The organism is Serratia bockelmannii (genome assembly GCF_008011855.1).
Taxonomy (GTDB): domain Bacteria; phylum Pseudomonadota; class Gammaproteobacteria; order Enterobacterales; family Enterobacteriaceae; genus Serratia; species Serratia bockelmannii.
The window spans coordinates 57672-114994 of sequence record NZ_VOUX01000032.1; the positions used below are offsets into that span (position 1 = coordinate 57672).

Annotated in this window: 52 protein-coding genes (2 of these 52 cut by a window edge); 21 read left to right on the forward strand and 31 right to left on the reverse strand. The window is 61.1% G+C overall.

What is annotated here, in order from left to right; translation table 11 throughout:
- The 6 genes from FOT55_RS15880 to FOT55_RS15905 form a co-directional block, all read right to left on the reverse strand.
- Positions 1–115, reverse strand: partial view of a sugar ABC transporter ATP-binding protein gene (locus tag FOT55_RS15880; RefSeq protein WP_060435195.1) — the 5' portion only. Its footprint begins 1385 nt before the window's first position; 115 of the gene's 1500 nt are visible here — the first part of the coding sequence; it begins with the start codon at positions 113–115; its stop codon lies beyond the left edge, outside the window.
- Positions 116–220: 105 nt separating this feature from the next.
- Entirely contained in the window at positions 221–1207 is a 987-nt protein-coding gene (locus FOT55_RS15885; RefSeq protein ID WP_141972024.1) for an autoinducer 2 ABC transporter substrate-binding protein, read from the reverse strand.
- Between the two features lie 329 nt (positions 1208–1536).
- Positions 1537–2880: an NADP-specific glutamate dehydrogenase gene (gene gdhA, locus FOT55_RS15890; RefSeq protein ID WP_015379364.1), complete on the reverse strand. Its 1344-nt coding sequence runs from the start codon at positions 2878–2880 to the stop codon at positions 1537–1539.
- A 199-nt stretch (positions 2881–3079) separates the two neighbouring features.
- Positions 3080–3517 (reverse strand): universal stress protein UspA, encoded by a 438-nt coding sequence (uspA, locus tag FOT55_RS15895; protein ID WP_004930988.1) that lies wholly within the window; start codon positions 3515–3517, stop codon positions 3080–3082.
- Between the two features lie 267 nt (positions 3518–3784).
- Positions 3785–4693, reverse strand: a complete 909-nt coding sequence (locus tag FOT55_RS15900; protein ID WP_147823703.1) for a LysR family transcriptional regulator — start codon at positions 4691–4693, stop codon at positions 3785–3787.
- 103 nt (positions 4694–4796) lie between these two features.
- Positions 4797–5570 carry an SDR family oxidoreductase gene (locus tag FOT55_RS15905; protein ID WP_025304606.1) on the reverse strand — a complete coding sequence of 258 codons (774 nt, stop codon included), beginning with the start codon at positions 5568–5570 and terminating at the stop codon, positions 4797–4799.
- 433 nt (positions 5571–6003) lie between these two features.
- Between FOT55_RS15905 and uspB the strand changes: the two genes are divergently transcribed.
- Positions 6004–6339 carry a universal stress protein UspB gene (uspB, locus tag FOT55_RS15910; protein WP_016930435.1) on the forward strand — a complete coding sequence of 112 codons (336 nt, stop codon included), beginning with the start codon at positions 6004–6006 and terminating at the stop codon, positions 6337–6339.
- Between the two features lie 73 nt (positions 6340–6412).
- Here uspB and pitA read toward each other — a convergent pair whose 3' ends face one another.
- Positions 6413–7915, reverse strand: coding sequence for an inorganic phosphate transporter PitA (gene pitA, locus FOT55_RS15915; RefSeq protein WP_025304605.1), 1503 nt, complete (start codon positions 7913–7915; stop codon positions 6413–6415).
- Between the two features lie 300 nt (positions 7916–8215).
- On the opposite strand from pitA, the gene FOT55_RS15920 reads away from it, so the two are divergent.
- Complete coding sequence (locus FOT55_RS15920; RefSeq protein ID WP_043139059.1) at positions 8216–9415, forward strand: BaiN/RdsA family NAD(P)/FAD-dependent oxidoreductase; 1200 nt, start codon at positions 8216–8218, stop codon at positions 9413–9415.
- Between the two features lie 17 nt (positions 9416–9432).
- Here FOT55_RS15920 and FOT55_RS15925 read toward each other — a convergent pair whose 3' ends face one another.
- From FOT55_RS15925 to FOT55_RS15945, 5 genes are all read right to left on the reverse strand, one after another.
- Positions 9433–9660: a hypothetical protein gene (locus FOT55_RS15925; protein ID WP_025304603.1), complete on the reverse strand. Its 228-nt coding sequence runs from the start codon at positions 9658–9660 to the stop codon at positions 9433–9435.
- 137 nt (positions 9661–9797) lie between these two features.
- A complete protein-coding gene (locus FOT55_RS15930) occupies positions 9798–10214 on the reverse strand; it encodes a VOC family protein (protein WP_127146863.1) in 417 nt (138 codons plus the stop codon).
- A 145-nt stretch (positions 10215–10359) separates the two neighbouring features.
- The gene (locus tag FOT55_RS15935; RefSeq protein WP_142591573.1) at positions 10360–10776 is read right to left on the reverse strand and encodes an SRPBCC family protein; all 417 of its coding nucleotides are present in this window, start codon (positions 10774–10776) and stop codon (positions 10360–10362) included.
- A 36-nt stretch (positions 10777–10812) separates the two neighbouring features.
- Complete coding sequence (locus FOT55_RS15940; RefSeq protein ID WP_147823738.1) at positions 10813–11610, reverse strand: SDR family NAD(P)-dependent oxidoreductase; 798 nt, start codon at positions 11608–11610, stop codon at positions 10813–10815.
- 53 nt (positions 11611–11663) lie between these two features.
- Positions 11664–12674 (reverse strand): aldo/keto reductase, encoded by a 1011-nt coding sequence (locus tag FOT55_RS15945; protein WP_147823704.1) that lies wholly within the window; start codon positions 12672–12674, stop codon positions 11664–11666.
- 141 nt (positions 12675–12815) lie between these two features.
- On the opposite strand from FOT55_RS15945, the gene FOT55_RS15950 reads away from it, so the two are divergent.
- Entirely contained in the window at positions 12816–13715 is a 900-nt protein-coding gene (locus FOT55_RS15950) for a LysR substrate-binding domain-containing protein (RefSeq protein ID WP_033645340.1), read from the forward strand.
- Between the two features lie 16 nt (positions 13716–13731).
- Here FOT55_RS15950 and FOT55_RS15955 read toward each other — a convergent pair whose 3' ends face one another.
- Genes FOT55_RS15955 through FOT55_RS15965 form a run of 3 tightly spaced genes read right to left on the reverse strand, consistent with a single transcriptional unit; the run spans position 13732 to position 20104 of the window.
- Positions 13732–15924, reverse strand: a complete 2193-nt coding sequence (locus FOT55_RS15955) for a virulence factor SrfC family protein (RefSeq protein WP_147823705.1) — start codon at positions 15922–15924, stop codon at positions 13732–13734.
- Positions 15921–18866 (reverse strand): virulence factor SrfB, encoded by a 2946-nt coding sequence (locus FOT55_RS15960; RefSeq protein ID WP_187181956.1) that lies wholly within the window; start codon positions 18864–18866, stop codon positions 15921–15923. The genes FOT55_RS15955 and FOT55_RS15960 overlap by 4 nt, the downstream gene beginning before the upstream one ends.
- Positions 18866–20104: an SrfA family protein gene (locus FOT55_RS15965; RefSeq protein WP_049205609.1), complete on the reverse strand. Its 1239-nt coding sequence runs from the start codon at positions 20102–20104 to the stop codon at positions 18866–18868. Before FOT55_RS15965 ends, FOT55_RS15960 begins: the two co-directional genes overlap by 1 nt.
- 297 nt (positions 20105–20401) lie before the next feature.
- Between FOT55_RS15965 and FOT55_RS15970 the strand changes: the two genes are divergently transcribed.
- Positions 20402–21316 carry a DMT family transporter gene (locus tag FOT55_RS15970; RefSeq protein WP_049205608.1) on the forward strand — a complete coding sequence of 305 codons (915 nt, stop codon included), beginning with the start codon at positions 20402–20404 and terminating at the stop codon, positions 21314–21316.
- Here FOT55_RS15970 and pdxR read toward each other — a convergent pair.
- From pdxR to FOT55_RS16015, 9 genes are all read right to left on the reverse strand, one after another.
- Positions 21313–22806 (reverse strand): MocR-like pyridoxine biosynthesis transcription factor PdxR, encoded by a 1494-nt coding sequence (gene pdxR, locus FOT55_RS15975; RefSeq protein ID WP_147823707.1) that lies wholly within the window; start codon positions 22804–22806, stop codon positions 21313–21315. The genes FOT55_RS15970 and pdxR overlap by 4 nt on opposite strands.
- 79 nt (positions 22807–22885) lie before the next feature.
- Entirely contained in the window at positions 22886–23509 is a 624-nt protein-coding gene (locus tag FOT55_RS15980; protein ID WP_043139025.1) for a helix-turn-helix transcriptional regulator, read from the reverse strand.
- A gap of 109 nt (positions 23510–23618) precedes the next feature.
- Positions 23619–24155 (reverse strand): fimbrial protein, encoded by a 537-nt coding sequence (locus FOT55_RS15985; RefSeq protein WP_025304591.1) that lies wholly within the window; start codon positions 24153–24155, stop codon positions 23619–23621.
- Between the two features lie 18 nt (positions 24156–24173).
- Positions 24174–25178, reverse strand: coding sequence for a fimbrial protein (locus FOT55_RS15990; protein WP_004930911.1), 1005 nt, complete (start codon positions 25176–25178; stop codon positions 24174–24176).
- A 14-nt stretch (positions 25179–25192) separates the two neighbouring features.
- A complete protein-coding gene (locus tag FOT55_RS15995; RefSeq protein ID WP_043139018.1) occupies positions 25193–25804 on the reverse strand; it encodes a fimbrial protein in 612 nt (203 codons plus the stop codon).
- Between the two features lie 11 nt (positions 25805–25815).
- Positions 25816–26562, reverse strand: a complete 747-nt coding sequence (locus tag FOT55_RS16000; RefSeq protein WP_127146871.1) for a fimbrial biogenesis chaperone — start codon at positions 26560–26562, stop codon at positions 25816–25818.
- Positions 26563–26586: 24 nt separating this feature from the next.
- Positions 26587–29073 (reverse strand): fimbria/pilus outer membrane usher protein, encoded by a 2487-nt coding sequence (locus FOT55_RS16005; RefSeq protein ID WP_147823708.1) that lies wholly within the window; start codon positions 29071–29073, stop codon positions 26587–26589.
- Positions 29074–29159: 86 nt separating this feature from the next.
- The gene (locus FOT55_RS16010) at positions 29160–29711 is read right to left on the reverse strand and encodes a fimbrial protein (RefSeq protein WP_025304586.1); all 552 of its coding nucleotides are present in this window, start codon (positions 29709–29711) and stop codon (positions 29160–29162) included.
- 91 nt (positions 29712–29802) lie between these two features.
- Entirely contained in the window at positions 29803–30333 is a 531-nt protein-coding gene (locus tag FOT55_RS16015) for a fimbrial protein (protein ID WP_015379342.1), read from the reverse strand.
- 795 nt (positions 30334–31128) lie between these two features.
- On the opposite strand from FOT55_RS16015, the gene FOT55_RS16020 reads away from it, so the two are divergent.
- The 5 genes from FOT55_RS16020 (at position 31129) to fetB (ending at position 34608) form a co-directional block, all read left to right on the forward strand.
- Entirely contained in the window at positions 31129–31503 is a 375-nt protein-coding gene (locus FOT55_RS16020) for a hypothetical protein (RefSeq protein WP_373275267.1), read from the forward strand.
- A 29-nt stretch (positions 31504–31532) separates the two neighbouring features.
- Entirely contained in the window at positions 31533–32654 is a 1122-nt protein-coding gene (locus FOT55_RS16025) for an FKBP-type peptidyl-prolyl cis-trans isomerase N-terminal domain-containing protein (protein WP_187181955.1), read from the forward strand.
- Positions 32655–32691: 37 nt separating this feature from the next.
- Positions 32692–32979, forward strand: a complete 288-nt coding sequence (locus tag FOT55_RS16030) for a FaeA/PapI family transcriptional regulator (RefSeq protein ID WP_004930885.1) — start codon at positions 32692–32694, stop codon at positions 32977–32979.
- Positions 32980–33170: 191 nt separating this feature from the next.
- A complete protein-coding gene (fetA, locus tag FOT55_RS16035; RefSeq protein ID WP_049205592.1) occupies positions 33171–33848 on the forward strand; it encodes an iron efflux ABC transporter ATP-binding subunit FetA in 678 nt (225 codons plus the stop codon).
- Positions 33835–34608 (forward strand): iron efflux ABC transporter permease subunit FetB, encoded by a 774-nt coding sequence (gene fetB / locus FOT55_RS16040; RefSeq protein ID WP_147823710.1) that lies wholly within the window; start codon positions 33835–33837, stop codon positions 34606–34608. Before fetA ends, fetB begins: the two co-directional genes overlap by 14 nt.
- 35 nt (positions 34609–34643) lie before the next feature.
- Here the strand turns inward: fetB and FOT55_RS16045 are convergent, their stop codons facing one another.
- The gene (locus FOT55_RS16045; protein WP_147823711.1) at positions 34644–35480 is read right to left on the reverse strand and encodes a TIM barrel protein; all 837 of its coding nucleotides are present in this window, start codon (positions 35478–35480) and stop codon (positions 34644–34646) included.
- A 31-nt stretch (positions 35481–35511) separates the two neighbouring features.
- Positions 35512–36954, reverse strand: a complete 1443-nt coding sequence (locus FOT55_RS16050) for a sugar porter family MFS transporter (protein ID WP_147823712.1) — start codon at positions 36952–36954, stop codon at positions 35512–35514.
- A 556-nt stretch (positions 36955–37510) separates the two neighbouring features.
- Between FOT55_RS16050 and FOT55_RS16055 the strand changes: the two genes are divergently transcribed.
- Positions 37511–39016 (forward strand): CoA-acylating methylmalonate-semialdehyde dehydrogenase, encoded by a 1506-nt coding sequence (locus FOT55_RS16055; protein WP_025304579.1) that lies wholly within the window; start codon positions 37511–37513, stop codon positions 39014–39016.
- A 77-nt stretch (positions 39017–39093) separates the two neighbouring features.
- A complete protein-coding gene (iolB, locus tag FOT55_RS16060; protein WP_025304578.1) occupies positions 39094–39915 on the forward strand; it encodes a 5-deoxy-glucuronate isomerase in 822 nt (273 codons plus the stop codon).
- Between the two features lie 38 nt (positions 39916–39953).
- On the opposite strand, the gene FOT55_RS16065 is transcribed toward iolB, so the two are convergent.
- Both FOT55_RS16065 and FOT55_RS16070 read right to left on the reverse strand, forming a co-directional pair.
- Positions 39954–40790, reverse strand: coding sequence for a MurR/RpiR family transcriptional regulator (locus FOT55_RS16065; RefSeq protein ID WP_004930856.1), 837 nt, complete (start codon positions 40788–40790; stop codon positions 39954–39956).
- A 203-nt stretch (positions 40791–40993) separates the two neighbouring features.
- Entirely contained in the window at positions 40994–42925 is a 1932-nt protein-coding gene (locus FOT55_RS16070; protein WP_147823713.1) for a bifunctional 5-dehydro-2-deoxygluconokinase/5-dehydro-2-deoxyphosphogluconate aldolase, read from the reverse strand.
- Between the two features lie 545 nt (positions 42926–43470).
- Between FOT55_RS16070 and iolD the strand changes: the two genes are divergently transcribed.
- Genes iolD through iolE form a run of 4 tightly spaced genes read left to right on the forward strand, consistent with a single transcriptional unit; the run spans position 43471 to position 48347 of the window.
- Complete coding sequence (gene iolD, locus FOT55_RS16075; protein ID WP_025304576.1) at positions 43471–45411, forward strand: 3D-(3,5/4)-trihydroxycyclohexane-1,2-dione acylhydrolase (decyclizing); 1941 nt, start codon at positions 43471–43473, stop codon at positions 45409–45411.
- Between the two features lie 41 nt (positions 45412–45452).
- Positions 45453–46466 carry a bifunctional inositol 2-dehydrogenase/D-chiro-inositol 1-dehydrogenase gene (iolG, locus tag FOT55_RS16080; RefSeq protein ID WP_060435156.1) on the forward strand — a complete coding sequence of 338 codons (1014 nt, stop codon included), beginning with the start codon at positions 45453–45455 and terminating at the stop codon, positions 46464–46466.
- Positions 46467–46506: 40 nt separating this feature from the next.
- Positions 46507–47391: a sugar phosphate isomerase/epimerase family protein gene (locus FOT55_RS16085; RefSeq protein ID WP_147823714.1), complete on the forward strand. Its 885-nt coding sequence runs from the start codon at positions 46507–46509 to the stop codon at positions 47389–47391.
- 59 nt (positions 47392–47450) lie between these two features.
- On the forward strand, positions 47451–48347 hold the full coding sequence (gene iolE, locus FOT55_RS16090) for a myo-inosose-2 dehydratase (protein ID WP_019455194.1): 897 nt from the start codon (positions 47451–47453) through the stop codon (positions 48345–48347).
- 61 nt (positions 48348–48408) lie between these two features.
- Here the strand turns inward: iolE and FOT55_RS16095 are convergent, their stop codons facing one another.
- Together FOT55_RS16095 and FOT55_RS16100 are read right to left on the reverse strand one after the other, a co-directional pair.
- Positions 48409–49590: a P1 family peptidase gene (locus FOT55_RS16095; RefSeq protein WP_049205584.1), complete on the reverse strand. Its 1182-nt coding sequence runs from the start codon at positions 49588–49590 to the stop codon at positions 48409–48411.
- On the reverse strand, positions 49583–50098 hold the full coding sequence (locus FOT55_RS16100; protein WP_147823715.1) for a GNAT family N-acetyltransferase: 516 nt from the start codon (positions 50096–50098) through the stop codon (positions 49583–49585). Before FOT55_RS16100 ends, FOT55_RS16095 begins: the two co-directional genes overlap by 8 nt.
- Before the next feature lie 389 nt (positions 50099–50487).
- Between FOT55_RS16100 and FOT55_RS16105 the strand changes: the two genes are divergently transcribed.
- The 4 genes from FOT55_RS16105 to gntK all read left to right on the forward strand — a co-directional run bounded on the left by FOT55_RS16105 (position 50488) and on the right by gntK (position 54758).
- Positions 50488–51183, forward strand: a complete 696-nt coding sequence (locus tag FOT55_RS16105; protein WP_025304570.1) for a pirin family protein — start codon at positions 50488–50490, stop codon at positions 51181–51183.
- Between the two features lie 293 nt (positions 51184–51476).
- Positions 51477–52472, forward strand: a complete 996-nt coding sequence (gntR, locus tag FOT55_RS16110) for a gluconate operon transcriptional repressor GntR (RefSeq protein ID WP_043138978.1) — start codon at positions 51477–51479, stop codon at positions 52470–52472.
- Positions 52473–52812: 340 nt separating this feature from the next.
- Complete coding sequence (gntT, locus tag FOT55_RS16115) at positions 52813–54129, forward strand: gluconate transporter (RefSeq protein ID WP_016930400.1); 1317 nt, start codon at positions 52813–52815, stop codon at positions 54127–54129.
- A gap of 101 nt (positions 54130–54230) precedes the next feature.
- Positions 54231–54758, forward strand: a complete 528-nt coding sequence (gene gntK, locus FOT55_RS16120; protein WP_016930399.1) for a gluconokinase — start codon at positions 54231–54233, stop codon at positions 54756–54758.
- Between the two features lie 30 nt (positions 54759–54788).
- Here the strand turns inward: gntK and FOT55_RS16125 are convergent, their stop codons facing one another.
- On the reverse strand, positions 54789–55382 hold the full coding sequence (locus tag FOT55_RS16125) for a YhgN family NAAT transporter (RefSeq protein WP_004930825.1): 594 nt from the start codon (positions 55380–55382) through the stop codon (positions 54789–54791).
- 318 nt (positions 55383–55700) lie between these two features.
- Here FOT55_RS16125 and asd point away from each other — a divergent pair, with 318 nt between their 5' ends.
- Entirely contained in the window at positions 55701–56804 is a 1104-nt protein-coding gene (asd, locus tag FOT55_RS16130; RefSeq protein ID WP_016930397.1) for an aspartate-semialdehyde dehydrogenase, read from the forward strand.
- A gap of 443 nt (positions 56805–57247) precedes the next feature.
- Positions 57248–57323 carry the 5' end (the start) of a 1,4-alpha-glucan branching enzyme gene (glgB, locus tag FOT55_RS16135; RefSeq protein WP_025304568.1) on the forward strand. The gene runs 2111 nt beyond the window's last position, so 76 of the gene's 2187 nt are visible here — the first part of the coding sequence; its start codon is at positions 57248–57250; its stop codon lies off the right edge, out of view.

Below are 57323 nucleotides of genomic sequence, written 5' to 3' on the forward strand. Positions count from 1 at the left end.
CCAGGCAGTGCACTTCGCCTTTATTCAGCGTCAGGTTGATCTGGTCTAATGCCAGCACGCCTGGGAATCGCTTGCTGATATTCTCCAGGGTGATAAATGCGGGGGAGGCTGTCATAACGTTAACCTGTGCTTGCGTAGCGGCCGAAGCCCTGGGCGCAGCAACGCTGCGCCCCTACGAGGGTTTAACTACTTTCCCGGTGTGGCGAAATTACGCGAAAAATCAGAATCCGAGCGATTGGGCGTTGTCTTTGGTGACTTCCAAAATCTTATTAAACCGAATCACTTTGTGTTCCATATCGACGTCGGCCTTGCCGAGGCCCTCGATCGACAGGTCTTTGTTCACTTCCTTGCCCTGCAGCAGCTGGTCGGCCACCGTCACCAGCGCATAGCCGGCGTCTTTCGGATCCCACAGCAGCGCTTTCTTGATGTCGCCGCGCATCAGGTAAGGGGCGGCCTGCGCCGGCATGGCGATGCCCACCACCGCGATTTTGTCCTTGGCGCGTTTCTTGGCCACCGCCTGGCCGGCGCCGATCGGGCCGAGCGAACCGAAGCCGATGATGCCCTTCATCTGCGGATAGGTTTTCATCAGATCCAGCGTGGTGGCGTAGGATTTGTCGATGCTTTCCGCCACCGGCAAGCGCGAGGTGACTTCAAACATGTCCGGGTATTTTTCTTTCTGGTATTTGATGGCGAAGTCGGCCCAGGCGTTGTGCAGCGGCACGGTCAGCGAACCGACGTAGATCGCATAGCCGCCTTTGCCGCCCATGTCTTTCGCCAGCTCATCGACGTTGGCCTGCGCGTATTTCTCGCTGTCGATGGTCTCGATGTCCCACTGGCCGATCTGCTGGTCCGGGGATTCATGGGTCAGCACCACGATGCCTTTGTCGCGCGCTTTTTTCAGCACCGGTTCCAGCACCTTGGCGTCGTTCGGCACCACGATGATGGCGTTGACGTTCTTGGCGATCAGATCCTCAATCACCTTGACCTGCGCGGCCGGATCCGGCGTAGAAGGGCCGGTCTGGTAGGCGTTGACGTCGAGTTTTTTCGCCGCTTCGTTGACGCCCACTTCCATGCGGTTGAACCACGGGATGCCGGTCACTTTAGCGACTACGGCAATCTCATACTTATCAGCGGCGAACACAGGTGTTGTCGATAACATGCACGCAGAAACCACACATGCATTTAATAATGCGAGGTTAAATTTCATTAGCTGTACCTTTTTTTATCTGTAGGGGTGGCGGTTTTTCCACCGCTGCAGATTACAAAGGAATGGAAGAGGGGGCGTAGCTGAAGTTAATGAAATGTGATCTGCGCACATTTAAGTAAAATATTGGCGTATTTAGTGTTAAATAAATGTTTAATTATTTGATGGTGGTAAATTTACTACCAATCAAATGGTAATAAATAACTATTTATTAACTTTTATTTAACTAATTTGCATCATTCTGATGGCGTGAAGGCATAAAAAAATGCCGGCGCAGAGGCCGGCATTGAAGCATTTAATCGATGTGTGAACAAGATCACCTTTACGACGGATTACAGCACGCCTTGGGCCAGCATCGCCTCCGCGACCTTGACGAAACCGGCGATATTCGCGCCGTGTACATAGTGGGTTTGCTTGCCCTCGCCGCCGTATTCCACGCAGGCATGGTGAATATCCGCCATGATATGTTGTAAACGTACATCCACTTTTTCCGCCCGCCAGCCGATGCGCGCGGCGTTTTGCGCCATCTCCAGCCCCGACGTGGCCACGCCGCCGGCGTTGGCCGCCTTGCCGGGCGCGAACAGCACGCCGGCGTCGAGGAAGGCGTCGGTGGCCTGGATGGTGGTCGGCATGTTGGCGCCTTCCGCTACCGCCTTCACCCCGTTGCGGATCAGCGTTTGCGCCGCCTCAAGATCCAGTTCGTTCTGGGTGGCGCACGGCAGGGCGATATCCACCGGCACGTTCCACGGCTGCTGGCCCGCCAGATAGGTCAGGCCGCGTTCGCGGGCGTAGTCCGCCACCCGGCCGTAACGCTGGTTTTTGATCTCCGCCAGGTGTGCCAGCTTCTCGGTAGTGAAGCCGTCTTCGTCCACCAGGGTGCCACCGGAATCCGACACGGTGATCACGCGCGCGTCCAGCTCCAGCGCTTTCTCGATGGTGTACTGCGCCACGTTGCCGGAGCCGGATACCGCCACCCGCATGCCCTCAAAGCCCAGGCCGTGGCGCTGCAGCATGGCGTCGGTGAAGTACACCAGGCCATAGCCGGTCGCCTCGGGGCGGATCAGGCTGCCGCCGAAGGAGAGGCCCTTGCCGGTAAACACGCAGGCGGTGTTGTTGGACAGTTTCTTCATCATGCCGGCCATAAAGCCGACTTCGCGGCCGCCGACGCCGATGTCGCCGGCCGGCACATCGGTGTCCGGGCCCAAGTGGCGATACAGCTCGGTCATCAGCGCCTGGCAGAAACGCATGATCTCGCCCTGGCTTTTGCCCTTGGGATCGAAATCGGAGCCGCCTTTGCCGCCGCCCATCGGCAGGGTGGTCAACGCGTTCTTGAAGGTCTGCTCAAAGCCGAGGAACTTCAGGATCGACAGGTTCACCGACGGGTGGAAGCGCATGCCGCCCTTGTAGGGGCCGATGGCCGAGTTGAATTGCACGCGGAAGGCGCGGTTGACCTGCACCTGGCCGCGATCGTCCACCCAGCTGACGCGGAACTGAATGACGCGCTCGGGCTCTACCAGGCGCTCCAGCAGCGCCTGTTCGCGATAGCGCGGATTACGTTCGATAAATGGCCACAGCGAGGTGAACACTTCGCGTACCGCCTGCAGATATTCCGGCTGGTGGGGGTTATGGCGTTGTAACGAGGACAGGAAAGACTCTACCGATACGGCATATTCCATGGATAACTCCTTTTCGCATTAAATTTCCCCCGCTATTTCTTATAGATATGGGTATAGGCGATGCTCGGGGGAGGATGTTGTGTCTTTAGCGACTATATCATCGGAGGGCGGTTGATTATCAAGCGATTAATCGGCGTGGCGGCATGAAAAACGCCCGCAGGGCGCGGGCGTTGGGCAGTTAAGTTAGCAAGTGCTTACTTTATTCGTCTTCTTCATCGCGCAGCGGCACGATCAGCATATCGATGTGCACGGTATTGATCAGCTGGCGAGCGGAAGACATCAGCTTGCTCCAGAAGTCCTGATGGTGGCCGCACAGTACCAGGTCCATGTCGTATTTCTTGATGGCATCGACCAATACCTGCGCCAGATCGCCGCTGCCGCTCAGGGTCTCGGTGATCGGGTAGCCGGCGTTCTGCGACAGCTCGGTTAGCGCCTGATGGGTTTCCTCGGAGATGCGTTTTTGCATGTCGCCGAGATTGACGTCGATCAGGCCAGTATAGAGGTCGGAATAGTTGACATCGACGTGGATCAGAGAAACTTTAGCGTTGTACGGCCGCGCCATCGAGACGGCTTTTTCTACCAGGATCTTGCTTTCCGGGGATAGGTCCACCGCGATCAGTATGTGTTTGTAAGCCATAAGAATACTCCTTCCATAAACATGCCGATTAAAAAGGGTTAGCAGGCGTTCCGTTTACCCGCCTGGCGCTTTTGGTTCCATAGTATCATTCGGATAACGCAATGATATGTTGGGGCGATCACACTGCGCCGCATCGAAAATCTCTCCGCCCGATACCTTTCGTTGTACACCCGCGCGGCGTAAAAGCCTATGGGTTATGCGGGCTTTAACGGTCTGACCGCTTGAATTATAAGCGTTATTAAACAAAGTATAGCGCTAAATGTGCAATCAGCGCTCCAGATGCGGCTGCAGCAGGCTTTCAAACCACTCATGAAACACCGCCAGGCGGCGCGATCGCTGGCGGCGATGGGGGTAGATCAGGGCGATCGGCATGGAGGCGGCGCGGTAACCGGGCAGGACTTCCACCAGTTCACCGGCGTCGAGCAGGTGTTGCACGTCGTAGCGCGGGATTTGCATCAGCCCCAGCCCGGCGCGGCAGCAGGCGATATAGCTTTCGGCGTTGTTGACCACCACTCGGCTGGGCAGTTCGAGGCGTTGCGTATGGCCGTCGTCGGTCAGGTATTCCCAGGGGGATTCACGGCCGGTTTTGGGCGAGGCGTAACCGATGCTCCAGTGCCCCTCGATGAGATCGCCGGGCTGGCGCGGATGGCCGAATTCGCTCAGGTAGGCGGGGCTGGCGCAGTTGATCAGCGCGATATGGCCGAGCGGGCGCATCACCAGGCTGCTGTCGTGCAGATCGCCGACGCGCACCGCGCAGTCGACCCCTTCCTGCACCAGATCGATGGCGCGATCGGCGGAGCTGAGCACCAGCTGCAGATGAGGGTGGCGCCGCAACAGGCTAGGCAGCGCCGGGGCGATCAACCGGCGAGCGATGCGGCTCGGCACGTCGACGCTGAGCCGCCCGGAGGCCTGCCGCTGGCTGGCCTGAAACGACTGATCGATGTCTTCCACCTCGGCCAGCAGCGGGCGCAGCCGCTCGAGCAGCTGTTCGCCGTCGGCGGTTAGGCGCACTTGCCGTGTGGTGCGGTGCAGCAGGCGCACGCCCAGCTGTGTTTCCAGTTGTTGCACGGCGGCGGACACCGAGGCGCGCGGCACCTCCAGCGCGTGGGCCGCCCGGATAAAGCTGCCCATTTCCGCCACCTGCACGAATACGCGGTATTGATTGAATCTGTCCATCTCGTGACCTGCTGTTCCTTGGCGCCGTTTCTGACAGAGAGTGTAGCCGTATGACGGGGTTGCGCGCGAGCAGGTGCGGGGGCATCTCCGCCCCCCGTCGAACTTATTTGGTGGTGTAGCCGCCGTTGATCAGGATGGTTTGGCCGGTTACCCACCAGCCGTCGCTGACCAGATGGCGGATGAACGGCACCACGTCTTCGATATCGGTCAGGCCGGTTTTGCTGAACGGCGACAGCGCCGCCGCCGTCTTGTGGTAGGCCACGGCGTCCGCACCCTCAGCCGGGTAGAAGAACGGGGTGTCCATCGGGCCGGGGCCGACCGCCGTCACGGAGATGCCACGCTCGCCGAACTCCTTGGCGGCGGCGCGGGTGAAGTGCTCCACCGGCGCTTTGGTGCCGGCGTAAGCGGCGTAAAACGGCGTGAAGGCGCCGAGCAGCGAGGTGACCAGCGTGCAGATTTTACCGTTGTCGTTAAGGTGCTTGCCCGCCTCTTTCAGGAAGAAGAACGCGGTTTTGGCGTTGACCGCGGTCATCTCGTCGTACTCGGCTTCGCTGATGTCGACCATCGGCTTTTTCAGCACCTTGCCGACGGTATTGATGGCGATATCCGGCTTGCCGACGGCGGCGACCGCATCGGCGAACAGCTTCTCGACCGCGCCCGCGGTGGTCAGATCGGCCTGCAGCGCGACGCCTTGCGCACCGGCGGCCTGAATGGCGGCGACGGTTTTCTCCGCTTCGGCTTTGGAGGCGGCGCTGTTGTAGTGGATCACCACCGCTTTGGCGCCTTGCTCAGCCAAATCGCGCGCGATCAGCCCGCCGAGGTTCTTGGCGCCGCCGGCGATGAGGACGGTTTTTCCCTTGATTGAATGGTTTGCCATAACAGTTTCCTTGGATGAACGTAACGGAAACCTGAGTCTAGCCAGCGTGGGGGGAAAGATCAGCGGCGTGGCGCGGGATAGACTATCCATAAAAACCGCCTAATCGAAAACGGGCGGTTATCGCTTATAACGTCCCGGCAGGTGACTTTTCGGCACAGGGCGGTAAATTTTATCCACTGCTCAGGCCAGTTTGCGTTTCATTAACCTACAATGATGGATATGGGCCTCATCATTTCCCCTCTGAGTGGAACCACGCCGTGCAAATCTCTCTCTGCGGTGCGGTAACGTCTCCGGAGGCGGTGGGTTATGGGCATGGTCCGTGCAGGCAAAAAAGGGGATGAGAGCGGTAAGCTCCAGCAGAGTATCGGGTAATGAGGTAGGGCGGTTGGACCCGGCGGAAGGCCGCGGATAACAACGCCTTGAGGGGGTAATCATGATCAGTACCGTCGCGCTGTTTTGGGCCTTATGTGTGGTGTGTGTGGTAAACATGGTGCGGTATTACTCTTCTCTGCGCGCGTTGCTGGTGGTATTGCGCGGCTGTGACCCGTTGCTGTACCAGTACGTCGACGGCGGCGGTTTTTTCACCGCCCACGGGCAACCCAGCAAGCAGCTGAGGCTGGTGCGCTATATCTTCGCGCAGCGCTATGTCGAGCATCACGATCCGGAGTTTATCCGCCGCTGCGAGCGGGTGCGCGGGCAGTTTATGCTGACCTCGGCCCTGTGCGGCCTGGTGGTCATCAGCCTGATAGCGCTGATGATCTGGTATTAATGCCTTCCTGTTTCCCTTGATGCAGGCAAAAAAAAGGCGGCCCTGGGGCCGCCTTCCTCATGATGCTTATCGCTTAGATCAGCTTCAACGCAACCCAATACAGCGCACCGGAAAGCAGGATCGAGATTGGCAGGGTCAGTACCCAGGCCAACAGGATGTTCTTCACGGTTTTGCTCTGCACGCCGCCGCCGTCCACGATCATCGTCCCGGCAACCGCCGAAGAGAGGACGTGGGTGGTGGAGACCGGCATGCCGGTATAACTCGCCACGCCGATAGACAGCGCCGCGGTCATCTGGGCCGATACGCCCTGGGCGTAAGTCATGCCTTTCTTGCCGATCTTCTCGCCGATGGTGGTGGCCACGCGTTTCCAACCCACCATGGTGCCGAGCGACAGCGCCAGCGCGACGGCGACGATGATCCACATCGGCGCGTACTCGACGGTCTGCAGCAGATCCTGACGCAGGTTCTTCAGGAAACGCTGGTCGGCGGATGAGGTTTCCGGCAGCTTGGCGACTTTATCCGCCGTGTCGGTCACGCACATCAGCAGGCGGCGCAGGTGGCTGCGCTGGTCAACCGTCAGCTGATCGTAGCTTTGCAGGTTGGTCAGCATGCCCTGAGCCAGCTCGATCGCCGGCATGGCGCGCGAACTGTCGCAGTGGAACTCGGCAGGCTTGCCAGGCGCGGCTTCGTCATCCGGGCTTGGCACCAGCGGCGTCAGCGACACCGCATGCGACAGCGCGTCGCCGTGCTGCTGGTAATATTGCTGCAGGTGGGTCACGGCATCACGCGTACGGGTGATGTCATAACCGGTTGCATTCATATTGACCACGAAGCCAGCCGGCGCAACGCCGATCAGCACCAGCATGATAAGGCCGATACCTTTCTGGCCGTCGTTGGCGCCGTGCGAGAAGCTGACGCCAATCGCCGACAGGATCAGCGCGATACGGGTCCAGAACGGCGGCTTGCGTTTGCCGTCGACCTTTTCACGTTCCGCAGGGGTCATGTGGATACGCTGGCGTTTCTTGGTGCCACTCCAATAGCGGCGCAAGGCGAACACCATCACTCCCGCTACCATCATGCCGACCAGCGGCGAGAACAGCAGAGAAAGGAAAATGCCAATCATTTTCGGGACGTTAAGCGCATCCACGACCGAGGTGTGGGTCATCAGGGCGTTGGTTAAACCGACACCGATGATTGCGCCTATCAGCGTATGGGAACTGGAGGCCGGCAAACCGAAATACCAGGTGCCGAGGTTCCAGATGATTGCCGCCAGCAGCATGGAGAAGACCATGGCTAATCCGTGTGCTGAACTGACGTTCAACAACAGATCGGTAGGCAGCAAGTGGACGATGGCGTAAGCAACACTCAAACCGCCGAGCATTACGCCAAGAAAGTTGAACAAACCTGCCATCACGACCGCAAGTTGCGAGCGCATGGCGCGGGTATAAATAACTGTAGCGACCGCATTGGCCGTATCATGAAAACCGTTGATGGCTTCATAAAACAACACGAACAACAATGCGAGAATTAACATCAGGCCGGTATGGAAATCCAGGCCAGCGAACAAATGCAGCATAAGCGTTACGCCAGTTTGTGGACATGAACGCCGCGCATTATCAGTGACAACCGGGGCCGGGGAAAAGGAAAATATGACGTTTTTTTGATTTGGACATGACGAAACGATGACGCGCCTATAACAAAAATATGGAATATCAACGCGTTAATCTGCTCTGACCTCTGTAATATTTTCTTACTATGGCGTTGGCGCCGCCGGGGCTTTACAATCTGCCGCCGTGAATTTGGCGGTGACCGGCGGCGAAACGGCGTAATATGGCGCTCTTTTGTCGCGATTGTGGTTTTGATAAGTGAGGCTCAGGTGGAACAGTTTGATGTCGTAGTGATTGGGGCGGGCGCCGCCGGCATGTTTTGCGCCGCGCAGGCGGGGCAACTCGGTTGCCGCGTATTGCTGCTCGACAACGGCAAAAAACCGGGCCGCAAGATCCTGATGTCCGGCGGTGGGCGCTGCAACTTTACCAATATGTATGCCGAGCCGGCGGCCTATCTGTCGAACAACCCGCACTTCTGCAAGTCGGCGTTGGCGCGCTACACCCAGTGGGACTTCATCGATCTGATCAACCGTTACGGCATCGCCTACCATGAAAAAACGCTGGGGCAGCTGTTCTGCGACGATTCGGCGCAGCAGGTGGTGGATCTGCTGGTCAAAGAGTGCGAGCTGGGCCAGGTGACGATGCGCCTGCGCAGCGAAGTGCTGGACGTAGAGAAAACCGAGAATGGCTACGCGCTGGCGCTGAATGGTGAAAAAGTGAGCGCTCGCTCACTTGTGGTGGCCAGCGGCGGATTATCCATGCCGGGGTTGGGCGCGTCGCCGTTCGGTTACAAACTGGCTGAGCAGTTCGGCCTTAAGGTGCTGCCGACGCGCGCCGGGCTGGTGCCGTTTACCCTGCATAAACCGCTGTTGGAGCATGTACAGACGCTGTCCGGCGTCTCGGTGCCGGCGGTGATCACCGCCGAGAACGGCGTCAGCTTCCGTGAAAGCATTCTGTTTACCCATCGCGGCCTGTCCGGCCCGGCGGTGCTGCAGCTGTCCAGCTACTGGCAACCGGGTGAGTATGTGAGCGTTAACTTACTTCCCGAGCTGGATCTGGCGGGCTTCCTGGATGAACAACGCTTGCAGCACCCGAACCAAAGCCTGAAAAATACCCTGGCGCTGCACTTGCCGAAGCGGCTGGTGGAGTGCTTGCAGACCCTGGGACAATTGCCGGAGGCGACGCTGAAGCAGCTGAATGCGCCGCAGCAGGCGGCGCTGGTGGATCTGTTGCAGAACTGGCGCGTGCAGCCGAACGGCACCGAAGGCTACCGCACGGCGGAAGTGACGCTCGGCGGCGTCGACACCAACGAACTTTCTTCCAAGACGATGGAAGCCCACAAGGCGCCGGGGCTCTACTTTATCGGCGAAGTGGTGGACGTGACCGGGTGGTTGGGCGGTTACAACTTCCAGTGGGCCTGGAGCTCGGCCTGGGCCTGCGCCCAGGCGCTGGCAGCGCAGGGGCGTTAACGTTCAGCAGTGACGGGTTAGGCCGATTTTTTTGGCATAAAACGCAGACACAACCCCGCGACAGCGGCATAAAGCATTAGCAGGCAGGTTGTCGAAAGCGCTTGCGGATCGCCGAGACCCCATTCATTAGACTTGTGAACCATTTCCAACGCCATGTCCGGTGTCAGCAGCAGCCGAGAGGGAATGATGTTCGGCAAGACAGCGAATACCAGGACAAAAATCACCGAGGCGATCGGTTTTCTCATATGGGGCAGCGCCTCTCATAGCCAATGACATTGATAGAACCATAAGCTAGCAGCTTATTGTTGGTGCGTGGAACACCTACCCGTGGCGTTCAAACAGATGGGGCCGATAAGGCTCCATTATCTATGGCACGTTAATCTCATCCCGCCGGCCCTTTCAATTCCACGCGATTACCGTCCGGATCGCTGAAATAGATGGACGGCCCGTCGCCTTCCGCCCCATAGCGCGATTCGGCGGGATCAACGCCGATCCCCTGCGATCGCAGATAGGTCAACAACGCCTCTTCGTTGAACGGATCGATGCGCAGGCAGACGTGATCGACATTTTGCCTATGAGGATCGGGCGCTTCGCCGCCTTTTTTCCCCAGCACGCCGTTGGCGTCCACCAGGTCGATCATGGAGGCACCGGCGCGCAGGTGCACCAGCCCCAAATCCGGTCGCTGTTTGGCGATATCACAGCCGACGATCTGGGTATAAAAACGCAGACTGTTCTGCATATCGCGCACGCGCAGAACCACATGATCCAGCCGTTGCAAGTTGAAGGGGCGCACGGTCATCTCCTAAAATGAACATCTCCTTTACAGCATAAGCGGCGATGACGGATTTATCCTGCTTCGCGGCGTTCCCGTTCGTGCGCCCAAACCCCAAAAAAAAACGGCCGATGGGTGCAGCCATCGACCGTGGGGCTTAAGCGTTCAAGCGTTAACGAGGGAAGTTGCCGCTCAGCGCATCCAGGCCGCCCTGGTAGATGCCGCTGAACAGGGCGACGGCCTCGTCGTCGCTGATGTTGACCGGCGTGAAGCTGCCCGACCATTCCACGCGCGCCACGTTGGCGTCGTCGGTGGCGTGCACTGACAGGGTGGACAGGTAATTCACCACCGGGAACGGCGCTTGCATGATGGAGTAGCTGTAGCTGCGTTGACGGTTGTCGAACGCTTCCAGCCGCTCGATGACGGTGCCGCCGTCGGCGGTGGTTAAGGTACGCACGCGGCCGCCTTCAGAAACGACGCTTTTCGGGATGAACGGCAGCCAGTCAGGCAAGGCGTCGAAGCCGCCGATCAGTTGCCATACGGTGTCGGCAGATGCCGGGATGTCCATAGAGACGGATGTAGTAGCCATTTTCTTTCTCTCTTAATATCGGGTTCGGATACAGGGTTACATTGCCAGCGTATCTACGACGCCGCCGTCAACGCGCAGCGCCGCGCCGGTGGTGGCCGAAGACAGCGGAGAGGCGAGGTAAACGGCCAGGTTGGCCACTTCATCGACGTCCGCCGCGCGCTGAATGATGGAGCTTGGGCGTTCGGTTTTAACGAACTCGTCGGCCTGATCGCGTGCGCTGCGCCCGGATTTGGCCGCCGCATCCGCCAGCATTTCTTGCAGGCCTTCGGTAAAGGTTGGCCCCGGCAGGATGGCGTTGACCGTCACACCGGTGCCGGCGAGGCGTTTCGCCAGGCCGTGAGACACCGCCAGGTTGGCGCTTTTGGTGACGCCGTAGTTGATCATGTCCGCCGGGATGGCGACGCCGGATTCGGACGACACGAAAATAATGCGTCCCCAACCCTGTTCAGTCATGCACTGCGCATAGTGGCGCGCCAGACGCACGCCCGAGAGGACGTTAACGTTATAGAAGTGCATCCACTCGCTGTCGGGCACGGTAAAGAAGTCTTTATCGTTGAAAATTCCCAGGTTATTGATCAGCACATCGGCTTTCGGTTCCGCGGAGAACAGGGTAGCAGCCCCTTGTTCCGTCCCGAGATCCGCGACCACGCCGCGTACCTGCGCGCCGGGCACGTTGGCGCTGATGTCGGCGATGGCGTGATCGACCCCGCTTTTCTGACGGCCGACGATCACGACGGTGGCGCCCGTTTTGGCGAGCCCGCGCGCGATGCCGAGGCCGATGCCGGAGGTGGAGCCGCTGACGACGGCGACTTTGCCTGAAAGATCCAGTTTCATCATGTATCTCATCGAGTTAATGGGGGTAATGGGGCCATGCGGCCCCATAAAACTTAACGAGTCGGCAACGGCGCGTTGTCGGTCACCAGCTTCTGACGGTGCATTTCGGCCCAGAATTCAGCCGGGATAACGGCGTCCAGCGCAGCCAGATCTTCGGCCATGCGGCCAGGGCGGCTCGAACCGGGGATCACGGCGGCCACCGCCGGGTTAGCCAGCGCGAACTGCAGCGCGGCGGCTTTGACGTCGACCTGGAAGCGAGCGGCGATCGCTTTGATTTGCGCTACCTTTGCCAGCACCGCCGGGGACGCTTTCTGGTATTCGTAGTGCTCGCCGCCGGCCAGCACGCCGGAGTTGTAAGGGCCGCCGACGACGATGTCGACGTTGCTCGCCAGGGCTTCCGGCATCAAACGCTGCAGGGCGCGTTCATGATCCAGCAGGCTGTAACGGCCGGCCAGCAGGAAGGCGTCCGGCTGCGTTTCGCTCAGGCCCAGCGCCAGTTCACAAGGCTCGACGCGGTTGACGCCGAGCCCCCAGGCCTTGATCACCCCTTCTTCACGCAGACGGGTCAGCGCGCGGAAAGCGCCGGTGCGGGCGATGTTGAACTGCTCAATCCAGTTGTCGCCGTAAAAATCCTGGGCCGGATCGTGGATCCAGACGATATCCAGGCGGTCGGTTTTGAGGCGCTTCAGGCTGTCTTCAATGGAACGCAGCGTGGCGTCGGCGGAATAGTCGTTGACGATCTTGTTCTTCAGACCGTGTTCGAACAGACCGCCTTTCTCGCCCAGATCGCGGGCGGAGGTGTCTTCTTCTTCGTCCAGCATGATGCGGCCCACTTTGGTGCTCAGCACATACTCGTCGCGTGGGTAGTGCGACAGCACTTCACCCATGCGGATTTCCGACAGGCCGGAACCGTAGAGCGGTGCGGTGTCGAAGTAGCGGATGCCCAGATCCCAGGCGCCGCTGACGGTGGCTTGCACGTCCTCTTGCGGGATGTTGCGGAACATATTGCCGAGCGGCGCGCCGCCCAAACCGATCTTGCCGGGTAAAATATTTCTGATGCTCATGTCAGGTCCTCAATACGTTATCTTTTCAGGGAAACTTAGGGGGCTCATACCTGTCTGCCCCGTCACGAGGCTAAAGATAACGTGGCAAGTTGTGACTTGATAGGACATAATTTGTCTAAGTTAAGTCCTTTGAGGTCTCACATGATCGATTTACGTCAGTTGAAATACTTTGTCGCGGTGGCGGAAGAGGAGCACGTCGGCCGCGCCGCCGAACGGCTGCACATTTCCCAGTCCCCGCTGAGCCGGCAGATTTCCCAGCTTGAGGAGCGCCTCGGGTTGATGCTGTTTGAGCGCAATCAGCAGCGCATTCGCCTGACCGCCGACGGCCAGACGTTTCTGGCCGAAACCCGCGCGCTGTTGACGCACGCCAACCGGCTCGAATCGCTCGGACGCCGCCTGGGGCGGGGTGAAGACGGCGGGCTGTGCATCGGCTATATCGAAAATGCGATGCACTCCGGCGTCTTGTCGAACGCCTTGCGGTCGCTGCGGGTGTCCCGGCCGGATGTGCACATCGTGCTTTACAGCCAGCCTTCTTCCATGCAGCTGGAAGGGCTGCGGCAGCGTAGCCTGGACGTGGCGCTGGTCAATACGGCGCCGGATCGCGACGATCAGGATTTGGACTATACGCAGGTGTTGGACGATCGCATGTTGCTGGCCCTGCCGCAGACGCATCCGCTGGCGGACAGGGAAACGCTGCAGCCGGCGGATCTCACCGATCAGGCCTGGATCTCGGTGATCCACAAAGAGGATGCCCATTCGCGCGACGACTTCGTGGCGGCCTGCGTGAAGGCCGGGTTCGATCCGGATATTCGGCTGGAAGCGGGCGAGCCGCTGACTGCGTTGGGGCTGGTCGCCGCCGGGTTGGGGATGACGCTGATCCAGCACAGCCTGCGGCATAACGCGCCGCAGGGCGTGGTGCTGCGCGAACTGCCCTGGATGCAATACACCACGCAGCTGTGGGCAGTGTGGCACAAGGCCAACCTGCGCCCGCTGGTCACCCATTTCCGCGAAGTGATGTCGGCCGGGCCGGCCTGCCACTGATCGCCGGCGGCGTCTACTACGGCACCGCGCGTAAAGCGGCCACGATCGCCGCCAGGTCGGCGCGCTGCTCGTCTGCCAGCGCGGGCTGCGCCTGTGCCGCATTCTCCGCCAGCAGGGTTTGCAGGCCGATCAGCCAGTCATAGATATAAAACGCGGTATTCTTGGTCGGCGTCGGCGCCAGTCGGGTTAGCCGCTGCTGGCCGCTCCAATCCACCGCCGGCTGCGGCGGCGGGGTAAAGATCGGCTGGCCGGGATTGACGCGGCTTTCGGGGCGCGTTGCCACATCGCGCCGCGGGAAGCCGAGCCAGGCGACGAAGTCGCCCAGTAGCGCCAGCGCCTGACTGATCTGCCGATCTTCACCCTGTTCCGGCAGGCCCCCGGCGCACAGTGCACGCTCCAGTTCGTCGTCGAGCTGCAGGCGGCAGGCGGCGCCGATCAGCGCATCGACCAGCAATTCCAGGTGTGGTTTCTCGACGCCGAGCAGATCCAGCAACCGGCGGCTGTCCGGCAGCGCACGCAGATGATTGACCCAGTCTGCGAAGATCCGTGCGGCAAAAGGCGATGCGGGCTGCTCGCCGGGCGCCGCAGGGTCTTGCTCGCCGAACAGATCGATATCCAGCCCGAACGGTGAAGGCGCCATCGTCGGAGCCGGTGCGGTGTGCTGCTGTTGCTGATAAAGCTGGCGCAGCGTATCGCGCTGGGGTAGCAACCGCTCCAGCAGTTCGCCGTGGCGGCCGGCCTGTGCCTGCAGTGCGCGCAGCAGCTGTTGCGCGCGTTGCTGCGTCGCGTGCGGATCGGCGGCGGTGAGCCAGTTGCCGAGCAGGCTTTCCGTCAGCTCGCGCTGCAATTCCTCACGCTGTTCGAGCAGGCGCGCTTGCTTGTGGGCCGGACGCGCCTGAGCGGCCAGGTAGTTCACCATGCGGCGACAGTCCTGTTCATCCAGCGCCAGCAGCGTGGCCCAGCTGTCGCCGGGCTCGCCGACCTGACGCTGGACGGCGTCGTCGGGCCGCGCTTTGCCTTCCTGACGCGAGTCGAACGGCGTGATTGCCCAGATTAAACCGGGCTTGCGGCGTTGGCGCAGCGCCGGGGTTTCCCCCTGGGTGTGGTTGACCCAATCGCCGAGCGCCTGGCCGATGCGCGCGGCGTCCTGCGGCGTGGCGGCGGCATCGGTCACCAGCAGCAGGCTGGCGTGCAGGCCGTCGGCGCAACGGGCCAGTAAATGGGCGCGCTTCGCCTGCTGCAGACGCTGCGCCGGCTCCGCCTGCGGACAGCTGCGGCTGCCGGGCAGGTCGATCAGCGCCACGTCGGCGGGCAAGCCTGCCTGCGCCGTTTGCGGCAGCAGGGTGGTCACTTCTGCGGTCAGCCAGGCCAGATCGCTCAGTGCGATCTCCCGTTCATCGCCGTTTTCGGTCATGACGGCGATCGTGGCGTTTTCCGGTGCGGCGCTTGCGGTCAGCAGCGCCAACGCGTGGCGCGGGGCATGAACCTGTCGGCTGCCGTCGAGCGCCTGCAACGCGTGCGCCAGCTGGCGATAACGCGCCGTCAACGTCGCCTCCTCTCCCCACAGCGGTGCAAACAGGCGCGCGCGATCGTCGATGCTCAGCTGCGGCGCCAGCGCCACGGCCTGCGGCCAGAAGTGCCTGTCGAGCGTGGGTTGCTCTTTGCCGCCGTGGCGGCGTTGATTGTCCCACAGCGCCAGCACGGCGTTGCCGTCGAGGCCATCGAGGGCGACGGCTTGGCGGTGGCGCGCCAACGCTTGCAAATGGCTGGCGATGGCGCGGGCGTCCCAGTCCGGGCGAAAGCCGCGCATCGCGGCGGCGTCGATCGTAATGGCCAACCACTGCGCTTCGTTGAGCAGTGCGAGGGCGATCGGATAATCGGCGGGCCCCGTTTCGGCCGCCGTGCAGTAGCGCACCGCGAGCGACAGGTCCGCGTTGAAGCGTTTGGCGCCAGGCGCCAGCGCCGCCAGCAGATGGGCCTTGGCGGCGGCGTTGTGGCCATACAAACCGATGGCGACCTGCGCAGGCCGGGTGTTTTCCAACTGGACGGCGCGGTTATGGCAACCGCGCAGACGCAGCGTCAGGCGATCGGCTTCCCGCTCCAGGCGGGCGGATTGTCGGCGTGTGGCGTCCACCCAGTCGATCGCCTGCACAATGCCGGCGCTGAGCGCGTTATTCGGAGCCGCTGGGGCAAAGGTGTGCGTTTTCATCGTGGGTAAATGCTCCCGCTGTCTATCCAGTAGTGGGTCGCACCGGAGGCGCTGGCAGCCAGGGTATTGAGTTTCAGTTGCAGGTGGTGAGCCGGGACGGGGCTGCCGTCGGCCAGCACCGCCTGCGCGATCTTGACGCTTTCGGCGCCCTGTTCGGCGCTGGCGGTGATGGCCAGACGCAGGCCGATCACCGCGTCGCCGGCCAGCTTGCGCGCCAGCTGGGCGTCATTGATGGTCAGCGTATAGAGCGGGGAGGCCGGCCAACGTTCGTTGTCCAACTGGCGGAAGCCCAGACGCAGTGGGCCGCGCAGCTGGAAGCTGACGGCGGGATCGAGCGCGAAATCGGCGCGATCCAGATCGATATCGCGGTAATAGACGTTATCGTCCGCCAGCATGTTGTTGCCGTCCAGCATGCCCAGATAGCGAATGGTGGAGTAGGGCTGGAAATCGCCGACGTTGAAGTAAAAGCTCTCCAGCCGCAGATCGATCGCCAGCAGGCACAGCATGGCGCCCACGGCAGCGGTGGATTTCGGGTTGTCGATGCGGCCGCGTTTGTTGAACGGGTACCAGTTGCGGGTGTGATACCCCTCGAGCGGCAGAATGCGGCTGGCGGGCAGCGGCTGCAGGTGGCGCAGCAGCGCCTGCACGCCGGGGAAGCGCGCCGGGCGGCCGGTCAGCAGCAGCACGTCGCAGGTATACAGCGCCACCACTTCGGCCAGCAGGCGCAGGCAGCGGCCGATGCCGATGCGATCGGACAAGAAGGCGGCGTGCAGATCGGCCAGGCGGGTCACCAGCGGGGTGTGCAGAATATCGAAGGCGTCGCTGTCGGCTTCGCGCTGCACTTCGCCGTTGATAAACGCCAGCACCTGTGGCGTCGGCGGCTGCGGCAGCAGATCGCCGAGGTTGGCGGCGATTTCCGCCCGGCTGTCCAGCGGATCGTACTGCTCATAGGCGGCGAGCAGCGCGCGTCCGGCGGGCATGAAGATCTGCAGCGCGGCCTGCTGACGCAGGGTGGAAAGCCCGTCCATGCGCCCTTCGTTGCCGAACAGTTTGTCCATCAGCGCCGCGGCGGCGTTCACGCCGGCGGCTTCGAACGCCTGTTGCACGGCGGGCAGAACAAATTGCTGGATAATGTCCAGCAGGATGTCGTCGCCGGCGACCTTAAAGCCCTCGCGGAACAGCAGGCGCGGGTTGATTTTGATGTTGTTGCCCACGCCGTCGTCGAGCGAGTAGTGCGTGATCGCCAGATCGGTGGTGCCGCCGCCGATGTCGATGGAGGCGATGCGCAGCGTTTTCCCGGCCTGTTCACCCGGCGCCAGCGGCCGATCGGGCCGCGCCATGGCGGCGAAGAAGGCGTCGGTGCGGCCGGCGAAGTTCACCTGGGTTTCGTTGTACAGATAGACCATTTGGCCGCAGGTCGCTTCATCCCACTCGATCTGCACCTGCGGTGCCGGGAAGCGGGTGTGCGTGCCGTCAAATGGCACATCCTGCGGGTGCCAACCGAGGGCTTTCCATACCAGCCCAATCGCTTCCTGCATGCGGCGGCGGAAGATCTCGCGCTCCGGCTTCGGCATCGCCGAAGGCAGCGTCAGGATGATGGCGCGTAAACGGCGCGGGGCGGCGGCGTTCGGCATGCGGCTGCGTTGGGCGATGCTGTTGATCTGCATCAGCGCCTGCGCCAACAGCTCGCTCAACATCAGGCTCATCACCGCGCTGCGGCTGTAATGGGCGGCGAACACCGGCAGCCGTTCGGCCGTCGGCAGGGCGGACAGCGGCACGCCCTCATCGTTGATCAGGGTGGTCAACGGCGCGGCGGCGGCCATCGGCTCGTGCCGCTCGTTGAAGCGCCAGCCGGGCGCATAGCGCTCTTCGTCCCACAGATAACGCCGTGGGCTGGAGATGCCGGTGGTGCCTTCATGCCCTTCGCGTCGCTGCGCCAATTGCGCGGCTTCACGGCCGACGCGGGTGATGGACGGCCATTGGAAGGCATCGTCGCGTCCGCTCTGGAAGGACAGATGCGGCTTGCCGAACGCGGCCCGAGAAAACTCCACCCGGCTCTCGAACAGTTCGTTGTAGACCTGATGCGGTTCGGACAGCGAGCGCAGCTGCAGCTCATAGGTTTGCTTCAGGCCGTTGCTCTCTTCCGGATGGTCCTCGACCAGCACGCCGCAGGTGTGAGAATTGCCGACGTCCAGCACCAGATCGACGTCGATCGCCGGTTGTTGCAGCGTCGCCGCCACCATTTTTATCTGCGGCACCGTCAGCTGATGGCCGAGCATGTGCAACAGGTTGAGGTAGTGCGCCTGATACTCGAAGGTTTTCAGCCCGGCGTTGATCTCCGCTTCGGCGCGCTGTTCCCGCTCGGCGGCGCGCTGGCTGAACGCCTCGCGCAGCCAGCCGTCCACCCAGGTCAGATCGAGGAACTCGCCCAGCTCGTGGTTGCGGTGCGCCAGCGTGAAGTTCAGCCCGGTGCCGAGATCGCTTTCGCCCGGCGCCAATGCTTCCTGACCGGGCGCGGCGGCGCGGGTGTCGAAGGCCAGCACCACGCGCAGCAGGTTACCGTCCTGATCCGGCTCATCCAACTGCACCACCTGCAGACGTGCCCAGTTATCCGGGCCCGATAAAAACATTCCCGAGGTGGTGTAGCGCAGGAACGGCAACGGCAGCCAGAGCTTATCCAGCAGGTGCAGCGACTGCTGCAGCGGATAGCTGAACTCCGGCCGCACCACTTCGGCGGCCTGGTCGCCCACGGCCGGCAACTGGTATTTGCCGCTCTCGGCCTCCCATTGCAGGCGCAGCAGCGGGCCGCTGGCGGTCTTGCGCACGAATTTGCCGGGAAACTCGGCGTCCAGCCGCGGCGTCAGGGCAAAGTCCAGAAACTGAATGCCGCTGTCCTGAATCAGCGTAACGCCGTGTTTGTAGTCAGTAAGGGGGGCCAGCATCATTTACTCTCGCGCTTGAACGTCATGGGATAGGTGGTGTCCGCATCGTAGCGGCCGGTGCACTCCGCCGCGCCGGTCTCGCCCTGGCGGCAGACGATTTCCGGGATCTGATAGCGGCTGCCGTCGCTGCAGCGCGCCTTGGTGCGGCTGTTGATCACCAGATTGCCGGACTGCATCAGGCCGGCTTCGACCGCGACTCGACAGGTGACGCCGTCGCCGTAGGCGATGATGGCGTTGCCTTTGCCCGCGTTCAGGCGGTATTGCAGGCTGGGGCGCTTGCCGGTGATCGGATCTTTCAGCGCCACCGTGGCGCGCCATTTGCCGTTAAGGAAACGGGTGGAGCCAGCCTTCACTGCCTCGGGTGGCAGCACCAGCGCATTTTTGTCCAGCGGTTGCGGGATGGTCGGCGCCGGGGGCGGCGGCATCAGCGTGGCGTGCGCCAGCGGCAAGCGCAGCTTAGGCAATGGCGCGGCGGTTTTTTCCGGTGGTGCCGGAGGGTGCACCTCAGCCGGCATCGCCGGTTGCGGCGGCGGTGAGCGGTGCAGCCAGGCGGCCAGCGCCGCACTGCCTAACAGCAGTACCGGTAACAGCCATAGCGCGTGGCGCCGACGCGGGCGCACGACGGCAGGGGATTCGACGGGGGCCGCCGGAGCGAGCACCGGTTCAGGCTCGGCGGCCGGTGTTGGTTTTGCCGGTTCAACAACGGCTGGCTTGCGTGGTGCGGCGGCGATCGGCGCCGGTTTTTCCACTTCCGATTCGAGCGGGCGCAGGCAGGCTAACGGATCGTCCGGGCTCTGCGCCTGCGGTTTGATAAAGCCCCAAAAGGTCAGCACCGGTCGGTCGTCTACCAGGTAGACGTGGTTGGGATCGGGAATATGCATCGCTTTGGCCAGCAGCGCGCCGAACAGGCGGTGGCTGGGATGATCGGTCGCCCGGGTCTGTTCCGTCAGGCTGCGGAAGGTCGCCAGACAGTGTTCCAGGTGGCGCACCGCCTGCGCGCGCTGGGCGTCGCTTGCCGCCAGCCAGGAGGTCACCTTGCCTGGAAAGGGCGCATACCAGTCGATGCGGGTGCCGCTTTCGTTCGGCTGGGGGATCGCCAGACAGTCGGCGGCCTGTGGCTGCCGGCGAAGACGCAGGGTTTCCCGCAGCTGCTGCGCGCAGGCGTAGATCGGTTGCCCGTTCTCGCCTAAAGCGAGCACATCATCCAAACTGCCACTGCGTAAGAAGGGTTTCACCACGGCACCGCACCTTGTCCTGTTCTGCAAAAACGCATAAAAGTCCATGATACCCCGCAGGCGGCGGCGCCAAACGGCCAAGGACAGCCCGAAAAACGCCCTTCTTCGGCGTTAGCGATGCGCTTTGGCAACCGGCACAGTGAAAATCTCGCTATCTGGACCTGTCCGTGAGCCGCTTTATCTGAAAAATAGAACGCAACCCCGGCAAGCGACGCCGGGGAATGCTGTTCTCTTTCACTATGACCTCGCCTCGCGGGTTGCCGATTTCGGTATGCCTCAGGCGTGCGGAGCGTTCGCATCATGGACAGTCAGTCTGAAAAAACTCTCGTTGTTACCCCCGCTCATCCCGTTGTCGGGCATTCCGCTCAGGGCTGGATGAACGGCTTCCTCGGCATGATTATCTTCAGCGGCTCGCTGCCCGCCACGCGGGTGGCGGTGCTGGAGCTCGATCCGCTGTTTCTGACGGCAGTCAGGGCGGCGATCGCCGCCTTGCTGGCCCTGTGCGCGTTGCTGATCACCCGCCAGGCGCGGCCGACGCGGGCCGATTTGCCGCCGCTGCTGTTTGTGGCGCTCGGCGTGGTCATCGGCTTCCCGCTGCTGACGGCGCTGGCGCTGCAGCACACCACCTCGGCGCATTCGCTGGTGTATATCGGCCTGCTGCCGCTGGCGACCGCCGGTTTTGGCGTCTTGCGCGGCGGAGAGCGGCCCAAGCCCGCTTTTTGGGCCTTTTCCGGTATCGGGGCCGCGCTGGTGGGGGCGTTCGCGCTGAGCCAGGAAAGCGGCGGTGCCTGGCAGGGGGATGCGCTGATGATCGGCGCGGTGCTGCTGTGCGGTCTGGGTTATGCCGAAGGGGCGGTGCTGTCGCGCCGGATCGGTGGCTGGCAGGTGATCTCCTGGGCGCTGGTGGTCGCCTTGCCGTTGACGCTGGTGGCGGCGTGGTGGGCGGCGCCGGCCACTTGGCCTGCCGTCAGCGGTGCCGCCTGGCTGTCGCTGGTGTACGTCTCGGTGTTCAGCATGTGGATTGGGTTTATCTTCTGGTATCGCGGCCTGGCGCAGGGCGGCATCGCCGCCGTCGGGCAGCTGCAGCTGCTGCAGCCGTTCTTCGGCCTGATGCTGGCGGCCTGGCTGCTGCAGGAAACCGTTCAGCCGATGATGATCGCCGTGATGGCCGGCGTGGTGGTTTGCGTGTTCGGCGCCAAGCGTTTTTCCCGCTAGGCGCCGCTGCCGGCGCAGGCCAGGATCACTTCGCCGAGCCGTTTCACCGCCTGCTGTACCTGGCGATCATGGTAACCGCCCAATCCCAGCACCAGACCCGGCTCACCGTGGCCGGGCGCATACATCGGCGACACCGCCCGCAGCGCCAACCCGGCTTCGTTGGCGCACTGGGCGACCCGCACGTCATCGAGATCTTTCCTCAGCCACAGCACCATGTGCATGCCCTGATCGCAGGGCTGCACTACCGCCAAATCGGCGGGGATATGCGTGTTGATCGCCTCGATCAGCACCCGGCGTTTCTCAGCGTAGACGCCGCGCATTTTGCGGATATGCCGGTCGAGATACCCTTCGGCGATAAAGGCGGCCAGTACGTGTTGATCCGCGCTGGGCGGGTGACGATCCATCAGGATCCGGGCGCCGCAAAAGGCGTCGACCAGCGGCGGCGGCACGATGGCGTAACCCAGCCGCAGCGAAGGGAACAGCACCTTGCTGAAGGTGCCGAGATAAAGCGTCCGCTCGGGCGCCAACCCTTGTAGCGAGGGGAACGGGTGGCCGGCGTAGCGCATCTCGCTGTCGTAATCGTCTTCCACGATCCAGGCCTGCCGCTCTTTGGCCCAGGCCAGCAGGGCGCTTCTTTTCGCCATGCTCATCGGCATGCCCAGCGGGTATTGATGCGACGGCGTGACAAAGGCGGCTCGGGCGTCGGCGGCCAGGCGCACGCCGGCGGCGACGTCGATGCCGTCGTTAGCGACGGGTACCCTGATCATGTGCCGATCGCGAAACAGGCTGTTAAAAAGGGCGGTGATGCCGGCGTAGGCGGGGTCCTCGACCCAGGCGCTGTCGCCGGCGTCCAGCAGGATCTGCGCGGCCAAATAGAGCCCTTGTTGCGTGCCGGCGGTGATGAGGATTTGTTGCGGCGTGCAGTTGACCGAGCGGGAACGGCGCACATAGTCGCAGATGGCTTCGCGCAGCGGCAACGCGCCCAGAGGATCGCCGTAGCCCGACGGGGCGCCGGGGCCGCGCGCCCGGATGCGGTTGCCGAGCCGCCGCCAGACATCGTCGGGCGCGGTATCGCCGATCGGCACCGAGACGGTGAACGGCACCGGCGGCAGCGCCCGCGCCTGGGCGGCGAAGCGCGCCAGATGCTGCGCCTGTGAAGAAAGCGGAACCGCTACCGCCGAACTCGCCTGCGCGTTGGCGTGCGGCGTGCGGCGCGGCGCCTGATAGTGGGCAACCCGGGTGCCGGAACCGGGCTGCGGTTCGAGAAAACCTTCCGCCGTCAGCTGAGCAAAGGCCTCCATTACCGTGCCGCGCGCCAGATTCAGCGCCGCCGACAGCCGGCGTGTCGAAGGCAGCAGATCGCCCGCTTTCAGATCGCCCCGATGGATGGCCTGGCGCAGGGCCTGCGCCAGCTGGTGGCTAAGCTGCCCCGCCTGGCGATCGAGCTCGCCGAGGGCGGGGACGTCAACGACTTGGGCTGTTCTGGGCATGTATTCCGGCTCGCTTTGCAGTACAAAAATGAATATTCAGAGTAAACCACTCTGATATCACTCGCGAGCCTGTTGTCGCTCAGCTTAGCCCCCGCTGATTCAGCAGCACCTTATTCAACTCGCTGTTTTTACGCACGTTAAGCTTGCGCATCGCCGAACGCTTATGGGCGCTGATGGTTTTCTGGCTGCGCTGCAGCAGGCCGGCGATGCTGCAGGCGGACATGCCGCTGCTCATCAAACCCAGCACCTTTTTTTCGCAGTGGCTGAGCGCGGCGATGCGGCAGGCCTGGCATTTCCACAGGCCGGCGGCGTGCAGCGCCACCCACGGATGCTGGATGAACTTTTCCAGCGCCATCTGCAGCTTGAGACGGATGGCATAGGCCGAATCGCGCCGATGGATGCTGAACAGCGGCGGTAGGTTTTTCACCTGTTGCTGGGTCGTGTCGTCGAGGATCAGCAGGGTCAGCTGCCGCTGGCGCGGGATGCCGTAGGCGCTCTGGTAGCAGCAGGCGCAACCCCAGCGCTCTTCCGGCGTGCGAAACACGATTTCGATGTTATCCAACGCCTGCAGCGCCAGCGGCGAGAACTGCGGGTACAGACGCTGGCATTCGTTCAGGGAGTGCAGATAGTCCTGCAGCAGCAGACGCAGCCCCTGCTGGTAGAAGTTATCGCTGTCGAACAGCGTGAAGCGAATATCTGGCATGGGTGGCTCCTTAAAAGGGCCGTGGCACCGCGCCGGAGCGAACGGTGACGGCCCATTGCCGGCGTTCGCGCGCCGGTCGTTTTCCTGATTTCCCTGGGGTGGTGCGGGCTTATTGGTACGCCAGCACAAAATTGGCGACGGACGTGAATTCGCCTTCGGTAATGCTTTGGTTCTGGATCGCGCTCGGCTGCCCCTGCACATAGGCGGTGAAGTTCAGGCTGTTGGGGCCGTTTTGCAGCGCGACGGCACTGGTGGCCTTATTCAGGTCGATGTCCGCTCCCTGATGATCGAACAGGGCGATGGCGGCGCCGTTCGCGCCGTTGTTGATCGCCAGCTTGCCCGGCAGCTCTCCGTCTTCGGTGCCGCTGAAGGTCACGCTGACGGATTTGAACACCGTGGTCTTGCAGTCGGTCAGCTTGATGCTGAACGGCACCGGCGTGGTGTGGCCGTAGCGGTACAGGGTTTTGACGATCACCGTGCCCATCTCCACCAGTTGATCGGCGGACTGCGGTTCGATATTGCACGGGCGGCTCACCACTGTGCCGTGGAACTGCACCGGCGCGCCGATAAGCTCGGTGTTCGCCGCCGCCGGTATGGCAACCCACCAGGGCGCGCAGCTCAGCAGCGCTAAAGCGCGTAGACGCATTTTCCGTTCCTCCCTCGGTTACTGGAATGCCGCCACGATGGTGGCCGATGCGTTGAATTCCCCTTCGCCGATCTCTGCGCCGCCGTTGGCGAACGGCGCCGCCACCAGGTTCCAGGAGCCGCCGTTGCCGATGTTCGGCACCGGGTAAAACTCATTCGGGATAACCAACTGGCCGTTGTGCGTCAGCCGGATGCCGAGATCGTTCTTGTCGGTTTTGAACACCTCGTTGCTGAAGGAAGCCGCCGTGCCCGACACCGCCAGCTTGATGTTCAGCGTGCCGTCCTCGAAGCTGCCGCCCTCGCACTGGAAGCGCACCGGAATGCTCTGCGGATAATTCGAACCGTTGAGATCGCTGCCGCCGATCTCGCCGAACTCGACGTTGATCAGCTGGCCTTCGTTCACCACGCATTTATCCGGTACATAGAGGATCGCGGACTGGATAAACACCTGCGCCATCGGATTGGGGCCGAAACCGCCGTCGGTCGAGCCGAGGCGGCCGTACATCTCGATGATCTGCCGATCGTTAATCTCGACGCCGTTAATGATTTTTTTGCGCACCCGGAAGGTGATCTTGCCTTTGGAACCGCTGCCGTAGTTGTTGACCTGTAAGTACGGCGGCTGGCAACGGTGTTGGCTCAGCAAATTCGATTCGTTGTAAAAAGGCACGGTGACGTAGGCGTTCTTGTTGCCGGCGATCCACACCTCGGCTTTTAAATCCAAAAAGTCATTCAGTTTTAAATAGCCGTTGCCGTAGTCGGAGGGGGGCAACGCCGAATCCGACTTGTAAAAGTGTGGGCTGGTGGGAATAGGGGTATCGCAATACACCTTGCCGGTATAGGTGCCGCCCAGATCATAGGGAAACAGTTTGGTGAACCCCACCTGGTTGGTGATGTTGCTTTCATTCAGATCGATATAGAACTGTTTGGGGCCGCCGTCCGGCGTGACGTAGCCGTTGGCCCAGGCGGCGGGGGCCGCCAGTGCGATCGCCAGCGGCAGGCAGAGTTTGGTCAGTTGTGTTTTCATCGCGTTCTCGAGCCTCACAGGTAAATCACCTGAATGTGCGCCACGGCGGCGAACCCGGCGGCCATCACCGCCCGCTGGGTGGATTCCACGCTGGCGCTGAACCACAGAGTGTTGCTGCCGGGCTGCAGAATGTAAGGGCGGCTGCGCTGATTCAGCTCCAGCACCTGGCCCTGCTGGTCTTGCAGCCGCAGGCCGATGCCCTGTACGCCGCCGTTCAGCTTCAGCAACGACGGGTTGTCGACGTCGCTTTCGCCAAGAAATACCAGCGTGGCGGCCTGCTCACCCTGCAGGTAGAGGCGGCCGGCGTCGCCGTTGCGCGGGCCGGCCGGGTTATCCGCCAGCGCGCGCGCGCCCAGCAGGCAGTTGCGGAACGAGAGGCGAAAACGCACCGGCGCGCTGCGGTCGCCGGCGTTGCGGAAGTCGCGTGCGCTGACGTCGCCCAGATCGACGGACTGATCCCGGCTGTCCGGCGTCAGGCTGCAGGGGGAGCTGAGCAGGCCGCCGTGAAAGCTGACGGTGCCGGTGGTGCCTTCGATCACGCCCAGCGGCGTTGCCGCCATCGCGCTGCCGCCGCACAGCAGTGCGCCGAGCAGCAGCGGGCGCAGTCGATCGGTGAATTCAGCCATGCTGGACCTCCTTATTTTTTCTCGGGCACGGCGGTGCAAACGCCGCCATTGCAGACGAAGCGCAGCTCCGGATGGCCGCCGTAGTCGTTGATGTAGGTGATGACGAAGCTGTTCATGCCGGTATCGTGCAGCTTGAGGCTTTCGCTGGATTTCGGCTTCAGCATCAGCGGCTGAAAACCGCCGATCGCGCCGCCGCCCTGTTTTTGCGTCTGCCGCGTCATGCCGGTCAGGGTGATGTAAAACGGCGTCGGGTTATCGACGGAGATAGCGCCGCCGCTTTTACGGAACACCAGCTTTTCCTGCCACACCTGGCCCTTGGGCGCGACGATGGCCTTCGGCCGGTAGAACAGCTTGATCTGCGTTTGCAGCGCCAGCTGCATCACGTTGGTTTTGGTGCTTTTCGGCGGAATTTCGCGCAGGTTGAAGTAGAACACCGACTCGCGATCCTGCGGCAGGCGATCCGCCTCCGGCGTCTTGGTGATGCGCACTACGCTGCGCTCGCTTGGCTCCACGCGCTGCAACGGCGGCAGCACCACCAGCGGCGAGGTGATTTTCTGGTGCTGCTCGTTCTCCAGCCAGGACTGCGCCAGGAAGGGCAGCTCTTTGTTTTCATTGACGATATTCAGGCTGATCGATTTGGCGTCGCTCACATAGACGGCGCGCGTGCGATCCAGCGATATCGCCGCGTCGGCGGTGGGCAGTACGGCGCTCAGGGCCAGGCCAGCGGCGGTCAGTAGCGTTATCGGGTGTGTGTTCATGTCATTATTTCTCAGCGTTACGGATTACAGGGTGGCGCACGGCAGCAGCAGCTGGTCCAGCGGCTTGGCGGCGCCCGGGATCACGATGCGGCAGCGGCGTTGGCCTTCCCAGGCGACGTCCAGTTTTTCCTCCGGCTGCACGCCGGTCAGGTAGACCGAGCCGCCGTCGTTGACCACCGCGACCTCGCGGCCTTTCTCGCTCAGCACCGCGGCGCCGAACGGCGGTTCGCTGCCGTCCGCGAGGCGAATGGTGGCCAGCAGCTTGCTGCCTTTCACCACCTCGAAGTGGCGGTAGCCGATGGCGCCTTCGGTCAGCGTGCCTTGCACCACGGCGCGGGTGGCCTCGACGTCGTCTGCCAGCTTGTTGACGTCGATGCGGGTGTCGGTGTTGTAGTAGCTGGTGATGTCGGAAATCACCGCCAGCCCGAAACGGTTGCTGTAGGCGCGGCCGTTGTTGATCGGCACGCCGGCGATGCCGTCGGTGTCGAGCATCATGCGGCTGCCGCCGTTGCTCGAGTTCTGGTGCGCCGCGATGCCGTGCCGGGTCGCAGTGAGGCCGCCGCGGAACGAGCCGCCGATCGACGAGTAGCTGTCCTGCTGGTAAGAGGCGCTGGCGTTCAGTGAGCCAAACGAGGCGTTGTGGGTGTAGTACCCGCGCGCCAGCGATTTGCCGGACTGATTAAAGCCGCCGCTGACCTGCCAGGTATTGTCCGGATCGCTGTAGTCGTTGTACGACGCGGTCTGCGTGACATCGCCGTTGTTGGTTTGCAGCGCATAGCCGACGCGCCGACGGTCGCCGATCGGCACGGTGAAGTTGAGCATCACACTGTCGTCGGTGCGGCCCTGGTAATAGGTGCGGTAAGCCGACAGCGAGGCGGTGATGTTGCTGATATCGCCGACGCTGAACAGCTTGCTGGCCGACAGCCCGTAACGGTCCTGGGTTCGCGCATCCCAATAGGTCTGGTGCGAGTAGGTCAGGTAGGCGGTGATCGCCTTGGCGCTGTCTTCCGCCATAAAGGTTTTGCTGGCGGTGATGGTGTACAGCTCTTTCTGGCGGCCGTTGTAATTCTTGTCGTAATCGCCGTAACGCTCCTGCAGGTACTGCGACATGTTCATGAACTTGCGCTGCGAGAAGCGGTAGCCGGCGAAGGTGATCTGGCTGTTCAGCTCGTCGAAGCGTTTGGCGTAGTTGAGCTTGAACGACATACCGCTGGCGGTCGGCTCGCCGGGCAGACGGGCGATCGACTGGGTGACGTCCAGCGACATGGCGCCGAACACGTTCAGATCGCGGCCGAGGCCGAGCGCCCAGGCGTTATAGTCGCCGCCGAGCAGCGCCCCGCCATACAGCGACCAGGCGTTGCTCAGCCCCCAGGAGAAGTCGCTGGCGGAAAACAGCGGGCCCTGGGTGCGGTGGTCGTAGGCCGAGGTTTTGCCGAGCGCCACGTTGTAGCGCACGTAGCCCGGGCGGGTCAGGTACGGAATGGTGGCGGTATCCACCTGGAAGGTCGAGACGGTGCCGTCCTGCTCTTCCACCTTGACGTCCAGCTTGCCGCGCACCGAGCTGTTGAGATCCTGAATGGCGAACGGCCCGGCGGGCACGGTGGTTTCGTACAGCGTGCGGCCTTCCTGCGAGACGGTGATCTTGGCGTTGCTCTTGGCGATGCCGCGCACTTCCGGCGCGTAGCCCTGCAGGTTCGGCGGCAGCATGCGCTCGTCGCTGGCCAGATTGAGGCCGGTGAAGCGATAGGCGTCGAACACCCCGGAGTCGAGATAAATCTCACCCAGCGTCAGCTTGGCGGCCTGCATCGGCAGCGCGCGGTAGGCGTAGATCTGGTTCCAGTCGAAGCCGGTGCTGCGATCGCCGGCCTGCTGATTGTAATTGGCCTGGTAGTCCGCGCGCAGGCGCCAGGGGCCCAGGTTGGCGCCCAGCGTGCCGTAGCTGCTCAGGTTCTGGGCGGTGTTGTTGTTGTGATTCTGCTTGCCTAACTGGCCGCTCAGGTTGTAGTCCAGTAGCAGACCGGGAATGCCGTCGTCCCACTGTTCGGGCGGCGTCCAGTCGGGATCGGAGTATTTCATCCATGCCTGCGGGATGGTGATCGCCAGCACGCCGCCGCCGATGCGATCGGAGACGGTCGCGCCTTTGACGCCGCGAATGTCGGCGCACTGGTTGTCGTGCCACAGGGTGACTTTTTTGGCCGCCTCTTCTTTCAGCGCCATTTTTTCCACCAGGTCAGGCGGCAGGCACACCTGGCTGCCGCTCTTGTTATCCGGTGACGGGAAATACTGAATGCTGCGCTGGGGCAGCGTTTTCTGGTTGATCTTGATGTCCAGCAAATAAGCGCCGGGCATGACGTAGTCGGCGTCGGAGAAGCGCGAAAGGTCCACTTTGCTGCGCTCGCCGATATCCAGGACGTCGGTATTGAATTCCGTGGCGGAAAATGCCGGACGCACCCAGAGGAAAGATAGAATGACGAGGAGAGGTAGGTGTTTCCGTGTCAGTAATGACGTCATAGCATAATCACTCATGGCAAGTCCGCGCCCAATAGCAGGTCATCCGTACGACCTGAATACGTAATGCTGTGCAGCGCCCGCCGGCGCTAGAGATAAGACAGGGTGAATTTGGCCAGAGAGCTGAAGCCGCCTGCCCGCGCCTTGTCAGGATGCAGGCGCAACTGCGCGCCAAAGCGCAGCGTGTTGTCGCCGGCGACGATCTGGTAATCCGCCGTCGTGCTGCCGAGCGGGATCGGGGTGCCGGCATCGGTCAACAGCTCGATAGCCACGCCCTGCGCCTCGCCGTAAACGCCGAGCAGGGAAGGATCCCCACTGTCGGCGGTGCCGTCGAACGTGACGTTGGCCGCGCGATAGATGAAGTCAGGTTTCACCTGACTGGCCAGCTCGCAGTTCACCAGTTTGATCGTGAAATGGCGGCGGCTGCCGATCAGCACCGATTGCCCGTCCTGCGAGGCGTCGGTCATGGAAATCAGACCAAAATCGACGGTTTGATCCAGACTGTCGCTGGCGATGCCGCACGGCGTTTCAACGATGGTGCCGCCCAGGCTGACTTTGCCGTGGCCCTGATTTTTCGCTGCCGCCGCCGCGCTGCCGACGCTGAGCGCGATGAGCAACAGGCCGCAAAGGCGGATAGTCATGCTGGCGTCTCCCTGTCTTTCCCTGTTCCCTTGCCGGTATCCGCGGCATGCAATAAAGCGGGGGATGCCCTGAGACATCCCCTGTGGGGTATTACAGGTAAGCCAGGGTGAAGTTCGCCACGCTGGTGAAGTCGCCTGGTACCACGGCGCTTGAGGCGCTGCTGCCCTGCAGGTAAGCGGCGAATTTCAGCGAGTTGTCGCCGTCGTTCAGACCCTGACCGTCGGTTGCGGTGCCCAGTTCCACTTCTTTGGAGTGCAGGTTGTCGTAGATCACGATGCCGGCGCCGGTTGCCGTGCCGCTCAGGGCCAGCAGTTTGTTGTTGACCGGATCAGGCGTGCCGGTAAAGGTCACTTTGACGTTTTTCATGGTGGAGATGGAGCAATCTTTCAGTTCGATGTTGAAAGGCTGCATGCTGGATTTACCCTGGTTGGCCAGGATGCGGCTGCTGATCTGGCCCATCGGCACGGTTTGGTCAACGGATTCCGGCGCGACGCTGCATGGCGCATCGATAATTTCGCCGGTAAAGGTGACTTTACCGCTGCCCTGATTAGATGCGGCATGAGCAACAGAGGCGGAAGCGAAAGCAATCACGGTTGCCAGCATTAATTTATTCAGTTTCATTTCTCAGGTTCCTGTAGAGAGTTTTTAAATAAAAGAACAGCACATCTAAATCCCCCGCGGCGGCGGCAACGCCATGTCGCCGTCCGTGCGGTTGGAGCCAGATCCTTTTGCTCTGGGCAATACGCCGACATCCGTTATTTATGAGAAATAACGAGATTTGGAAAATCGACAATGGATTTTCTGGTAAATAAAATACGAGTTTTACGTGTGGCGTGTTGCTGGGAATATTCTTGCAAATAATAGTATTGCTTGGAAATAGATTTTATTAAATTAAGTCAAATTCAGAATATAAAACCAAAAGGAAAAAGAAACATATTTGCTTTAAAATCAATAGATCGTATACAAATATTATCCAGTATAAATCACTATATAAATAACGATATGCGAGATATTAGATCGGGGGAAATAGGGTGATACCTACAATTCACAATATTGTTTTGCTAATATCGCCCTTAGGCAGCAGATGATGCATTTCCCTTTAGAAACAAAATATAAAACATAATTCATTGTTTTTATTGTTGTTTCATGGTTTTTTGTTCACGAGAGATTGGGTTTCTTATTCGCGTTTAGTTCGCGTTTAAGCCTAATTGATTAACAATTAAATAACAATTACACCGGTAGTGAATTATCCTATCGCATTGCGGTATAGGGATTTTTCACCGTCTAACCCATTTTGATTAATCAAATTAAGGCATGTGCTGCTGCCGTTCGCCACATAATGATGACCTAAGTGACAATTAAAGGATTATAAACGGAATGATAACGATGATTAATGCTTGCAGCGGGCGCCGCTGGATGGGTTTGGCTATATTTCTGCTGTCTTTTATGGCGCTTTCTGGCTGTGCGGGCGGGAGCAAGACAAAACTGAATTCCGTGAAAAAAATCTCACAGAATAATCCTAATGATAAATCTGATGAGCAACGCATCGCACTTTGTCAGCAACGGGTTAATTCATTAAAGAATATTAATCCGCAAAGTTACCAAAAACGCATCGCCTATTTTAACGGCCTTCTTTCCAACGCCTCCGGATATGCCGGGGTACGCGGCAACGTGGATGAGAGTACCCGTAAAGCGATAGATGCTCTTTATCAATATAAAACCGAGAAATTCTGCGCCGACGTCGAGCATGAGCTGATGTCCGATCTGTCCAGCCGGGTTGAGAATCTGTAGCCATGAAGCGATGCGCGCAGGGATGGGCGATGGTTCTTTTGCTGTTAGCGGCGAGCGGGGCCGCTTGCGCCGCCGATGACGGCATTCCCGCGCTGTTGAAGTTTGCCGAACAACGGCAGGCGCCTCCGGCCGCGCCCAGGGAAGAAACCGTGCGTAAATCGGCGCCCGCACCGGTCACCAAACCGGCCACCAAACCGGCCGCCATCGTCGGGGCAGACAGCGTTCGTTTAACGTCGCTGAAGCAGTCTTTGCAACAACAGGCGGAGAAAATCCGTCAGTTGGAGCGGCAGTTGGCGGCGGCTCAGGCCGCGGCGGCGGCGAAACGGGAGCGGGTCGTCGTCGATATTCGGCCGCTGGCCGATGCCCTGAAGGGATTGCGGCAAGCCGTTGCGCCGGTGCCAGAGGTGGGCGCATTGGCCGCTTCGCTCACGCGGGCCGAACAGCGCAGCGCAAGTTTGGCGGCGCAACTGGCACAGCAGCAGCAGCGGGTAGAGACCTTGCTGGCCGAACGGCAGCAGGCGGCCAAGCCACCCGTGCTGGCCAGTGAGGCGGACAAGCTGGCATATGCCGCCGGCGTGTCGCTCGGGCGCGACATTCTGCATCTGCAGCAGGAGAACCGGCGCGCGGGGCTGGAGGCGGAGAGTCCGCTGTTGTTGGCGGGCATCGCCGATACCCTGGCCGGGCAGTTGCGGCTGGATGAGGCCGCCATCGACAGCGCGCTGCGCACGGCGCATCAGCGCTTGCAGCAGGCGCAGCAGACGCAGGCTCCGCCTCTGGACGGTAAAGACTATCTGGCCGCTTTTACCCGCCAGGAGGGCGTCAAGCAGGATGCGCTCGGTTTCTACTACCGGGTGGACTATGCCGGCAGCGGGGCGATCGGCGCCGACGATCGGGTAGATATCGTGGTGCGCGAAAGCCTGACCGACGGGCGGGTGGTCAAAGACATGGAGCTGGCGGGGACGGTGATCTCACAGCCGTTGACGCGCTATCCGCCGCTGTTTCGCGCCGCTATCGAGAAGCTGCAGCGCCACGGCTCGATCACGCTGGTGGTGCCGCCGGCGCTGGCGTACGGCAAACAGGGCAGCCCGCCGGCGATCCCCCCGAATGCCACCATGATTTACACCCTGCGCATCGCTGACGTGCAGCCGTGAGCGGGGTGCTCAGCAGTAACCACTCAGGAGGAATGCTATGGCCAAGGCGCCGAAAACGTTTGAAAGCAGAAAATCGCTGATGCTGAATGTGTTGCAAGGGTTGTGCAGGGAGCGTGTGGAAGGATCCGGGGGCCATCATCCCCCGCCGGAACAGTGGCCGAAGACGCGCGAGCTGGCGGATAAATGCGGCGAAAATATTTATACCACCCGCACCCTGCTGCTGGCGCTGGAAAAGGAGGGCAAGGTTCACTGCACCCACCGCAGCATCAACAATTCTCTCCGTTGGTACAGCTGCGACGAACAGGCAGCGATAAAAAAAGAGTGATTCGACCTTGGTGGTCGCTTTTGACTATTCCCACAGCCAATCATTAATTAAATTTATCATTTGACGGGGCGTTTCGCTCCGTCAATCCTCCCTCTTCGTTCACTGCCATCCGCACAGCCATTGCTAAGATGTTTTTTGCGGCCATATACTTATCGCTCAGACGGGAACAGGTGTAGGGAGCCGGCATCGTAATGAAGGAAAAGAAAGACATACTGAGATTGGATGATATTCATTATCAAATAGACAGCCAGGTGATCCTGGATTCCGTCTCTTTCACGCTGGGTGAAGGTGAGTTCAAACTGATCACCGGGCCTTCCGGCTGCGGGAAAAGCACCCTGCTGAAAATCATCTCTTCCTTAATGGATCCGACCAGCGGAAAGCTCTATTTCGACGGCCAGGCGATCGACGAGATGTCGCCGGAGGCGTATCGCAAGCAGGTCTCTTACTGCTTTCAGACGCCGTCACTGTTCGGCAATACGGTTTACGACAATCTGGCGCTGCCCTACCAGATCCGTCAACAGCCGCCGGCCGAGCGAAAAATGAAGGCCGATCTGGCGCGTTTCGGCCTGCCGGAGGCGATGCTGACCAAAAGCATCAATGAACTGTCCGGCGGGGAGAAGCAGCGCGTGTCCCTGATCCGCAACCTGCAGTTTATGCCGCGGGTGCTGTTGCTCGATGAGATCACCAGCGCGTTGGACGAGGAAAATAAGCGCAACGTCAACGAAATAGTGCATCAACTGGTGGCGGAACACCGGCTGGCGGTGCTGTGGGTGACGCACGATACCGAAGAGATAGCGCATGCGGACGAGGTGATCACCCTGCGCGCGCATGGCGCCGAGCAACAGGAGCAACAGCATGAATCAGCATAACATCACCAACGAATCCTTGGGCTTGTCGATGGTGCTGGTGGTGGTCGCCATCCTGATCAGCCACCGGGAAAAACTGGCGCTGGAAAAGGACATTATCTGGAGCATCTGCCGCGCGGTGGTGCAGCTGATCATCGTCGGCTACGTGCTGAAGTATATTTTCGACCTGGATAACGCCGTTCTCACCGTGTTGATGGTGCTGTTCATCTGCTATAACGCGGCCTACAACGCCAAGAAACGCAGCAAGTACATCGAACACGCGTTCGTGACGTCGTTTATCGCCATTACCACCGGCGCGGTGCTGACGCTGGCGGTGCTGGTATTGACCGGCTCCATCGAGTTTACGCCGATGCAGGTGATCCCCATCTCCGGGATGATCGCCGGTAACGCCATGGTGGCGGTGGGGCTGTGCTACACCAACCTCGGCCAGCGTTTCAAAGGCGAGCAGCAGAAGATTCAGGAGATGCTCAGCCTGGGGGCTACGCCCAAGTTCGCGTCGGCGGCGCTGATCCGCGACAGCATCCGTGCTTCGCTGATCCCGACCGTGGACTCGGCGAAAACCGTTGGGCTGGTCAGCTTGCCGGGCATGATGTCCGGGCTGATCTTTGCCGGTATCGATCCGGTGAAAGCGATCAAATACCAGATTATGGTGACCTTCATGCTGCTTTCTACTGCCAGCCTGTCAACCATCATCGCCTGCTATTTGGCCTACCGTAAGTTTTACAACGAGCGCCACCAGCTGGTGGTCGGCAACCTGAAGTAACGCCATGAAAAACGGCCTCCGCGGAGGCCGTTTTTTTACCCTTGCAGCAGGGCGATGCTCTGGCGGATTTCCCGTTCGATATCCACCTCGCTCCAGCTGTCCAGTTGTGAAGAGAAGGGCTCGAAGGTATAGACGCCGGTGTAGCCCAGGCGTTCGAGGTTCTGTACCTGGCGGCGGCTCTCTAGCCGATCGCCCTCGCTCAGCATAATGCGCTCTTCGTCGCTCAACGTGCCTTTATCCCGCCCGTCCTCCACGCCGGACAGATGCACCAGGCCGATCTGCGCCACCTGGATCTGCGCGTCGAAGTCGGCTTGCGTCACGCCGCTCAGATAGTGGTGGAACGTATCGAGCACGATACGGTACGGCGCGCCCGAGTCGCGGATGAGCGCCTGGGTCAGCAGCGACGATCGCAACGAGCTGATGCCGAAGCCCAACGGTTCGACGTATCCCTGTACGCCATAGCGCGCAAACAGCGGTGCCAGCAGCCGCAACGCGGCGAGGGTGTCGTCGCGTTTTTGCTGCTCGCTGCGCGTGTCGTCGGCGCTGCAGTGCGGGCACAGCACCAGCGCCCGGCTGTGGATGGCCTGCGCCTGCGCCAGCAACGCTTCGGCGCGCTGCTGCAGCGCCGCCGGGTCATCCATCAGATTGAACATGCCGAGGGCGTTGATCGTGACGATTTCAATGCCGTATTGCGCGGCGAGCGCGTTGAGCTGCGCGTCGCTCAGATCGTCGGTCACCTTGCCGCTGGGCATGTCGTTGCGCAGCTCAACTTTGCTGAGCCCGCAGCGTTTCACCAGGCGGAAAAAATGGTCCAGATTGAGATTCGGCGCGATCTTGCGGTTAATGCAGAAGCGGTCCAGCGCAATGTTCATGGGCATGACTCCAGCGGTCAGGGTTGAGAGATCAGGATTTGCCGTTTTCCAGCGGCAGCGGCTTGCCGTCGGGCAGGGATTGGCGGTGGCGTTTGGCCATCACCACCTGCTCCATTTTTTCCAGTGAGACGCCTTTGGTTTCCGGAATATAGCGGCCGATAAACCAGTAGCTGAACAGACAGCAGGCGGCGAAGATCCACATCGGGAAGGCGCCGTGGAAATGCGAGAACAGGTAAGGGTGGTCGTTGATCATCGGGAACGACTGCGACACCGCGAAGTTGGCGACCCACATGCAGCCGACGGCGATGCTCATCCCCTGCGCGCGCATGCGGTTCGGGAAGATTTCCGACACCAGCACCCAGGCGCCGACGCCCCAGGACAGCGCATAGAACACCATGAAGAACAGCATGCCGAACAGCGCGAAATAGCCGGTGGCCTGGGTGTAGAGCGCGTACGAGGTGAGCAGCAGGCCGGCGATGGCGCCCAGCGTGCCGTAACGCATCAGCGGAATGCGGCCCATGCGATCCATCAGCATGGCGCCGATGACCGAACCGACCAGCTGCAGCACGCCGATCCAGATGGTCTGGAACAGCGCTTCCTGCGCGTTTTCGGTGACGGTTTTCAGCACTACGGGCGCGTAGTACATCATCACGTTGACGCCGGTGACCTGCTGTAACATGGCGATCATGCAGCCGACGAACAGGATAAACCGCACCCGCACATCGCCGTAGTTCAGCTTCCGGTGCTGTTGCTGTTGATCCTGCTGCAGCGAGTCTTTGATTTCTTTCAGCAGATTCTGCGCGTGGGCGGCGTTGGAGACCTTGGTCAACATCGCCAGCGCCTGATCGTCGCGGCCCATCATCACGTTCCAGCGCGGCGATTCAGGAATGACGAACACCAGGATGCAGAACAGAATGCAGGGGATCACGCCCGAGGCGAACATCCAGCGCCAGCCCATTTCCACCAGCCAGGCTTCGCTGGCGAGGCTGGCGATTTTGAAGTTGACGTAGAAAATCACGATCTGGCCAAAGACGATGGCGAATTGCTGCATGCTGAGCGCCCGCCCGCGCATGTCTTTCGGCGACACCTCCGACATGTACATCGGCGACACGGTGGCGGCAATGCCGACCGCCAGCCCGCCGATGATGCGGTAGATGACGAACCAGGTGAAGGTCGGGGCCAATGCGGCGCCGACGGCGGACACGGTGAACAGCAGCGCCGCCAGCATCAGCGCCTTTTTGCGGCCCCAGCGCGCCGCCAGCGGCCCGGCGGCGAAGGCGCCGACCACGCAGCCGATCACCACGTTGGAGACGGCCCAACCGGTTTCGGCCGGGCTGAGACTGAAATAGGTTTTCAACGCTTCGATCGCGCCGGAGATCACGGCGGTATCGTAGCCGAACAGAATGCCGCCCAGGGCGGCGATGCCGCAAATTCGCAATATGTAGCCGGTATTGTGCTTACGCTGATATGACATGTGTTGCTCCGATTTTTATCCTGGCTTCCGTCCGCACGGTCGGGGTGTCGGGAAGAGGGCGAGCGGAAGGGTGTGAACCGTGCCTGTCATCAAGGCGATGTCGTCGATAAATGCTGGAACAAACAAGAACATTTATTTCATAATTAGTGAATAATGGAATATTGATTTTTAGATCCAGTTCAAAAAAAACCGTCACCTCTGCGCCAGGCGCCTTGGGCGTTCGGGGGCGGACGGTAACGACGGCAGAGCAGGCTCAGTGCGGGTTTTCTGTAGCAAAGTCAGTGTGTATTAGCTCTGTTTTCTCCGCCGCTGTTGTGCTTTCCCTGGCACGGCAATGAAAGCGCCAATCCGATCGACACCGCAAAATTGCGACCTCACGCACTAAAAACAAATTTTTCAAAACAATTTATTTGAAACTTTTTTTTCAATGAAATAGAGTTTGCTGCATCCGGTCAGGATTTAGCCGGCTTGCCGACGGAGTTTGGCGAGCGGGACGATTAACGCCGCGCCGCCTGTGAGTGGCCTGGCGACAGCGGACTTGAAAAGAGGGCGTGACATGAAAACCGTGGGTAATTTTATTGACGGGCAGGTGTGCCTGAGCAGCAGCAATCAAACCATCGACGTGCACAACCCAGCCAGCGGGCAGGTTGAGCGGCGCGTCACGCAGAGCACCGCCGCCGAAGTCAAACAGGCCATCGACGTGGCGCATCGGGCGTTCGCCGACTGGTCGCGCACCACGCCGCTGCGCCGTGCGCGCATCATGTTCAATTTCAAGGCGCTGTTGGAACAACACCGCGACGAGCTGGCCGAGCTTATCGTCAGCGAGCACGGCAAAGTGTATTCGGATGCGCTGGGCGAACTGACGCGCGGCATGGAAGTGGTCGAATTCGCCTGCGGTATCCCGCATCTGATCAAGGGAGAGTATTCGCCGGACGTCGGCAGCGGCGTCGACAGCTTCTCGCTGATGCAGCCGCTGGGTGTGGTGGCGGGCATTACCCCGTTCAACTTCCCGGCGATGGTGCCGATGTGGATGTTCCCCATCGCACTGGCCTGCGGCAACACCTTTATCCTCAAGCCGCCGGCGCTGGTGCCTTCGGCCTCGGTGCGCCTGGCGGAGCTGCTGAAAGAAGCCGGCCTGCCGGACGGCGTGTTCAACGTGGTGCACTGCGCCAATGAAGATGCGGCGCAGCTGTGCACCGATCCGCGCATTCAGGCGGTGAGCTTCGTCGGTTCCTCCACCGTGGCGGAACATATCTATACCACTGCCAGCGCGCACGGCAAGCGGGTACAGGCCTTCGGCGCGGCGAAAAACCAGGCGATCGTCATGCCGGACGCCGATCTGGACGCCACGGTCAACGCGTTGATGGGCGGCGCGTTCGGCTCCGCCGGTGAGCGTTGCATGGCGCTGCCGATCGCCGTGGTGGTCGGTGACGATACCGCCGACAAACTGATCGCCAAACTGAAGCCGCTGATCGCGCAGCTGCGCGTCGGGCCGGGCTTGCAGCAGGGTGGCGAAGAGAATGAAATGGGGCCGCTGGTGTCGTCTGCCCACCAGAAAAAGGTGCTGGGCTACATCGATCTGGGCGTGGAAGAAGGCGCAACCCTGGTGGCCGACGGCCGCAATTATCAGGTGCCGGGCTACCCTGAAGGCTACTACGTCGGCGGCACGCTGTTCGACCATGTGAAGCCGAATATGCGCATCTACCGCGAAGAGATCTTCGGGCCAGTGCTGGGCATCGTGCGGGTGCCGGACTATCGCACCGCCATCGACACGGTCAACGGCCATGAGTTTGGCAACGGCAGCGCCATCTTTACCGGCAGCGGCCACTACGCGCGTCAGTTCGTGCAGGAAGTGCAGGCCGGGATGGTCGGCGTCAACGTGCCGGTGCCGGTGCCGATGGCGTTCCACAGCTTCGGCGGCTGGAAGCGCTCGGTGTTCGGCGCGTTGAACGTGCACGGCACCGACGGCGTGCGCTTCTACACGCGCATGAAGACCGCCACCGCACGCTGGCCGGCCGGGCAGCAGACGGTGTCCGAATTCAGCATGCCGACGCTGGGTTAAGCGCTGTCATATTCAGGCCAGGCCGTTGCTCCTTCGGGGCAGCGGCCTTTGCACGGGTCATTAACAGGAGAATCGAGATGTCTTCACTGCTTGCCAAATGTCAGACGCCGAATGCCGAGGGGCGTATTCAGCACGTGACGCCGGAAAATGCCGGTTGGCGCTATGTCGGCTTTGACGTTTACCGCCTGGCCGCCGGGCAGTCGCTGCAGCTTGAGTGCGGCGACCAGGAACTGTGCCTGGTGCTGGTTGCCGGTATCGCCTCCGTCGCCACGCTGCGCGCCGAATACCCGCATATCGGTAAACGCATGAGCCCGTTCGAACGTACGCCGCCTTACGCGGTGTATGTGCCGCACCACGATCGCATCGACGTGCGGGCAGAAACCGATCTGGAGCTGGCGGTGTGCAGCGCACCCGGCAGCGGCCACCTGCCTTCACGGCTGATTACGCCGGCGGATATCGGCGTGGAGCGGCGCGGCAAGGGGCGTAACCAGCGGTTGGTGCATAACATTCTGCCGGACAGTGAGCCGGCCGACAGTCTACTGGTGGTGGAGGTTTACACCGACGAGGGCAATACCAGCTCCTACCCGAGCCACAAGCACGATCAAGAAGACTCACCGCACGAAACCTATCTCGAAGAGACGTACTATCACCGCATACAGCCGGAGCAGGGGTTCTGCATGCAGCGCGTCTATACCGACGATCGCACGCTCGATGAGTGCATGCCGGTCTACAATCGTGACGTGGTGAAAGTGCCGCGCGGTTATCACCCGGTGGCGACCCTGGCGGGTTACGACAACTATTACCTCAACGTGATGGCCGGGCCGGTGCGGCAGTGGAAATTCACCTGGGAAAAAGACCACGCCTGGATTAACGGCGACGGCTATCCCGCCGCGCAATAAGCGCCTGAGGCCCGGCTTGCCGGGCTTTTTTGTCAGCCTTACTCGTCCCGGGCGTTATTCAGCGCCAGCGAGACCGCCAGCGTCTGCGCCAGGCACATCGAAGCCACCTGCGAGCGGAACCCGTCCACCTGCGCTTCGCGCACCACGAAACAGACGTCGCTGAAGGCGGCCAGCGGGCTGACCTGGCTGTCGGTGATGGCGATCTGCTGCGCGCCGCGCTTGGCGCCCAATTCCACCAGTTCCACCGCCTCGCGGGCGTATGGCGAATAGCTGATGGCGATCACCACGTCCTTCGGTTTCACCATGCTCAGCTGTTCGGTGAACATCCCGCCCAGGCCGTCGATCAGAAACGCGCGGCGCTCCAGATGGCGCAGCGCATAGGTGAGGTAGGAAGCGACGCTGAACGAGCGGCGCAGGCCGATCACGTAGATGTTTTCAGCGTTGTTGAGCAGCTCGACGGCGCGATCCAGCTGCTCGGGAGCGATCTGCATCGCCAGCTGCTGCAGCGCCTGCGCGTTGACCATGGTGAATACGTTGAGAATCTCCGCCGGCTTCTCTGGCGCGACGTTGTCGTCGGTGGAGGTTTGGCGGAACAGGCGCGCGCGCTCGGTATAGTTCACCGTCTCTTCCATCAGATGCTGACGGAACACCTGCTTCATTTCGTTGAAGCCGCTGAAACCGAAGGCGTTGGCGAAACGGATCAGGGTGGAAGGCGGCACGCTGGCCTGTGCGGCGATGGAGGCAACGGTATCGAAAGCGATGCTGTTACTGTTATCCAAAATATAGCGCGCCACCTGTTTCAAACGCTTGCTCAGCGTTTCATAACGGTGGCGGATCTCGTCCTGTAACAGCGAAAGTTGAGTTGGGTTGTTCATCCATTCGGCTCGCAGTGGGGTGAAGGCGCATTGGCCTGACGCCTGAAATATTGACAGGGTATTTTAACAGACGGAGCGGAAATTTCATTTCCTCAAAAAGCGATTTATTCGATCGCACATTGCGCGACTTCACAGAAAATGGGCAAAAAAATCCCCTTAAAGCGGCGAAATGGCCTTAAGGGGACGTGAACCTGCTCTCGCTGTCAGTGCGTGCCGCCCGACTGTGGACGGTACTGGCGCCAGAAACCGATCAGCGTCAGGTATTTTTGTTTCACCTGCTCGATCAGGGCCGCGTCGTCGATTTCCCCCTGCAGCCAGCGGCGCGAAGGTTGGCCGAAAATAGTGCGGCCGACGGCGAAACCTTTCACCCAGCGCGCATCTGCGGCGGCGGCAAAGCCCGCCTTCAGCACCGCCTCTGGGGAATCGAGCCCCAGGATCAGCACGCCGCGGCAGTCGGGATCGTAGGCGTCGATCAGCGCGCCGACCTGCTGCCAGTTTTCCGCGCTCAGCGGCGGCAGTTTCCACCAGTCCGGCTGAATGCCCAACCGGTAGAAGTGTTCAATCATCTCCAGGTAATAGCGCTCGTCCTTGTCGGCGTTGCCGTCCGGCAGGATCACTTCCAGCAGCAGCTCATGGCCGGATTTGCAGCAGCCGCGGTAGACGTCGGTGATCAGCTCATCCTGTTCGCGGCGCAGTTCTGCCGCGTCGTGCGGATGATAAAACACCAGGCACTTCACCACGTGCTCCTGCGGCCAGTCGATCAATTGCGAACCGATGTTGCCGTGCTCCAGGCGCAGCGGGCGCGAGCTGGGCAGCTCCACCGGCCGGCCAATCCACCATCCCTGACCGGTGATTTCGTTCAGCGCCGCCTGCCCGTAGGTGGTGTCGGCCAGAATGCCGCTGTTGCCGTTGAGGCCGGCCTGCGCGGCAGCCTGTTGCGCCGCCGTTAACAGCAGGGTTTTCAGGCGCGGAATGCGTTCCTCGCTGACGCCGGCTTCGCGCGCCATGTCCGCCAGCTGCTTGCGGTGATCGAAGGCGAATACGCACAATTCCGGCCACTGTTGCTTGCGGGTGGTGACCCGGTGCAGGTGATTCAGGCGTGCGTCGCGGTCCGGGCGCGTGACCTGTTGTTCACGCTGCAGATAGTCATCCAGCTCCCGTTTGGTCGGCATGGCCGGGGCGCAGCCGTGACGCGAGACCACCAATGCGCCGCAGGCGTTGGCGTAGCGGCAGGCCTGATCCCAGCCCTCATCGTTCAGGTAGCCTCGCAGCAGGCCGGACATAAAGGCGTCGCCGGCTCCCAGCACGTTCAGCACCTCCACTCGCACACCAGCGTGCAGCTTCACCTGTTCCCAGTCGTCGGCGATGTCATCTTCGAACACCGAACAGCCCTGCGCGCCGCGCTTGCACACCAGCGTGGCCGCCGTGGCCCGGCGCACGTTTTTCAGCGCCGTCAGCGTGTCGGTGCTGCCGCCGGCGATATGAAATTCCTCTTCGGTGCCGACGATCAGATCGAAATGGAGCAGCACCTCTTGCAGCTCGCGCGTTACCTGATCCGATTCCACAAAGCGGGTTTCGCCGTCGCCCAGCGACGTCAACCCCCACAGCACCGGGCGGTAATCGATGTCCAGCGCGGTGCGCAGGCCGTGGCGGCGCGCGTATTCCAGCGCCTTCAGCACCGCGGCGCGGGTGTTCGGGTGCGACAGGTGCGTGCCGGTGATGGCCAGCGCGCGCGCGGAAGCGATATAGGCCTCGTCAATGTCGTCCGGCGTCAGCGCCATGTCCGCGCAGTTTTCGCGGTAGAAGATCAGCGGGAAGGTTTCCTGATCCTTGATGCCGAGGATCACCAGGCCGGTTAACCGACGTTTGTCGGTGATCAGGCAGCGGGTATCGGCCCCGACGCGCTGCAGCTCTTCGCGCAGAAAGCGGCCCATGTGTTCATCGCCGACGCGCGCCAGCATGCCGGATTTTAACCCCTGAATGGCGGTGCCGTAGGCCACGTTGCCGGAAGATCCGCCGAGGTACTTGGCGAATGTGCCGGCGTCTTCCAGCCGCGCGCCGATCTGCTGAGCATAGAAATCGACGGCGATGCGCCCGAGACAAATGACATCAAGCTGTTTTTCTTGTGTAGCCATACCCGTTTCCTTCTGTTTAAGCAAAACTCCGGCGGCGGCCCGAGCGTGGCGCCCTGCAGGAAGCATGTGGATAGTATGGGGAATGAAAATTTCAATTTCAATATAGAATGAAATTTACACCCCGAAAATGTGATGCGTTTAAAACATCGACAGGAGAACGGGAAAAGCCGATGAAGCGGCCATAAGACGGCGACCGGGCGCGCGCAGAAAAGGGGATTAGATCAGGATAAAAGGCTGTCAGCCCGTGTGGTAACGGTTGTTATCGGCCGGTGCGCGGCGCGAAGCCAGTAACGGCTGAATCACGAGATGAAACGGGCTTTTCATGTAATATGCGATCTTTATCGCAAAATGAAATGTTTCTTCTGTAATGTGATTTTATGAAAAATATATTTGTTTATAATCGCTTCACGTTTCAGGTTGTCGACTTCGTGAGCAGCGGGCATCGCCTGCTCAAGATAATAGCTGCCGCCGCGTAATACAAACACGGGATTGTCGGCTCGGCGCGAGCCCTTTCCGGGGCGGCCCTCAATCTAAAGGGTGAGTAAATGGGCAAGATCAGGCTAACCATGGCGCAGGCGCTCGTCAGATTTCTCGATAACCAGTATCTGCTGGCCGACGGGGTGGAAACCAAATTCGTCGCGGGTATTTTCGCGATTTTCGGCCACGGCAACGTGCTGGGGCTGGGGCAAGCGCTGGAACAGGATAGCGGCGATCTGCGGGTGCATCAGGGCCGCAACGAGCAGGGGATGGCCCATGCGGCGATCGGCTTCGCCAAACAAAAACTGCGCCGGCAGATCTACGCCTGCACTTCATCGGTCGGCCCCGGCGCCGCCAATATGATCACCGCCGCGGCCACCGCCACCGCCAACCGCATTCCTTTATTGCTGCTGCCGGGCGACGTTTACGCTTCCCGCCAGCCGGACCCGGTGCTGCAGCAAATCGAACAGTCTTACGATCTCAGCATCAGCACCAACGACGCGTTCCGCGCGGTGAGCAAATACTGGGACCGCATCGTGCGACCGGAACAGCTGATGAGCGCCTGCATCAATGCGATGCGCGTGTTGACCGATCCGGCGGAAACCGGCGCGGTGACGCTGTGTCTGCCGCAGGACGTGCAGGGGGAAGCCTACGACTACCCCGACTATTTCTTCCAAAAACGCGTGCACCGGCTCGATCGCCGCCCGGCGACCGATGGCATGTTGGCGGACGCCTTGGCGCTGCTGACGGCCAAACGCAAACCGTTGCTGGTGTGCGGCGGCGGCGTGAAGTACTCGCAGGCCGGGCGGGCGCTGCGCGAATTCGCCGAGCGCTTCGGCATTCCGTTCGCCGAAACCCAGGCCGGCAAAGGCGCGGTGCCGAGCGATCATGAATTCAACCTCGGCGGCATCGGCGAAACCGGCTGCCTGGCGGCCAACACGCTGGCCCGTCAGGCCGATCTGGTGATTGGCGTCGGCACCCGTTACACCGATTTCACCACCTCGTCCAAATGGCTGTTCCAACATCCGGACGTCAGCTTCCTCAATATCAACGTCAGCGCCTTCGACGCCGGCAAGCTCGACGGCGTGCAGGTGCTGGCGGACGCCCGCGAGGCCCTGAGCGAACTGGGCGCGCTGCTGACGCAGACCGAGTACCGCGCCGGCTGGGGCGACGCCATCGCCGCGGCGCGCGCTGCCCAGCATGAAGAGACCGAGCGGGTTTACGCGGTGGAATACAGCGGCGCAGGCTTTGTGCCGGAGATCGACGATCACCTCGATCGCGAGCGGGTGTTCGCCGAATTTATCGCTCAGACCGACTCGGCGATGACGCAAAGCCGGGTGCTGGGGGTGCTGAACCGCGAGCTCCCGCCGGACAGCGTGATCGTGGCCGCCGCCGGCAGCCTGCCGGGCGATCTGCAGCGGGTGTGGCACAACCGCGGCGAGCACGGTTATCACGTGGAATACGGCTACTCCTGCATGGGGTACGAGGTGAACGCCGCATTGGGGGTCAAGCTGGCCGAGCCGCAGCGTGAGGTGTACGCGATGGTGGGTGACGGTGCCTTCATGATGCTGCATTCCGAACTGGTCACCTCGATTCAGGAAGGCTGCAAGATCAACGTGGTGCTGTTCGACAACATGACCAACGGCTGCATCAACAACCTGCAGATGGAACACGGCATGGACAGCTACACCACCGAATTCCGCTTCCGCAATCCAGAGGGCGGCAAGCTCGACGGCAAACTGGTGCCGGTCGATTTCGCCATGCTGGCGGCGGCTTACGGCTGTAAAACCTATCGCGTCACCACCGAGCAGCAGCTGCTCGATGCGCTGGCCGACGCCCGCAGGCAGACCGTGTCCACGCTGCTGGACATCAAGGTGCTGCCGAAGACCATGGTGCACAAGTATCTCAGCTGGTGGCGCGTGGGCGGCGCTCAGGTGGCCGACAGCGAGAAAATCGTCGCAGTGGCGCGCAAGCTGCAGGAAAACATCGATAAGGCGCGCGATTACTGATTCGTTTTCGAACACAACACACTTTCCAGAGGGGAGCGAAAATGACATTGAACATTGGGGTTATCGGCACCGGCGCCATCGGCCGCGATCATATCCGTCGCTGCAGCAAAGTTTTGCAGGGCGCCCGCGTCGTGGCGGTGAACGACATCAATCGCGACAACGCCGCCAAGGTGGTGAGCGATCTGCAGCTGGATGCGCGGGTGTATGACAACGGCCACGATCTGATCAAGGCCGCCGACGTGCAGGCGGTGCTGGTCACCTCCTGGGGGCCAAGCCACGAAGAATTCGTGCTTGCGGCCATCGCCGCCGGCAAACCGGTGTTCTGCGAGAAGCCGCTGGCGGTGACCGCGCAGGGCTGCAAGAACATCGTCGATGCCGAAGCGAAGCACGGCAAGCGGCTGGTGCAGGTCGGCTTTATGCGCCCCTATGACCAGGGCTATCGCGCGCTGAAACAGGTGCTGACCAGCGGCCAGATCGGCGAACCGCTGATGTTGCACTGCGCGCACCGCAACCCGACGGTCGGCGAGGCCTACACCACCGATATGGCGATCACCGATACCCTGATCCACGAAATCGACGTGCTGCGCTGGCTGCTCGACGACGACTATGTGTCGGTGCAGGTGGTGTTCCCACGCAAGAGCCCGAAGGCGTTCCCGCACCTGAAAGATCCGCAGATTGTGTTGTTCGAAACCGCCAAAGGCACGCGCATCGACGTCGAAATTTTCGTCAACTGCCAGTACGGCTACGACATTCAGTGTGAAGTGGTGGGGGAAACCGGCATTGCCAAACTGCCGGAGCCGTCCTCGGTGCAGATGCGCAGCGGCGCCCGCCTGTCGACCGAAATCCTGACCGACTGGAAGGATCGCTTTATCGACGCCTATGACGTCGAGCTGCAGGGGTTCATCAACGACGTGGCCGCGGGCCAGCTGACCGGGCCTTCCGCCTGGGACGGCTACGCCGCCGCCGTGACCGCCGACGCCTGTGTGGCGGCCCAGCTCAGCGGTGAGATCGTGCCGGTGACCCTGCCGGCGCGCCCGGCGTTTTACAACAAGTAATCGGCTTGTCCCCCATACCTACGATTGTAGAGGAGTGACCATGAAGATCGCTTTTGATGTCGACGTTATCCGGGATTTGGGCGTGACTAAAATGGTGCAGCAGGTGGCGGACTGGGGCTACAAATACATCGAACAGTCGCCGCACCCGCAGATCAACCCGTTTTACAAGCATCCGAAGGCCAGCCGCGAAATCATGACGGAGTATAAAAACGCCCTGAAAGCGACCGGCGTGGAGATCTCCTCATTTATCGTGGTGTATCGCTGGTCCGGGCCGGGGGAAGATCGCCGCCAGGCGGCGGTCAAAAACTGGCGGCGGATGATCGAAATCGCGGTGGAAATGGGCGTGCAGGTGATCAACACCGAACTGGCCGGCAACCCCAACGAGCCGGAGATCTGCGAGGAGCTGTGGTATCGCTCGATGGAGGAGCTGCTGCCGATCATCGAGCGTGAAGGTATCCGTATGGAGATCCAGTCGCACCCGTGGGACTTCTGCGAGCTGAGTAACGAAACCGCCGATCTGGTGAAATCGCTGCGCAGCGACCACGTCAAATACCTCTACAGCGTGCCGCACACCTTCTACTACGACAAGGGGCAGGGCGATGTGGCCGGCATGTTGCAGTACGCCGGGGACGATCTTTCCCACGTGCTGATTGCCGACACCATGAATCACACCAAGCATTGCCGTTATATCGTCAATCCGCCGGGCGTTGACGCCGCGGTGCATCAGCACGTCGGCATCGGCGAAGGTGAGGTGAATTTCGACGCCCTGTTCCAGACGCTGCGCGACATGGAATTTGCCAACCGCAGCTTCAAGGCCGGCGGCGAATCGATCATCTGCACCTCGCTGTTCGGCTATCCGGAAAAGATGCCGAGCCAGGCGGTGGCGACCAGAGAGCGCATCGAAAGAGAGCTGTTGGGCAAATAATCTTATTTGGCTCGCCGGCGTCATTTGCACCGGCGGCCCTCCAAGGACCGAGGCAGACCATGAATAAAGACAACGTGAAATTGGCCATCGCGCCAATCGGCTGGACCAACGACGACATGCCCGATCTGGGCAAGGAAAACACCTTCCAGCAGTGCGTCAGCGAAATGGCGCTGGCCGGTTTCACCGGCAGCGAAGTGGGCAGCAAATACCCGCGCGATCCGGCGGTGCTGAAACCGATGCTGGATATTCGCGGCATCCAGATCTGCAACGCCTGGTTCAGCACCTTTTTCGCCGACGGCCAAAAAGACAAAACCATCGATGAATTTATCAACCACATGAATTTCCTGCATGCCATGGGCGCCAGGGTGATTGGCTGCTCCGAGCAGAGCAAGAGCATTCAGGGCACCACCAAAGGCGTGTTCGAAGAGAAGCCGTATTTCAGCGATGAAGAGTGGCAGCGCGTGGCCGACGGTTACAACGAGCTGGCGAAGATCGCCGCCGGCAAAGGCATGCAGGTGTGTCTGCACCACCACATGGGTACTGGCATTCAGACTACCGCCGAAATCGATCGCTACATGAGCATGGTCAACGACGACGTTTACCTGTTGTTTGATACCGGGCACGCCTACTATTCGGAAGGCAGCCAGCAGGCGATGATGGCGATCCTGGAGAAGTATCTGCCGCGCATCAACCACGTCCATCTGAAGGACGTGCGCGATGAGGTGGTGGCGGAAGTGAAGGCCAACAAGCTGAGCTTCCTCGATGGCGTGAAGAAGGGCACCTTCACCGTGCCGGGTGATGGCGTGATCGACTTCAGGCCGGTGTTCAAGCTGCTGGACGAGCGCGGTTACAAGGGATGGATGGTGGTGGAGGCCGAGCAGGATCCGGCGCTGGCCAACCCGTTCGAGTATGCGGTGAAAGCGCGCCGCTATATTCGGGAAACCGCCGGTATTTAAGCGGTAAGGGTGAATAAAGATCGAGGGGCGCTGCCAGCGCCCCTTTTTTGATGGCGGCGCGTTAGCCGCCGAGCGTTTGCCAGGTTGCGACCTGGCTGCCTGGCCATGGTGTAGCGGCATGCACGCCACGGGCGATCGCCCGAGCGAGGGTATCCGCCGCCAGCGCGCCGATTTGCAGCACCGCCAGTTCGCGGCTGCCCTGTACCTCGCGCTGCCCAGTGGACAGGGCGAACACCACGTCGCCGTCAAACGGGCTGTGCAGCGGGCGAATAGCGCGCGCCATACCGTCTTGCGCCATGATGGCCACCCGTTTCAACTCCACTCGCGTCAGCGCCAGGTCGGTGGCGATGCAGGCCAGGGTGGTGTTCTTTCTGCCGCCCTGCGGCTCTTGCACCATCCCGTCTTCACCCTGCGCATGCAGTTGCGCCAGCGCCGCCGCGCCGCCGTTGCCAAATTCACCGTTAATTTCATAAGGCGTCGCCCAGAAGGCGCGGGTGCCGGGTGCGACCACCGCACCCAAACTGTTGACCGCCACCAGCGCGCCGACGGTAGCGCCGTTGGTGGCCACGATCGACGCCGAACCGAGGCCGCCTTTCAGCTTGCCCATGCCGGTCATGGCGCCGTAGCCGGCCCCGACGGTGCCCAGCGGAAAGTCCAGGCCGGCCTTGCCGACCGCCTCGATGCCCAACTGGCGATACGGCGGCGTGAGCTGCCAGTTTTTGTCGCCGCCGTTGGCCAGATCGTACAGGCAGGCGGTGGGCACGATAGGGGAGACCGGCACGCCGGGTGCTGGGCGCAGCGCGTAGCCTTTACCCTGTTGCCCCAGCCAGGCTGCGACGCCATCCGCCGCCGCCAGACCGTAAACCGAACCGCCGCTGAACGTCAGCGCATCGATGGTCTGTACCAAATTGTCCTCACCGAGCGCGTCGGTTTCCCGGGTGGCGGGGCCGCCGCCGCGCACGTCCACGGCGGCAATCGCCGGGCTGTCCGGCAGGATCACCGTCGCGCCGGTGCGCACCCGGCTGTCCTGAGCCACGCCGACCTTCAGGCCGGGCACATCGGTAATCAGGTTGCGGGAGCCTGGGCGCCCGGCGGCGGAAGTTGGCATAGCGGCACCTAATGGGGTGAGAGGAGAGAATATGCCGACGGCGGCGGTCAGGCCGGCCAGCGCGTGTAAAAAGGTTCGGCGGTTGATATGCAGGGGCCGGCACAGCGGCCCCTGCGGGTGGGGAATATTACGCATCGCCGTGCGGCTGCCCGGAACGCAAACGCGCCATATGGTAGGCGTCGACCAGCACGCCATCGCGCATGGCATAGGCGCGGCTGGTGCCCTCTATCTCGAAGCCGAACTTGCGGTATAGCGCGATGGCGGCCGGGTTGTCGGTGAACACCGTCAGTTCGATGCGCTCGATGGCGGCCCAGTTGTCGCACAGGTCGATCATCGCCCGCATCAGGCGGCTGCCGACGCCTTTGCCGTGGTAGCGCGGATCGACGCCGATGCCGAAGGTGGCGACGTGGCGGCGGCGAACGCGCTGATTCAGCATCACAACCAACTGGCCGGCAAGCTGCCCGTCGATGATGGCCGCCAGGTTATGCGTGCCCGGTTCGGGATTGGCGAGTCGCTTCTGCCAGGACTCGACGGACGGTAGCGGGAGCTGCAGCGTATCGCGGTAGACGGGCGTCTGCGAATAAAGATGATGCAGGGCTTGCGCATCCGTTGTTTCCACGTGGCGTATCACGATCTCGCTCATGTCGCTGCTCCTTTTGCTTACCGGTTGAATAACCTCTGAATTTATCCGTTTACTGCCTTGAGTCAATATTATTTCAACGGGTCAAAAAAAACGCTTTACAGGTGCGAATGATAATGATTATTATTGCGATGCGTTCCGGGGAGGGCATCAACCCTTGATACTCTCGCTGCGAAGGCACGACATTGCTCACATTGCTTCCAGTGTTTACTTAGCCAGCTCGGGTGCTGGCTTTTTTTTGCCCTTTTTTCAGCCGTTTCCGCTTTCAACAAATCCGCTGCCCATCCGCTGTTTCATTCCATCGAAATTTTTGAACAGAGGCATAAGTTTTTTACGCTTTCTTATTCTGCTGGCAGGACTAGACTGTAAAAAAACATTGAGGAGAGTTGAATATGATTTATGTACGTAAAGCGGAAGACCGCGGCCACGCCAATCATGGCTGGCTGGATAGCTGGCACACCTTCTCATTTGCCGATTACTACGATCCGAACTTTATGGGATTCTCGGCGCTGCGGGTGATCAACGAAGATATGATCGATGCAGGGCAGGGTTTCGGTACTCACCCGCATAAAGACATGGAAATCCTGACCTACGTGCTGAGCGGCACGGTGGAACATCAGGACAGCATGGGCAACAAGGAGCAGATCCAGGCCGGTGAATTCCAGATCATGAGTGCGGGCACCGGGGTGCGTCATTCTGAGTACAACGCCAATCAGGATCGTCCATTGCACCTGTACCAGATTTGGATCATCCCGGATCAGGTCGGGCTTGAGCCACGCTACGAGCAGCGCATGTTCGACGCGCCGCAGGGCCGTCAGCTGGTGCTGTCGCCGGATGCGCGTGACGGCTCGCTGAAGGTGTTCCAGGATATGACGCTGTCGCGTTGGGCGCTGAATAAAGGCGAGCAGGGGGAATGCCCGATCGCCGCCGGCCGTCGCGTTTGGATCCAGGTGGTGCGTGGCAAGGTCTCGGTCAACGGCCAGACCGCCGGCATCAGCGACGCGTTCGCAGTGTGGGATGAATCGGCGCTGACGATCCAGGCCGACGAAGAGAGCGAAATCCTGCTGTTCGATCTGCCGCCGGTGTGATTAAGCGGTAAATATCAAGGGCTCACGGTGTGAGCCCTTGAGGTGAGTGACTCGCCTGCCGACGTTGCCTGACTTAACGCCGGCAAAACATATAAAAACAAGGAAAATCAATTTATTGATTTTCGGCTGATCGTCACAAAGGGGGAGAAACCACGCTTTTCCCCCTTTGTCTGCGTATGAAGGGCTCACGATGTGAGCCCTTTTTGCGTTGGCCGTCGCATAACCGACAATATCGGCCCGCCGTTTTTTTTGCTAAAATGACTGCCCATTCACGGTTAGTCAGTTCATTGATAATGAAGAAAAAACGGCCGGTACTCCAGGATGTGGCGGACAAGGTGGGCGTGACCAAGATGACGGTGAGCCGTTATCTGCGCAATCCCGACCAGGTTTCCGCCGCCCTGCAGCAAAAAATCGCCGTCGCGCTGGATGAGCTGGGCTACATCCCCAACCGCGCGCCGGACATCCTCTCCAACGCCACCAGCCGGGCGATTGGCGTGCTGTTGCCGTCGTTGACCAACCAGGTGTTCGCCGAAGTGCTGCGCGGCATCGAAAGCGTGACCGACGCGCACAACTACCAGACCATGCTGGCGCACTATGGCTACCTGCCGGAGCGTGAAGAAGAGCGTCTGACCTCGCTGCTGTCTTACAATATCGACGGCCTGATCCTGTCTGAGCGCCATCACACGCCGCGCACCCTGAAAATGATCGAGGTGGCGGGCATTCCGGTGGTAGAGCTGATGGACTGCGTCTCGCCGTGTATCGATCTGGCGGTGGGCTTCAACAACTTCGAGGCGGCGCGCCAGATGACCCAGCAGATCATCGCGCACGGCCACCGTCACGTGGTCTATTTCGGCGCCCGTCAGGATGAACGTACCATCATCAAGCAGCAGGGGTATGAGCAGGCGATGCGTGAATCCGGCCTGGAGCCGTACAGCATCATGACCGCGCGATCTTCCTCCTATTCCGCCGGCGGTGAACTGCTGCGCGTGGCGCAGCGCGACTATCCGCAGATCGACAGTATCTTCTGCACCAACGATGACCTGGCGATCGGCGCGGCCTTCGAGTGCCAGCGGCAGGGGCTGTCGATCCCGCAGGACATGGCGATCGCCGGCTTCCACGGCCATGACATCGGCCAGGTGATGGTGCCGAAGCTGGCCAGCGTGCTGACGCCGCGTGAACGCATGGGGCAGATCGGCGCCGAGCGCTTGCTGGCCCGACTGCGCGGTGAAACCGTGTGCCCACGCATGGTGGACGTCGGTTTCACCGTGATCCCCGGTGGCAGTATCTGAGCCATTTTAACGTTCTGTTTTAACACCCTTTCTTTTTGCAGCGCGCCCTGAGGCGCGCTGGTTATCCCGCCTGTAAGCCCGCCGCTCGTTGCCGACATAAGTTTGATCTCTGTCCCAGAACGCGAATTTTAGCCGCTTACCCGGTTCCGGCGCTCATGTTGTTACCGGTATCATGATACCGGTAACAACGAGTGTGCGGTCATCTTGCTGCAAGACTGAACCTCTGACTCAACAACACCTACAGCTCTTCTTAAACACCGGGAAAGAGCCTAAAAATAAAACAACCGCACGCTTTACGCCTATCGTAAAGAGAGTCGCGATAAAAGGTTGGAGAAAAACTATGCCATTAGTGATTGTTGCAGGCGGCGTAGCGCTGCTGCTGCTGCTGATGATCCGCTTCAAGCTGAACGGCTTTATCTCTCTGGTTCTGGTTGCCCTGGCGGTCGGGATTGCACAGGGTATGCCGGTCGATAAGGTCATCGGCTCCATCAAGGCCGGCGTGGGCGGTACGCTGGGCAGCCTGGCGCTGATCATGGGCTTCGGCGCCATGCTCGGCAAACTGCTGGCGGACTGCGGCGGCGCACAGCGCATCGCCACCACGCTGATCGACAAGTTCGGCAGAAAACACATTCAATGGGCGGTGGTGCTGACCGGTTTCACCGTCGGCTTCGCGCTGTTCTACGAAGTGGGCTTCGTGCTGTTGCTGCCGCTGGTGTTCACCATCGCCGCCTCCGCACGCATTCCGCTGCTGTACGTCGGCGTGCCGATGGCCGCCGCGTTGTCGGTGACTCACGGCTTCCTGCCACCGCATCCAGGCCCGACCGCCATCGCCACCATCTTCCATGCTGACATGGGTAAAACCCTGTTGTATGGCACGCTGCTGGCGATCCCGACGGTGATCCTGGCCGGCCCGGTCTATGCCCGCTTCCTGAAAGGCATCGACAAGCCGGTGCCGGAAGGCCTGTACAACCCGAAAACCTTTACCGACGCGGAGATGCCGAGCTTTGGCGTCAGCGTTGCCACGTCGCTGGTGCCGGTGATCCTGATGGCGCTGCGCGCGGTGGCTGAAATGGTGCTGCCGAAGGGCCACAGCCTGCTGCGCTTCGCCGAGTTCTTCGGCGACCCGGTGATGGCGACCCTGATCGCCGTGCTGATCGCCATCTTCACCTTCGGCCTGAACCGTGGCCGCACCATGGATGAAGTGATGGGCACCATCACCGACTCGATTAAAATCATCGCGATGATGCTGTTGATCATCGGCGGTGGCGGCGCCTTTAAACAGGTGCTGGTGGACAGCGGCGTCGAGCAGTACATCGCCGGCCTGATGGAGGGCAGCAACGTTTCGCCGATTCTGATGGCCTGGTCAATCGCCGCCGCGCTGCGTCTGGCGCTGGGTTCCGCCACCGTGGCGGCAATCACCGCCGGCGGCATCGTCGCGCCGCTGATCGCCACCACCGGCGTCAGCCCTGAGCTGATGGTGATTGCGGTCGGCTCCGGCAGCGTCATCTTCTCGCACGTCAACGATCCGGGCTTCTGGCTGTTCAAGGAGTATTTCAACCTGAGCATCATGGAAACCATCAAATCCTGGTCGGTGCTGGAAACCATCATCTCGGTGTGCGGCCTGGTGGGCTGTCTGCTGCTGGCGACGGTCGTATAATCTTTATCCGGCGCCCTGCGGGGCGTCGGCGTTCCAGAGTATCTTTATCAGTTGGGACGCATTTGGCGCGCTCGCGCCAGTTCCCATAGGGGCATGACACAATGAGCAATCCGCAGAATCACGTATTTATCCTGATGGGCGTATCCGGCAGCGGCAAATCCGCCGTAGCCAGCACTGTCGCCCACGAGGCCGAGGCCGCCATGCTGGACGGCGATTATCTGCATCCGCGCGCCAACATTAACAAAATGGCTGCCGGGCACGCGCTGGACGACAACGATCGTGCCCCGTGGCTGGCGGCCTTGAACGACGCCATCTTCGCCATGCAACGCACCAATCCCGTGTCGCTGCTGGTCTGCTCTGCGTTGAAAAAAAGCTATCGTGACCGCCTGCGCGAAGGGAATAGCAACCTGCATTTCCTCTACCTGAAAGGCGACAAGGCGGTGATCGAGGAGCGCCTGAAGCAGCGCAAAGGTCACTTCTTCAAACCGCAGATGCTGGTTTCGCAGTTCGCCACGTTGGAAGAGCCGGGCGAGCAGGAGCCGGATGTGCAAGCGATTGACATCAACCAGCCGCTGGACGGCGTGGTCGCCGATACGCTCGCCTATATTCGCCGCGTTACCGCCCGCTGAGCGCGGGCCGTTGTCGGCGCCGCCAGGCGCCTACAGCTTCATGTAAGCCCGCACGCCGTCCAGGAACATCTGGGTCGACAGCATCACCAGAATCAGCCCCATCAACCGCTCCAGCGCGCTGACGCCTTTGCTGCCCAGCAGGCGCAGGAACAGGTTCGACATCAGCAAAATGGCCGCAGAGAGACCCCAGGCGATCAACAGCGCTGCCACCAGATGGGGCAGCTGATGCGGATACTGGTGCGACAGCAGCATCAGCGCCGCCAGAATCGATGGCCCGGCCACCAGCGGGATCGCCAGCGGCACCAGGAACGGCTCCTCGCCGGCGGACAGCCCGGAGCTGTTCCCCTCCTGCGTGGGGAAAATCATCTTGATGGCGATCAGAAACAGGATGATGCCGCCGGAAATGGAGACGGTTTCGGTACGCAGGTTGAGGAACGCCAGAATTTTCTCGCCGGCGAACAGGAAGATCAGCATCAGCAGTAGGGCGATCAGCAGCTCGCGGATCAGCACCACCCGGCGGCGGCGCGGCTCCAGATGCTTGAGCACCGACATGAAAATCGGCAGATTGCCCAGCGGATCCATAATTAAAAACAGCAATACCGTAGCGGAAATCATCTCTGTCATGGTGACCTCGTGATCGGGAAAACGCCTCGGCCTTTTCGGCCGCGTCCTTGCCTATACCTATGGATTTCAAATTGCAGCTAGGCGCCCAGCGATCGCATCCCCAGGAGCTTACTCAAGTAAGTGACTGGGGATGCGATCGTGCAGGTAACAACGCTGCAGTTTGAAAGACGACGGGTATATAAGAAGGATTGCTGAGAAATCCTCAGCCATCGAATAAATTCACTTTGCGCCCGCGCCGACATTTTGTAAGGTGAGGAGATATTGCACACAACTCGTTATCACCTACATAAGCCCTTATCCGGGCGGGATACAGATATTATGAAAAACGTTGGTTTCATCGGTTGGCGCGGAATGGTCGGCTCGGTTCTCATGCAACGCATGACGGAAGAGCGCGATTTCGACGCCATTCGCCCGGTCTTTTTCTCCACCTCGCAGCACGGTTCTGCCGCGCCGGCCTTCGGCGGCCAGCAAGGCACGCTGCAGGATGCGTATGACATCGACGCACTGAGCGCGCTCGATATCATTATTACCTGTCAGGGCGGCGATTATACCAACGAAGTCTATCCCAAGCTGCGCGCCAGCGGTTGGCAGGGTTACTGGATCGACGCGGCCTCGTCGCTGCGCATGCAGGACGACGCCATTATCATCCTGGATCCGGTCAACCACGCGGTGATCCAGCAGGGCCTGGACAAAGGCATCAAAACCTTCGTCGGCGGCAACTGCACCGTCAGCCTGATGCTGATGTCCCTCGGCGGCCTGTTCGCCAACGATCTGGTGGAGTGGGCGTCGGTCGCCACCTACCAGGCGGCCTCCGGCGGCGGCGCGCGCCACATGCGCGAACTGTTGACCCAAATGGGTATGCTGCACGCCGACGTGGCGAAAGAGCTACAGGACCCGGCTTCCGCCATTCTGGATATCGAGCGCAAGGTGACCGAAGCCACCCGCAGCGGCAAACTGCCGACCGATAACTTCGGCGTGCCGCTGGCCGGCAGCCTGATCCCATGGATCGACAAGCAGCTCGACAACGGCCAGAGCCGCGAAGAGTGGAAAGGCCAGGCGGAAACCAACAAGATTCTGAACACCGGCAGCGTGATCCCGGTCGATGGCCTGTGCGTGCGCGTGGGCGCGCTGCGCTGCCACAGCCAGGCGTTCACCCTGAAGCTGAAAAAAGACGTGTCGCTGCCGGAAATCGAGCAGATGCTGGCGACGCACAACGACTGGGTGCGCGTGATCCCGAACGACCGCGAGCTGACCATGCGCGAACTGACGCCGGCGGCGGTGACCGGCACGCTGAATACGCCGGTCGGCCGTCTGCGCAAGCTGAACATGGGGCCAGAGTACCTGTCGGCGTTCACCGTGGGCGACCAGCTGCTGTGGGGCGCGGCCGAGCCGCTGCGCCGCATGCTGCGCATCCTGTTGTAAACCCGCACTTCCTGGGGGCTGGCTGATTTCAGCCCCCTAAAGCCTTATTTTCCGCCTTTTTGTTCGCCGCGCACCGCGTCGGACAACGTCACCGCAAGCCTCGTTTCACTGGGCTCCACCCCGCATATCGCCTCGTCGGCCGCCGCATTCAGACGCCGCCGGGCTGGCAGTTTTCTTAATGAAGAATTTTCCTGAGCAATGCTGAGCAGTTTTTAACAGACATTGGCTATGCTTAACGCATGGGTGAACACTTTTTCACCATGACTGAAATATTTCAAAAAATAAGCATAAAGAGCGAAATTCAGGTCGGCAGAGTAAAGATTGGTCAATAACCGACCGCAATCACGCTTTAGAGTCCGAATGCATTGCATGATGACCAAAACGGCCAAGGAATAACCAACAAGCCGTGCTTAGATCATGCTGTTAATCTAAGGAAGAAGACTATGCCTGTACTTCCCGATCGTGACGTGATTGATCAGATCATCTCCGGCCATTACGCCGACCCTTTTGCTCTGCTTG

Bases quoted from the DNA above. Each gene is read 5' to 3' on its own strand.
- FOT55_RS15885 (WP_141972024.1), bottom strand. From the start codon at position 1,207: ATGAAATTTAACCTCGCATTATTAAATGCATGTGTGGTTTCTGCGTGC.
- gdhA (WP_015379364.1), bottom strand. From the start codon at position 2,880: ATGGAATATGCCGTATCGGTAGAGTCTTTCCTGTCCTCGTTACAACGC.
- uspA (WP_004930988.1), bottom strand. From the start codon at position 3,517: ATGGCTTACAAACACATACTGATCGCGGTGGACCTATCCCCGGAAAGC.
- FOT55_RS15900 (WP_147823703.1), bottom strand. From the start codon at position 4,693: ATGGACAGATTCAATCAATACCGCGTATTCGTGCAGGTGGCGGAAATG.
- FOT55_RS15905 (WP_025304606.1), bottom strand. From the start codon at position 5,570: ATGGCAAACCATTCAATCAAGGGAAAAACCGTCCTCATCGCCGGCGGC.
- uspB (WP_016930435.1), top strand. From the start codon at position 6,004: ATGATCAGTACCGTCGCGCTGTTTTGGGCCTTATGTGTGGTGTGTGTG.
- pitA (WP_025304605.1), bottom strand. From the start codon at position 7,915: ATGCTGCATTTGTTCGCTGGCCTGGATTTCCATACCGGCCTGATGTTA.
- FOT55_RS15925 (WP_025304603.1), bottom strand. From the start codon at position 9,660: ATGAGAAAACCGATCGCCTCGGTGATTTTTGTCCTGGTATTCGCTGTC.
- FOT55_RS15930 (WP_127146863.1), bottom strand. From the start codon at position 10,214: ATGACCGTGCGCCCCTTCAACTTGCAACGGCTGGATCATGTGGTTCTG.
- FOT55_RS15935 (WP_142591573.1), bottom strand. From the start codon at position 10,776: ATGGCTACTACATCCGTCTCTATGGACATCCCGGCATCTGCCGACACC.
- FOT55_RS15940 (WP_147823738.1), bottom strand. From the start codon at position 11,610: ATGAAACTGGATCTTTCAGGCAAAGTCGCCGTCGTCAGCGGCTCCACC.
- FOT55_RS15945 (WP_147823704.1), bottom strand. From the start codon at position 12,674: ATGAGCATCAGAAATATTTTACCCGGCAAGATCGGTTTGGGCGGCGCG.
- FOT55_RS15950 (WP_033645340.1), top strand. From the start codon at position 12,816: ATGATCGATTTACGTCAGTTGAAATACTTTGTCGCGGTGGCGGAAGAG.
- FOT55_RS15955 (WP_147823705.1), bottom strand. From the start codon at position 15,924: ATGAAAACGCACACCTTTGCCCCAGCGGCTCCGAATAACGCGCTCAGC.
- FOT55_RS15960 (WP_187181956.1), bottom strand. From the start codon at position 18,866: ATGCTGGCCCCCCTTACTGACTACAAACACGGCGTTACGCTGATTCAG.
- FOT55_RS15970 (WP_049205608.1), top strand. From the start codon at position 20,402: ATGGACAGTCAGTCTGAAAAAACTCTCGTTGTTACCCCCGCTCATCCC.
- pdxR (WP_147823707.1), bottom strand. From the start codon at position 22,806: ATGCCCAGAACAGCCCAAGTCGTTGACGTCCCCGCCCTCGGCGAGCTC.
- FOT55_RS15980 (WP_043139025.1), bottom strand. From the start codon at position 23,509: ATGCCAGATATTCGCTTCACGCTGTTCGACAGCGATAACTTCTACCAG.
- FOT55_RS15985 (WP_025304591.1), bottom strand. From the start codon at position 24,155: ATGCGTCTACGCGCTTTAGCGCTGCTGAGCTGCGCGCCCTGGTGGGTT.
- FOT55_RS15990 (WP_004930911.1), bottom strand. From the start codon at position 25,178: ATGAAAACACAACTGACCAAACTCTGCCTGCCGCTGGCGATCGCACTG.
- FOT55_RS15995 (WP_043139018.1), bottom strand. From the start codon at position 25,804: ATGGCTGAATTCACCGATCGACTGCGCCCGCTGCTGCTCGGCGCACTG.
- FOT55_RS16000 (WP_127146871.1), bottom strand. From the start codon at position 26,562: ATGAACACACACCCGATAACGCTACTGACCGCCGCTGGCCTGGCCCTG.
- FOT55_RS16005 (WP_147823708.1), bottom strand. From the start codon at position 29,073: ATGACGTCATTACTGACACGGAAACACCTACCTCTCCTCGTCATTCTA.
- FOT55_RS16010 (WP_025304586.1), bottom strand. From the start codon at position 29,711: ATGACTATCCGCCTTTGCGGCCTGTTGCTCATCGCGCTCAGCGTCGGC.
- FOT55_RS16015 (WP_015379342.1), bottom strand. From the start codon at position 30,333: ATGAAACTGAATAAATTAATGCTGGCAACCGTGATTGCTTTCGCTTCC.
- FOT55_RS16020 (WP_373275267.1), top strand. From the start codon at position 31,129: ATGGGTTTGGCTATATTTCTGCTGTCTTTTATGGCGCTTTCTGGCTGT.
- FOT55_RS16025 (WP_187181955.1), top strand. From the start codon at position 31,533: ATGGTTCTTTTGCTGTTAGCGGCGAGCGGGGCCGCTTGCGCCGCCGAT.
- FOT55_RS16030 (WP_004930885.1), top strand. From the start codon at position 32,692: ATGGCCAAGGCGCCGAAAACGTTTGAAAGCAGAAAATCGCTGATGCTG.
- fetA (WP_049205592.1), top strand. From the start codon at position 33,171: ATGAAGGAAAAGAAAGACATACTGAGATTGGATGATATTCATTATCAA.
- fetB (WP_147823710.1), top strand. From the start codon at position 33,835: ATGAATCAGCATAACATCACCAACGAATCCTTGGGCTTGTCGATGGTG.
- FOT55_RS16045 (WP_147823711.1), bottom strand. From the start codon at position 35,480: ATGAACATTGCGCTGGACCGCTTCTGCATTAACCGCAAGATCGCGCCG.
- FOT55_RS16050 (WP_147823712.1), bottom strand. From the start codon at position 36,954: ATGTCATATCAGCGTAAGCACAATACCGGCTACATATTGCGAATTTGC.
- FOT55_RS16055 (WP_025304579.1), top strand. From the start codon at position 37,511: ATGAAAACCGTGGGTAATTTTATTGACGGGCAGGTGTGCCTGAGCAGC.
- iolB (WP_025304578.1), top strand. From the start codon at position 39,094: ATGTCTTCACTGCTTGCCAAATGTCAGACGCCGAATGCCGAGGGGCGT.
- FOT55_RS16065 (WP_004930856.1), bottom strand. From the start codon at position 40,790: ATGAACAACCCAACTCAACTTTCGCTGTTACAGGACGAGATCCGCCAC.
- FOT55_RS16070 (WP_147823713.1), bottom strand. From the start codon at position 42,925: ATGGCTACACAAGAAAAACAGCTTGATGTCATTTGTCTCGGGCGCATC.
- iolD (WP_025304576.1), top strand. From the start codon at position 43,471: ATGGGCAAGATCAGGCTAACCATGGCGCAGGCGCTCGTCAGATTTCTC.
- iolG (WP_060435156.1), top strand. From the start codon at position 45,453: ATGACATTGAACATTGGGGTTATCGGCACCGGCGCCATCGGCCGCGAT.
- FOT55_RS16085 (WP_147823714.1), top strand. From the start codon at position 46,507: ATGAAGATCGCTTTTGATGTCGACGTTATCCGGGATTTGGGCGTGACT.
- iolE (WP_019455194.1), top strand. From the start codon at position 47,451: ATGAATAAAGACAACGTGAAATTGGCCATCGCGCCAATCGGCTGGACC.
- FOT55_RS16095 (WP_049205584.1), bottom strand. From the start codon at position 49,590: ATGCGTAATATTCCCCACCCGCAGGGGCCGCTGTGCCGGCCCCTGCAT.
- FOT55_RS16100 (WP_147823715.1), bottom strand. From the start codon at position 50,098: ATGAGCGAGATCGTGATACGCCACGTGGAAACAACGGATGCGCAAGCC.
- FOT55_RS16105 (WP_025304570.1), top strand. From the start codon at position 50,488: ATGATTTATGTACGTAAAGCGGAAGACCGCGGCCACGCCAATCATGGC.
- gntR (WP_043138978.1), top strand. From the start codon at position 51,477: ATGAAGAAAAAACGGCCGGTACTCCAGGATGTGGCGGACAAGGTGGGC.
- gntT (WP_016930400.1), top strand. From the start codon at position 52,813: ATGCCATTAGTGATTGTTGCAGGCGGCGTAGCGCTGCTGCTGCTGCTG.
- gntK (WP_016930399.1), top strand. From the start codon at position 54,231: ATGAGCAATCCGCAGAATCACGTATTTATCCTGATGGGCGTATCCGGC.
- FOT55_RS16125 (WP_004930825.1), bottom strand. From the start codon at position 55,382: ATGACAGAGATGATTTCCGCTACGGTATTGCTGTTTTTAATTATGGAT.
- asd (WP_016930397.1), top strand. From the start codon at position 55,701: ATGAAAAACGTTGGTTTCATCGGTTGGCGCGGAATGGTCGGCTCGGTT.